Below are 52,384 nucleotides of genomic sequence, written 5' to 3'. Positions count from 1 at the left end.
GGGCGGGTCGGGGTCTCCGTCTCGGGGGCCGTCCGCCCGCTGCCGGTGCTCGGGGCGTTCGCCGCGGCGCTCGGCTCGACCAACGCGCAGGGCGATGTGGTCATGGAGGTCGAGGTCTCCTACGCGGGGAGGCCCGCCTGGCTGGAGGGTGACTATGGAACGTGGACGAAGGTATGGGACTGACCTGTTTGTCGAGGAGGGCGCCTACACCACGCTCGCCGCCGCGGTGTCCATGCTCGTGGTGCTGTCGCTGCTCTTCGTCATCGCGAGCGGCATTTGGAGCGCCTCGCGCTCGGGGGACGTGCAGGTCGCCGCCGACACGACGGCGCTCGCCGGCGCGAACGTCGTGGCCTCCTACCATACGGCGGCGACGGTGCTCGACGCCGTGGTGCTCAGCATGGGGCTGGCGGGCCTCTGCGTGACCGGCGTGGGGCTCGTGGCGCTGCTGATCCCCGGCGCGAACGCGGCGGCGTCCCAGACCATCGACGTGGGCCTGCGCATGCTCGACGCCCGCAACGACTTCGCGACCTCCGCGTCGCGCGGGCTCGAGCGGCTGGAGCGGGCGCTGCCCTTCCTCGTCGCCGCGAACGCGACGCGGACGTGCTCCGCCCAGAGCTCCGCCTCGCTCACCTATACCGGTACCGCCCTGACGGTCCCCGTGGAGTCCGCGTCCGATTTCCCGGCGCTCGCAGGCGAGCAGATCGCGACCGATGCCTTGGGCGAGCGCGCCGAGGCGCTCGACGAAGCGGCGGACGAGCTTGCCGCGGCGGCCGAGCGCACGGCGGAGGCGAAGGAGGCGGCCTGGCTCGCGGATTGTGGCAGGGACGGGGCGAACATGCGCGAGCGCGCGGGCAGCCTCTCGTCGATATCCCCGGGCCGGAACCCCCATTACGCCTCGAGCATCACCTGGGACCCCAACGTCGCCCTCGACCGCACGCGGGCCTACTACGCGGCGCGCCTATCATCGGAGGCGCCCGAGGGGCCAGGCGTGGAGGCGGCGGCCGACTCCGCCGCGCGCCGCGCGTTCTACCGCTACGCGCTCGACCGCTTCGAGGGGGTGCGCGTGGTGGAGGAGGACGGGCAGGTGACCTCGAACGTCGAGCTGCTGCCGCGCAACACCGCCGAGGTGCGGGGGACGTCGCTCTACACGGAGGCCGTGTGGCCGTCCACCTATGAGGAGGAGGGGCTAACCCTGCACTACGGCTCGGGCTGCCCGGGGGCGACCGGCGCCCGCGGGCCCGCGCTCGCCCTGTCCGCGCTCGAGAACGGGGGCGCCCGCGAATGCTCCACCTGCCGGTTCGGCGTGGGCGACGTGGGCAAAACGCCCGCCGCCTCGACCTCGATCGACAACGGCTTCGAGTACCACCTCCGCGAGTTCACGCTCGCGCTCGACGAGTACGTCGCGGCGCGCAACCGCGAGCTCGAGTTGGAGCGCCGGGCCCGCGAGGCCGCGGAGGGCGCCGGCTCGGCGTTCGACGAGGCGCTCTCCGTGCTCGAGGGCAAGCGGCCCCGCATCGCGCCTCCGGGCAGGGACGGCGTGGTCGCGTTCGTGGTGTCGGGGGAGGCCGCCTCGCCGGACTCCCTGGAGAGCGGGCTCGCGCCCGGCGCCGTCGTCCCCCAGCGCGCGGCGATCTCGGCTGCGGCGCTCGCGCCCGATCCCGCGACCGACGACTCGAATGTGCTCGCGTCGTTCTTCAGCACCTTCGAGGCTCGGGCGGGCGGAGGCGGGGTCGCCGGGCTCGTCGGCGACGTGATGGGCCTCTGGGGGAAGCTCCTCGGGGCATACGGCGACGTCGCCAAGGGGCTCTCGTCGCTTATGGACGACCTGCTCGGCGGGCTCGAGAGCATAGGGCTCGGCCCGGTGGCGCGCTGGATGGGCGATTGCATCGACGGGGCGGTCAGCGCCCTCGACATCGAGCCGGTGGACCTGCGCTCGCTCAAACCGGTGCTCACCGACAGTGCCAACGTGCTCGCGCACGCCGACGTTCCCGCGATCACCGACGTGCAGGAGCTCCTGCGCTCGCTGCCGCTCGGCTCGACGGACCCGGCGGCCCTGATGGAGGCTTTGGGTTACCGCGTGCGCGAGGAGCTCGCCTCGACGACCATCACCCTGGCGGAGATCCCGCTGCCCGGCGGGGGATCGGTCCCGCTGACGGTGCGCGTGCGCGATCTCATGGGAGGTGGCTGATATGGCGGGCATCGGCCGGTGCGGCACCTTTGCGGGCGAGGAGCGCGCCCAGGCCACGGTCGAGATGGCGGTGGTCGCCCCCGTCCTCATCGTGCTCGCGCTTATCGTCTACAATCTCATGCTCTTCCTCTCCGCGACGGCGCGGTTCGACCGGGTGGCACCGGATATCGTGATCGCGCAGGCGGTGTCGCCGCAGACGGGCTCGGCGGACCCTGCGGCCGTCCTCGACGCGAGTGCCGCCGTCGAGACGCAGCTCGCGGCGGCGATGGAGGGCTATGATGTCGAGATCGAGGTCTCCTGCTCCAGCAGCGAGGAGGAGCAGGCATCGATGCTCGCGCTCGTGGGGTCGCTCAGGACCTACCGCTGCACCATGCGCATGCGCCCGTGGCCGAGCGGCCTTGCCATCGCGGGCGTGCGGTTGGGGGCGCCCGCCGCGCTTGTCCACGAGCGGGCCGTGACCATCGACCCCTGGCGACCGGGCGTGGTGGTGTAGCGATGCGGGTGAGCGAAAGGCCGCGTGGGGCCGCCGCTCGGGTGGCCTTCGGGGTGCGGGTGACCGATCCGTGTGGGTTCAGGCGCGCGCTGCGGGCGCTGGGGTGGGAGCCTGCCCGGCTGCTTGTGGCCGAGTCCTTCCTGCAGCGCCTGGTCGGGATGCTCGCTTTGGATCTCTGCGAGGGAGCGAAGCCCGTGGACGCGGGTCCGAGCGCGAGGCTCCCGGTCGTGATGGCCTTCCCGCGCTGTTCGTCGGTCCATACCTGTTTCATGCGCTCGCCGATCGACGTCGCCTTCATCGACCGGGACGGCCGCGTGCTCTCGGTCTGCCAGGGGGTGCCCCCATGGCGCATCCGCTCCTGCCGCGGTGCCGCATCCGTGCTCGAGCGCCTATCGCGCTAATGGGTTCATGTCTCTTCTGGTGTTCATGCCATTAAATCGAGAAAGGGATAAAATGCCGGCAATCAGCATGTTCTTCGGTATCGTCATCACCATGAACTGGGCAGATCACGAGCCGCCGCATTTCCATGCGCGTTATTCGGGGTATAAAGCTAGTTACGTCCTCGATGGCAGGCGTAGCGCAGGCACCATGCCTGTGCGACAGGAGCGTATGATTCTCGCATGGCTGGAGATCCACAGGGACGAGCTCATGGCGAATTGGGAGCTTGCACGTGATAACCAGCAACTGTTCAGAATCGACCCACTGAGTTAGGAGTAGCCCATGACGAGCGTATTCGACATCCCGCTGGTTGATGTTGTCGAGGTCAAGCCGCTCGAGGACTATCGTCTGCTCGTTGCGTTCGAGGATGGGAAGCGGGGGATCTTCGATATGTCCCCGTATCTTGATTGGGAGGTGTTCAAGCCGTTACGGGACCGGTCGCTCTTCCGTGCGGCGAGGATATCCTATGGAACGGTGGCATGGCCCGGCGAGATCGACATCGCGCCCGAGCGCCTCTACACCGACATGGTTCCGCTGGAGGAGCCGCGGTCCTGAGGAAGCCCTTCGCGCACGCCCCTTGAGATAGCGCGAGATCCGATGACGCAGCCCCCTCCCCGCGGGCGAGAAGAGAACAGCCCAGACGCCGCAGGGCATCCGGGCTGCTTGTTCACGTGGCTGGGGCAGAGGGATTCGAACCCCCGTAACCGGCACCAAAAACCGGGGTCCTGCCGCTGGACGATGCCCCACCGCTACCTGCGCTCAGGGGCGCGAACCCCTGCTACGCAGTCCAAACAGTGTACCTAATCGCTCAGCGCATCGCAAACGCCGTCGAGCAGCTGCACGGCGAGCGCCTGCGCGTCGCTCGCGGTGAACGAGCCGTACTGGGTGAGGCCGGTGAGCTCGATGCGCAGCAGCGCCGGGTGCGCCGTCGCGGCGGCGAGGGCCGTGCGGATGCGCTGGCCCACGTTCATGCACTCGGCGAGCACGACGGTGGCGCGGGGCGCGGCGTCCTCGGGCAGCGGGTCGCTCGCGAGCTCGAACACGATGTCCACGTCGTCAGGCGCCTCGCGGTCGCAGAGCTGCATGCCGCTGTTGTCGGTCGTGGCGGTGGCGATGTTCCACATGCGCGAGGCGACGTTGCGGGCGATGGGGTCCGCGCCGATCACCGCGACGCGGTTGCGCTCGAGCACGCTCGCCGCGCGGGCGAACCCGATGTGCACGTCGGACTCGCTCACCGAGGGCTTGCCCTCCCAGATGTGGTGCAGGCGGTTGATGTAGTTGAACGTGTCCTGGAACGCCATGCCGTCGGCGAAGAGCCCCACGTTCTCCTGGAACTGCTGCAGGCCCGCCTCGGTATGGGGGCCGAACTTGCCGTCCGCCTCGCCGCACGAGAAGCCGAGCGCGTTGAGGGCGTGCTGCAGCTCGCGCACGTCGGAGCCATGGAAGTTGGGGATGCGCAGGTAGAGCGTGCGGTCGCCGAGCTTGTAGGACGCGTCGACGAGCCTGCTCCAGCACTCGGTGTCGACATCCTCGCCGGCGTCGATGCCCTGCGAGGCGCGGAAGGAGCGCACCGCCGATGCGGTGGACGCGCCGAAGGAGCGCCCGTCGAGCTCCGCGCTATCGATGGTGTGGCCGAGGTTGACCAGACGGGTCTGCACGTCCTCGACGGCCGGACCCTGCATGCCGATGGTGATGGCCTCCATGCGGCCCCTTTCCCCTCAAAAACGCGCACGCCGCGACGCCGGGGCGTCACCGTGCATGCGCGGCTGTATCAACGGTGGCTATAGTCTAGCAAGTTAGGCGGCCCTGCGTCTCAATCGCCCGTTGCCCCGCCCCGACCGCTCCACAAAATGTGCGTCGTAGACGGATTCTCGACATTTGGCGTTCAAGATAGGGGGCACGGCGGGGAAAGACGGATGCCGGATGCCGCCCGGGCACCTGGCGGTGATTCGGGAATGCTTGGGAAAGGACCGCAAGGCACAAGCCGTGTTGGAGGGAACCGTGGAAGCGAGACGAAGCCTGCTCATCGTCGACGACGAGCCGGATATCCTGCATATGCTCGATGAGTTCTTCACGATGGAGGGATACGCCACGCGGTGCGCAGCGAGCGCCGAGGAGGCGCTCCATATCGTGAACGAGCTCATGGGCCGCGATGGGAGCGGAGAGGTACGCTCCGAAGGGGACGGCTCCGGTGCCCGGGGCGCGTCCATCGACCTCATCCTGCTCGACGTGAACATGCCGGGGATGGACGGGTTCGAGCTCTGCCGGCGCCTGCGCACGTGCCTGAGCTGCCCGATCATATTCCTCACCGCCCGCGTCGAGGACGTCGACCAGCTCGACGGCTTCTCGGCCGGTGCGGACGATTACGTGCTCAAGCCCTTCTCGCTGGAGGTCCTCGGCGGCCGCGTGCGCGCCCATCTCGCGCGCGACGAGCGCCTGCGCGGGGAGCGGCCCCGGAGCGTCCGCGTCTTTCCCGAGGTGACCATCGACTATTCCGAGCGGACGGTCACGGTGCCCGCGACCCAGGCGACGCTCGACCTCACGCGCACCGAGTTCGACATCATCGCCTTCCTCAGCAAGAACCCGGGACGCGTCTACGACCGTGCGCTCCTGTATGAGCAGGTGTGGGGATGGGACGCGACGGGCGACCCGTCAATCGTTCGCGAGCACGTGCGCCGCATCCGCCGCAAGCTCTCGGAAGCTGGCGTGCAGGCCGAGCTCATCGAGACCGTGTGGGGTGTGGGCTACCGATGGGGCGCGCGATGAGGGGCGACGGCAGACGGCTGGCAGGCGGCGGTCCGCTTGGCGAGGCGATCCGCATCGCCGGGAAATGAGAAGGTGGGAGCATGATGCATGCAAGACGTATCAGGGACCGGGTGGCATCATGGCTGCGCAACCCCTCCATCATGCGCGCCTTCTTCTGCTACGCAGCGGTGTGGGCGGTCGCGGCGACGACCGTCGCCGTTTTGGGCATCTCGGCGCTGATGGACCTCCACTACAAGCTCGCCGAGGAGCACCGTGCCGAGCACGTCGAGGTCAACGCCGGGCCCTACATCTATGACGCCGCCACCGACGAGCTCATCCCGGCGACGCCGATCTACCTCGACAACTCGTATGACCAGATCGTTTTCGTCGCGTTCGCCGCCGCGCGCCAAAATTATGCTTCGGGCAGCGTCATGACCGGAGGATGGAGCCATGGTGGGCAGGCGGTCGATGCGACCATGGGGTTGCTGCGCGAGGATCCGGTCTACGAAGTGACGGATTGGGGCGGGAACTATACCGAGCAGGACTACATCGACTCGGACGGCAGCCCTTACGACCCCGACGGCATCATCCCCATCGACAAGCTTCCCACGTACGATGCGCGCGAGCGGGCCGGCCGTGCGCAGACGACGGATGTCCTGAGTGACGACGAGCTCGGTGCGGGCGTGCTGACCTCGAACGTCGCATACTACGTGTTCCTGGAGGAGGGGGCCTATCTCGGGCCGCTCGACTGGGCGCTCCGCCTCGCCGCCGGGGTCGGCGTCCCCATCGTGGCCTACGGCGGCGGCGCCCTCGTGATGTTCCGTCGCTTCTACCGCCGCTACATCTCCGGCCCGCTCGACGAGCTCGCGCGCTCGGCGAAGCGCATCGCCGCCCGTGACCTCGACTTCACGATCGAGCCGGTCCGCGGGCGCGAGCTGGGCAGGCTGAGCGAGGTGCTGGAGCGCATGCGCGCCTCGCTGCTCGACGCTGAGCGCGAGCTATGGCGTACCGCCGAGGAGCGGCGCCGACTCAATGCCGCGTTCGCCCACGACCTGCGCACGCCGATAACCGTGCTCAGGGGGACGGTCGAGATGGCCCGGATGCGCTTGCTGCGGGATGGTGCCGCGGCAGCTGAGATGGGGGATGGGCCGGATGCCGGCGACGCCAAACGGCTTGCTGCCGTGCGTCCGGAGGACCAGGGGCGCGAGCGGGAGCTGCTCGACAAGCTCCTCTCGCAGGTCGACCGCCTGGAGGCCTATGCGGTCTCGATGAGCCGCGTGAGCAAGCTCGAGGACCGTGCTCCCGAGCGGCACCCGTACCGCGCCGACTACGTTGCGGGCCTGCTCGAGGAGTACGTGCGAGCCTATGTGGGCTCATGCGGGCGGGAGGTGAGCCTCGGCTTCCGGATGCTGGGTGCCACCGAGTGCGTGGTCCATATCGACCTGCAGCTGGTGGAGGAGGTCTTGGGCAACGTCCTCTCCAACGCATGCGACCATGCGCGCTCCGAGGTGGACGTGACGTTCGCGGCGCCCCCGATGGACGATGAGCCCCCGGCGCCCCAGGAAGCGTCGGGTGGCGAGGGCGCATGTCCTGACCGGTCGGCATCCGCCGGAGCGGTGCTCTTCACGCTGACGGTCGCCGATGACGGGCCGGGTTTCTCGCCCGAGGCGCTCGCACGCGGGTGCGACCCGTACTTCGGCGAGCGCAGGTCGGCCGAGCACTTCGGGCTGGGCCTGCATATCGCCCGGACGCTCGCGCGACGGCATGGCGGCGACGTCGTGCTCGCGAACCGCGAGGAGGGCGGCGCGCGCATCGCCCTGACGTTCGCCGTGGGCCCAGATCCTTCGGAAAGCCCTGCTTGATTCTTTACCTGATCCTGATAGGCGGCCCGTACCATCGAGGTAGCTTTCGTCTCGCGGCGACGTCCGCGCGGCGGCGGGGTGCAGGCCGGCTATGGGGAGGGGACATGTTGGGAGAGACCGCCATGGGTACGGTTCAGGATTCCTCTCGGGTGCCCTGGGTGCCCGCAGCCCCGCACGGGAAGGCCCCCGCGCGCCGCGGCGCCGGCAGCGCGCGCTGCGCCCTCACGCTCAAGCAGAAGCGCGCGCTCATCGTCGCGGTGACCGCGGCGCTGCTCGCGGCCATCGTCCTCGCTTGCTGGAGCTACCTGCCGGGCGTCTACGCGTGGCTCGCCGACGCGACGCTTTTGCACGCCTACGTGGCCGAGCACGCCATGCTGAGCCGCCTTGCGGTCCTCGGCGTGAACGTGCTCCAGATCGTGCTGGCGTTCCTGCCGGGCGAGCCGGTCGAGCTCGCGAGCGGGTACGCGTTCGGGTTCTGGGAGGGCACGGCGCTCTGCCTCGTCGCGAGCGCGGTGGCGTCGTCTGCCATCTACCTCGCCGTGCGGCGCTTCGGCTGGCGCGTGGTCGGGCTCTTCTTCGACCGGGCGCACCTCGAGCGCTACGCGTGGCTGCGGAACACCCGCCGCCTCGAGCTCATCATGCTCGTCGTCTTTCTCATCCCGGGCACGCCGAAGGACTTCCTCACCTATTTCGCGGGGCTCACGCGCATGCGGTTCACAGCCGTGCTCGCCATCGCCACGCTCGGGCGCATCCCCTCGATCGTCACCTCGACGGTCGCGGCCTCGGCGTTCGGGGCGGGCGACTACACCGTCGCCCTCGCGGCGGTCGCGGTCGCGTGCCTGCTCGCGCTTGCGGGCGGCGTCATGTACCGGCGCTTCGAGGCGCGCGTGAGGGAGTAGGGGGCGCGCGGGGCGCCCGCGGCACCCACGAGGCGCCCTTGCGGCACCCTTTCGGCGCCTGCCCTGCCCGTTCCGAAGCCGCCCTAGCTCAGGCGCTCGATGAAGAAGTCCGCCATGTCGAGGAAGAGCGCGCGGCAGCCCTCGTCGAGCTCCACCGCACCGAGCGTCTCCTTGGCGCGGGCGGTGAGGTCCGCGGCGTAGGAGCGCGCGAACGCGATCGCACCGGTCTCCTCGAAGATCTCGACGGCGCGGTCGAGTGCTGCCGGGTCGTCGGTGCCGGCATCCAGGATGGCCTGGAGCTCGTCGTGGAAGCGCACGTCGGCGAGGGCGTGCACCGCCACGAGCGTGCGCTTGCCCTCGGTGATGTCGGTCCGCCAGTCCTTTGCCCGGTCGCTCCCCACGATGTTGATGAGGTCGTCCTGAATCTGGAAGGCAAGGCCCGTGTCCAGGCCGAACGAGCGGAGCGCCTCGATCTGGGAATCGCTGCCGCCGCCGATGATGGCGCCGCAGGCGAGGGGCACCGCGCCCGAGTAGTGGGCGGTCTTGAGCGTCGCCATGCGCAGGTAGTCCGCGACGGAGATGTCGAAGCGGCCGTCGCGCACCCAGCCCAGGTCGAGCGCCTGGCCCTCGATGGTCCGCTCGGTCATGGCGGTGAGCTCGCGCAGCACGCGCAAGCGCGTCGCGTCGTCGAGCGCGGGGTCGTTCAGCACGGCGTCGGTCACGAGCGTGAGGTCCATGTCGCCGCAGTTGATGGCGAGGCCCGTGCCCTCGGTGAGGTACATGCAGGGCTTGCCGCGCCTGAGCTGGCCGTGGTCGGCGATGTCGTCGTGGATGAGGGCCGCGCTCTGGAAGTGCTCGATGGCCGCCGCGGCGCTCCGGGCGCGCGCGGGGTCGCCGCCGACCGCCTTGCAGGCCGCGAGGCAGATGAGCGGACGGTGGCGCTTCCCGCCGTTCTCGGTGAAGGAGCGCAGCGGCGCATAGAGGTAGCGGTCGAGGTCGTCGCCCGCGGGGCAGCCCGTGCGCGCCGGCTTGAAGAACGAGGCGAGGTAGCCGTCAAGGTCGCCGTGATGGCTCTGCAGGTATTCGGCGAAAGCGTTGGCCATGGAAAGCCGCTCCCTTCATGGTGCGGAAGGTCGGTCCCGGCGGGGCCGCTCGCCCCGCGCGTCCGGGGCAGGGCCGGCCTTCGCCGTCCTGATAGCGAGTGCCGCCCTTGCCGGCCTAGCGCTGGGTGGCGAAGCCGTCGGGGTTCGCCGACTGCCAGCGCCACGAGTCGCGGCACATGTCGTCGAGGTCGAAGCGGGCCTTCCAGCCCATCTCCTGCTCGGCCTTGGTCGCGTCGCACCAGTTGGCGGCGATGTCGCCGTCGCGGCGCGGGCAGATCTTGTAGGGGAGCTCGCGTCCGCAGGCGCGCTCGAAGGCGTGGATCACGTCGAGGACCGACGAGCCGGTGCCGGTGCCCAGGTTGAAGATGCCCACCTCGGAGCGGCCGTTCATCCACTCGAGGGCCGAGACGTGGCCGCAGGCGAGGTCGACCACGTGGATGTAGTCGCGAATACCGGTGCCGTCGGGCGTGGGGTAGTCGTCGCCGAAGACGTTCACGCATGCGCGCTTGCCCACGGCGACCTGCGCCACGTAGGGCACCAGGTTGTTGGGGATGCCCTTGGGGTCCTCGCCGATGAGGCCCGAGGGGTGCGCGCCGATGGGGTTGAAGTAGCGCAGCAGCACGACGTTCCACTCCGGGTCGGAGGTGTGCAGGTCCATCAGGATCTGCTCGATCATCCACTTGGTCCAGCCGTAGGGGTTGGTCGCCGGCTTCTTGGGGTCGCGCTCGGTCACGGGCGGGTTGTCCGGGTCGCCGTAGACCGTCGAGGAGCTCGAGAAGATGATCGACTTGCACCCGTGCGCACGCATGACGTCGCAGAGCGTGAGGGTGCTGCCAATGTTGTTCGCGTAGTACTCGAGCGGCTTGTGGACGCTCTCGCCGACGGCCTTGAATCCGGCGAAGTGGATGACGCGGTCGGGGCGCTCGGCATCGAAGATGCGATCCAGGGCCGCGCGGTCGTTGACGTCGGCCTCGTAAAACGTGAGGTTCGCGGCGGCGTCAGGCCCCACGATCTCGCGGATGCGGTCGAGGGCGACGGGGCTCGAGTTGGAGAGGTCGTCGACCACGGCGACGCGGTAGCCGCGCTCGAGGAGCTCGACGGTGGTGTGCGAGCCGATGAAGCCGGCCCCGCCGGTGACGAGGACGCAGGTATCCTGGGGTGCAAGTGCTTGAGACATGGGTACTCCCTATCGACGCGAAGACGCTGCGTAAAAGTATACCGGCTCGATGCGGCGCGCGGCGCGGCGGCGTGCGATGTCGCGATACGGACACGCGGCGGCAGCGATTTATGTGCCCCTGCCGGATACCGGGTTCCCGTGCGCGGCGCGGTGCGTTTTGCGCTATCCTGTATAGCTGTCAGGGCGACATATACACACAACACTTATTCGGAGCACGTATGTCACACCGCAACGACCAGGCTGCATCGCAGCATACCGATCGAATCCACACCGCATGCGACGGGCCCCTCCCCATGAGGGGGGACGGCGTCATCTGCTCGCGCCGCAGCGCGCTCAAGGCCATGCTCTCCATGGCGGGCGCGGCGGCGCTTCTGGGCAGCCCCGTCTCGGCGTTCGCCGTGGACGAGGAGCCCCAGGCGAGCCAGGAGACCCTCGACGCCCTGAGCGACGCCCAGGCGGAGTACGACGCCGTCAAGGCCCAGCTCGACGAGATCTCGGCCCAGTACCAGGAGCTCAGCCGCCAGCTCGACGAGACGATGGGCCAGATCGAGGACGTCCAGGCCCAGATCGACGAGACCGAGGCCGAGATCGAGACGAAGCAGGCCGAGCTCGAGGAGAAGCAGCAGGCGCTCGCCGAGCGCGTCGCCGAGGACTACAAGGACGGCGGCAGCACCACGCTCGCGCTTCTGCTCTCGTCCGCGACGCTCGACGAGCTCATCTCGAACGCCTACTACCTGGGCAAGATGAACGAGAGCGACCGCCGCGCCATCACCGAGATCCACGACATCCAGGAGGAGCTCGCCCAGCGCAAGGAGGACCTCGAGGCCCAGAAGGCCGAGCTCGAGGCGCTCAAGGAGCAGCAGGCCGAGCAGCTCGCCGAGATGCAGGCCAAGCAGCAGGAGGTCCAGGAGACCCTCTCCGGCCTGGGCAGCGAGGTCCAGGAGCTCATCGCCCAGCGCGACGCCGAGATCGCCGAGGCGATCGCCGAGGCCGAGGCCGAGGAGCAGCGCCGTCGCGAGGAAGAGGAGGCGCGCCGGCGGGCCGAGCAGCAACAGCAGCAGAGCGGCGGCGTGCCCAATCTGCCCGCGGCGGGCAGCGGCCAGGACTACAGCGCGGCGAGCGCCGGGCAGAAGCGCATCGTCGACTCGTGCTACTACACGCCCTGCCCCGGCCCCAACTACTGCGCCAAGTGGGTCTCGTGGGTCTTCAACAACGCCGGCTACGGCCGCGTGTACGGCAACGCGAACGACATGTACAGCTCCTGGTGCACCAGCTCGAGCAAGGACAGCCTGCAGGTGGGCATGATCATCGCGGTCTCCACGCACAGCCATACCATCGCGGGCAGCATCTGGGGGCACGTGGGCATCTACATCGGCGACAACAAGGTCATGCAGAACATCGGCTACATCAACACGCAGGACCTCGACAGCTGGATCCGGTACTACGGCACCACGGTCACCCCGCGCTGGGGCTGGGCGAACGGCATCGACCTCTCGGCCCAGTAGGGTTAAGGCGAATAGGCGATCATGCGGGCGGCTGCCTTCGGGCGGCCGCTCGCCGTATGTGCCGGCTCGCCGGCTGTCGCGGCGCGGCTCGCCTGTGGGCACCGCCCGGCCCGTGGCCTCATCGCTCGGCCAGGTCTCGCACGAGCTCCCTGAGCTCGGCGACCTCCTCCTCGAGTTCGCTGATGCGGCGCTGGTTGCCGATGATGGCGGCGCGGTTCATGCGCGACTGCTCCTCGACCGGGTCGGGCATGCTCTCGCGGTGCTTGCTCGCCTCGAAGGTCTCGGCGACCACGCGGCAGCCGTTGCGGCGGACGATGCGCCCGGGGATGCCCACGACGGTGCAGTCGGCGGGCACGTCCTTCACCACCACCGAGTTGCCGCCCACCTTGACGTTGTCGCCCAAGCGGATGTTGCCGAGCACCTTGGCGCCGGCGCCCACGGTGACGTTGTTGCCGAGCGTGGGGTGGCGCTTGCCGCACTCCTTGCCGGTGCCGCCGAGCGTGACTCCCTGGTAGAGCACGCAGTCGTCGCCCACGATGGTGGTCTCGCCCACGACGACGCCCATGGCGTGGTCGATGAAGAAGCGCCGGCCCAGCTGCGCGGCGGGGTGGATCTCGACGCCGGTGAAGAAGCGGGTGATCTGGCTCAGCACGCGCGCGGGTCCCTTGAGGCCGTGGCTCCAGAGCCAGTGCTCGGGCGTGTGCATCCACTTGGCGTGGAGGCCGGGGTAGGAGAGGAAGATCACGAACCCGCTCTGGGCGGCGGGGTCGTGCGTCTTGACCGTCTGGATGTCCTCGCGGATCGTGGCGATGAAGCTCATGGGCTGCCCCTTGTCGCGGGTGTGGCGGATTCGCGCGCGGCGCCGGCAGCGCCGACGTGCCGCGTGCTCGGTATCGTGCGCTTAAGTATAGCGAATCACTAGGAATAAACGACGGCACACGCAACGAGCACAAGCTGCCCGTGCCCATGGCGGCGCGAGCGGGTGAGTGCGGCGCTGGGTCCGGAGCGCGCGGCGACGCCGGCATGCGGTGCTAGAGGTTCGGTTAAATGTTCCCCTCGCGCTTGAATGCGCGGGAGCACTCCACCGCAGGAGAGTAGAATCAACCCTTGGAACCATGATGCGCGGCACCCGACCCGCCGCGCAGGGAGTTATCGACCAGGAAGGGACGGCTATCATGGCGGTGGAGAAGAAGGATATCGACTGGGGCAGCCTGGGCTTCGCCTATCAGCCCACGGATTACAGCTACGTCTGCAACTACAAGGACGGCGCCTGGGAGGAGGGTGGCCTCACCGAGGACCACGCCCTCACGCTCTCTGAGTGCGCGGGCATCTTCCATTACTGCCAGGAGGTCTTCGAGGGCCTCAAGGCCTACACCACCAAGGACGGCGACATCGTCTGCTTCCGCCCCGACCTCAACGCCTCCCGCATGGCCGACTCCGCCCGCCGCGTGGTCATGCCGCCCTTCCCAGAGGACAAGTTCGTCGAGGCCGTGAAGATGGTCGTCAAGGCCAATGAGGCCTGGGTGCCGCCCTTCGGCTCCGGCGCCACGCTCTACGTGCGCCCGTTCATGGTCGCCACGGGCGAGGTCATCGGCGTGAAGCCCGCTGACGAGTACCAGTTCCGCATCCTCGTGACGCCGGTGGGCCCCTACTACGCGGGCGGCGTCAAGCCGGTCGCGCTCAAGGTCCCCGAGTACGACCGCGCCGCGCCTCACGGCACCGGCGCCATCAAGGCCGGCCTCAACTACGCGATGTCGCTCTACCCGAGCGTCCAGGCGCATGCCGAGGGCTTCGCGGACAACATGTTCCTCGACCCCCAGACTCACACTTACGTGGAGGAGTCCGGCGGCGCGAACTTCCTGTTCGTCGATCGCGAGGGCACGCTCGTCGTGCCGCAGTCGCACACCGACTCGATCCTGCCGTCCATCACGCGCCGCAGCCTCGTGCATGTGGCCGAGAACATGCTCGGCATGAAGGTCGTCGAGCGCCCGGTGCTCTTCTCCGAGGTCCAGGACGGCGCGTTCGTCGAGTGCGGCATGTGCGGCACCGCCGCAGTCATCAGCCCGGTGGGCAAGGTCGTCGCCGGCGATACCGAGACCGTGTTCGGCGAGGGCGGCATGGAGCACGTCGGCCCCGTCATGGCGAAGCTCCGCGAGACGCTCACCGGCATCCAGGCCGGCGAGATCGAGGGCCCCGAGGGCTGGGTCGTCAAGATCTGCTAACGGCCTTCTGTAACGATTCGCCCGGAATGCGGGGTGCGCTTCGTCTGAGGCGCACCCCGTTATTCGTCAAGGTTCTCGGACTTGCTTTGAAAAGCATCGCACGACCATCAAATGCCATGGAATCCAAGGTGATTTTGACGGATATGCGATGCCTGCGGTGAAACATGCTGGCGTCCGACATCGTTGTAGACGCACCTGAACGGAGATTGCGAGCGCAGCCTCATCCGATCTGATCCTGCGGCCACCGCCTTATCGCAAAGAGCCTGAGCCTGTTTTGGGCATCTTGGAATGCGGCCGTGCGATCGACGGTAATCCCGCACGCCGCGGCGAGGGCGTTCAATGCGCGATGCAGCTTTAACTGGCTGGCAAACTGCCCGCGCGTGAGCGTGAACATGGTATACCCCATCATGCTGAGGACGCTGTTGCGCTCTGCATCGTGCGCGCTGCGGAGAGCTTCCTCATGCGCGCGACCGTTGTATTCGACCCCGGTTTTCGCGCGTGGGATGAATAGGTCGATATCGAAATAACGCGAAGCGGTGAAACGGGCGAAGCTCCGGGGGATATCGATGCGTTTGTTCAGCTCGAAGCTTCGGAATCCCAACCCGCCGAGTTTCCGTGGGCATGCGACCATCATGGCCGTGCCGGTTTCCATGGGGGAGCGTGAACCGTCGCGAACGCTCGCCAGGGCGCGTCGTGCGCGTTGCGCTCCTGGGGCGTGCGGATGGGCGTCGATCCACGCGCGCAGTCCCGCTCGCGAGAGAAACGGCTCGTGCTCGATATAGTCGCCGTCTTCTATGACGGTGTATCGTCCGCATAGCTCGTAGCCATATTCGATGAGCTCGAGTTGCGTCATCCAGGTAGCCGCTTGAACAAAGCAAAGCGGCTCGCAGACCATGAGGGCGCCTGGGGCAAGTGGCATAACAAGCTCGGATGAGATCAGGTTCCCGAATACATGCGTGACGACTGCTTTGGAACCGGTTCGATCCGAGGGAAACGAGACGAGAAGATCCAGCGGATCGTTTCCGAACCGGGAGATGCCGAAGCTGGAAGCTGCTTGGCGTAACGCGAGCGCTATAGCTCGAGGACTTGTGCTGACATGGTCCAATCCGAAGTCGGCAAAAAGGGGGTCCAGGTCAACCGGCGTTTCCGCCGGGTCGATGGAGAGGGCCGCGGTAGCACTTCCAGGACGCGCGAGGGGCTCGTGGGCGGATGAGGGCCACATCGCGCGGCGTTCTATAACGGCGCGGGAGTGATAGAGCTGCCAAGCCGTCTTATGAGACAAAACGACGGGGAGGTCCATGGTTCGCCCTCCTTATGCGAGATGTGCTTTAGGTTCTAGCACAGTGCCCGGGGCTTGGAAAGTTCTGGAACGCGGACTCATTCCACGCGCCCTGAAAGCATCGCATGAGCGTCAAAAGCACGGAAAACTAGGTAGAAAATGTCGGACATGCGATGCTTTAAAGAAGAACGGCGACGCGAGATCGACTGAAGATTCAAACAGAGGGGTATAGCGGCTGGAAAAGAGAAGGAGGTCCGCGCCAGAGGGGGAACGAGCCCCCACCCGGCGCCGGATGGGGGCTCGTGAAGGTCGCATCTGGCGGAGAGAGGGGGATTCGAACCCCCGGGACGCTCGCGCGCCCAACGGTTTTCAAGACCGCCGCATTCAACCGCTCTGCCATCTCTCCGTGACTGGTAATGATAGCATCGAACCGAGCCGCGGCGCCACGGGCGCCCGGCTGGATGGAAAACGGACGGAAGGGCGGCCCGGCATGGGCGGGGGTTTCTCTGGCGAAGGCATAGGTGCCGAGGCGCGCGCGCAGGACGAGCGGTTCATGCGCGAGGCCCTCGCGGAGGCGCGGGCAGCGGCAGCCGAGGGAGAGGTCCCGATCGGTGCGGTCGTGGTCTACGGGGGCCAGGTGATCGCCTGCGCGCACAACCGCCGCGAGCTCGACGAGGACCCGTCGGCGCACGCGGAGTTCTCGGCGATGGTCGCCGCCGCGCGCGAACTCGGGCGCTGGCGCCTTTCCGGGTGCACCGTCTACGTGACGCTCGAGCCGTGCCTCATGTGCGCGGGCCTCATGGTGAACGCGCGCATCGACCGCTGCGTCTTCGGTGCCTTCGACCCCAAGGGCGGGGCGGTGGGGTCGCTGTTCGACGTGAGCGACGACCGCCGGCTCAACCACGCGTTCGAGGTCACCGCGGGCGTGCTCGAGGAACCGTGCGCCGAGCTGCTCCGCGTCTTCTTCGCCGAGCGCCGCGCCGGCGGCCGCGCCCTGCACGAGGACGCGGCGCACCCGCGGCCGGGCGATGCGGAGACGGGGCGCCGGGTCGATGGCGATGGGGGGCCGAGTGGTGCGAGCGACCCCGCCGCTTTGGCTGCCGGTACGCTCGGCGGCAGGCCCCGCGTGCTCCTCGCGATCGATTCCTTCAAGGGCGCGGCGACGAGCGCCGAGGCGGAGTCATGGGTGGCGGAGGGCATCCTCCGCGCGTGCCCCGGCGCGCGGGTGGCACGGCTCCCGATGGCCGATGGCGGCGAGGGCACCGTCGACGCGCTCCACCATGCGCTCGGCGGGACGATCGTGCGCCGGCAGGTGACGGGGCCCTTGGGCGAGCCGGTCCGGGCATCGTACCTGCTGGCGGGCGAGGGGCCGGATACCCTCGCGGCGATCGAGATGGCCGAGGCCGCGGGCATCGCGTACTCGCCCTGCACCCATGAGGCGGCACTTGCCGCCTCGACCCGCGGCGTGGGCGAGCTTCTGCTCGACGCCGTGGCGCGCGGGGCGCGGAAGGTGTACTTCGCCATCGGCGGCTCCGCCACCAGCGACGGCGGCGCGGGCTTCCTCCAGGCGCTGGGCGCGCGCCTCGTGGATGGATGCGGTCGTGAGATCGGGCCCGGGCTCGCGGGCCTTCGCGACGTGGCGGGCATCGACCTCGCCGGCGCGCTCGCGGCGCTTTCCGGCTGCGAGCTCACGGTGCTCTCCGATGTGGACAACCCGCTGGTGGGCAAGCGCGGCGCCCTGCGCATGTACGGCCCGCAGAAGGGCCTGCTAGCCGGCATCGACGACGCCGAGGCGACCTCGCTCGCGGAGGACTACGACCGCTGGATGGTCGCCTACGGGCGCGCCCTCGACGAGGCCCGGGAGCGCTCGGGCGTCGCGCAGCAGCCCGGCGGGCCGCTCTTCCGCTCCGTCCTCGGCGTGCCGGGGGCCGGCGCGGCGGGCGGTCTGGGCGCGGCGCTGCTCGCCCTCGGCGCGCGCATGTCCTCGGGCACCGCCACTATGCTCGACATGCTCGGGTTCGACGAGGCGCTCGGCGGAGCTGACCTGCTCGTCACGGGCGAGGGCTTCATGGACGAGCAGACCGCGCACGGCAAGGCCCCCGCCGGCGCCGCCGCACGGGCCAAGGAGCACGGCGTGCCCACCGTCGCGGTGGTGGGAGGGCGCGCCGACGACCTGGGCGGCGCCTATGCCGCGGGGATCGACCTCGTGCTGCCCATCTGCCGGCGCCCCATGTCGCTTAAGCGCGCGCTCACGGCCGAGGAGACGCGCCGGAACCTCGTCTGCGCCGGCGAGGCCGCGATCCGCGCGCTCCTCTGCGGGCGACCGCATCGGTAGGTGCGGCGCCCCCGCCTGCGTGGTCGTGTCATGTGAAGGAACGGTTGCAGCTCGACGCCTGCAGGTCGAGCGGTTATCATAGGTAGCGCGCTCTGCGCGTTCGATGGGTTCGGGTGACGATATGTTCCGAACCTGGTCAGGTCCGGGAGGAAGCAGCCATAAGGAGCCTCTGCCGGGCACCCGGATCCATCGAATGCACGGGGCGCTTTCTCATGAGCCGCGCCGGCTCCAGTCGTGCAATCGGGGATTAGCATGTTCAACCTGCTGAAACGCTATGCGCGCGCCTATAGGGTCAACCTGACCGTGGGCCCGCTCACCAAGCTCATCGAGGTCGTGTTCGACCTCTTCACGCCGCTCGTGGTGGCATGGATGATCGATGCGGGCATCCGCGGGGGCGATGTGGGGACCGTCGTCACGGGCGGCCTCATCCTGCTCGCGATGGCAGCCGTGGGCATCCTGTTCGCGCTCGTCTGCCAGAAGATGGCGTCGCGCGCGTCGCAGGGCATGGGCACCGACATCCGCCGCGACCTCTACCGCCGCATCAACGAGCTCTCGCATGCCGACCTCGACCGCTTCGGCACGCCCTCGCTCGTCACCCGCATCACCAACGACGTCAACCAGGTGCAGCTCGCCATCGCCCTCGGCATCCGCCAGCTCATCCGCTGGCCGCTGCTCGCGGTGGGCTCCATGGTGGCGGCGCTCGCCATCGACCTCAGGCTGGGGCTCATCTTCCTGGTGTCCACGCCGCTCATCGGCGCGGTCTTCTGGGTCGTCATGGCCAAGTGCGTGCCGTTCTACCGCAGTATGCAGGTGAAGCTCGACCGTCTGGCGCTCATCACGCGCGAAGGGCTCTCGGGCGCGCGCGTCGTGCGCGCCTTCACCCGCGAGGAGCACGAGCGCGAGCGCTTCCGCGCGGCGGCGGCCGACCAGGCGGCGACGGCGATCGCCGTGGGCAGGCTGTCGTCGGTGCTCAACCCCGTCACCTTCCTCGTCATGTACAGCGCCGTCGCGCTCATCCTGTGGATGGGCGGCATCGAGGTGCAGGTGGGCGACCTCACGCAGGGCGAGGTCACGGCGTTCGTGAACTACATGACCCAGACCCTGCTCTCGATCGTGTACGTGGCGAACCTCGTCGTGGTATTCACCAAGGCGAGCGCCTCGGCGACACGCATCGGGGAGGTGCTCGCCTGCGAGCCCAGCGTCACCGACGCCGGCAACGAGCCGGTCGAGCTGCCCGCGCCCGGCGCGGACGGTGCCTGCCGGGTGCCCGCGCTCGCCATGCACGGCGTGTCGTTCGCCTACCCCGGGGCCTCGGCGCCCGCTATCGACGGCATCGACCTTGCGCTCATGCCCGGCCAGACGCTCGGCGTCATCGGCGGCACGGGCTCGGGCAAGTCGACGTTCGTCTCGCTCATACCGAGGCTCTACGACGCGGCGGAAGGGACGGTCGAGGTGCTCGGCCACGACGTCCGCGCCTGGCCGCTCAAGCAGCTGCGCCATGTCGTGGGCATGGTGCCGCAGACGGCGTCGCTCATCTCGGGCACGATTCGCTCCAACCTCACCTGGCGCGACGCGGGCGCGACCGACGACGAGCTGTGGCGCGCGCTCGAGACCGCGCAGGCCGCGGAGTTCGTGCGCGCCCTGCCCGAGGGGCTCGACAGCCCGGTCGAGGCCGGCGGCAAGAACTTCTCGGGCGGCCAGCGCCAGCGCCTCACCATCGCCCGCGCGCTCGTGGGCGACCCGCTCCTGCTCATCCTCGACGACTCCGCCTCGGCGCTCGACTTCAAGACCGACGCGGCCCTGAGGCACGCGCTCCACGTGACGCGCAACCGCGCCGCGGAGGAGGGCAAGCTGCCGCCCGCGACCGTGGTGGTCTCGCAGCGCGTCGCGAGCGTGCGCGACGCCGACATCATCATGGTCATGCGCCGCGGCCGCATGGTGGGCCTCGGCACCCATGACGAGCTGCTGCGCGATTGCGACATCTATCGCGAGATCAACGATTCCCAGACGGGGGGTGCCCGATGAATCCCTATACCTCCACCGGATCGGTCTCCACGGTCGCCTCGAGCATCGCGGACGGCGGCTCGAGCCTGGGCGGCGGCGACAACCAGGCGGGCGGCGGGCGCGCCGCGGTGGGTCCTGTCCTCCGCAGGCTCATGGGCTACGTGGGACCCCATGCCGGAACCTTCATCCTGTCGTTCGCCTCGGCGGCGGTCTCGGTGGTGCTCCAGCTCTACGTGCCCATCCTGGTCGGACGCGGCATCGACTGCATCGTGGCGGCCGGGCGCGTGGACTTCGACGCCCTCGCGCCGCTCATCGGCCAGCTCGTGCTCTCGGTCGTGGGCGCCGCGGCGTTCCAGTGGGTCCAGGGCTACTGCGTGAACCGCCTGGCGTACGAGACGGTACGCGACCTGCGCGTCCAGGCGAACGACAAGCTCTTTCGCATGCCGCTCTCCACGATGGACGCGCACGCCCACGGCGACTTCATCAGCCGCGTGGTGAACGACGTCGACCAGGTGGGCGACGGCCTTCTGCAGGGTCTCACGCAGCTGTTCTGCGGCATCGTGACCATCGTCGGCACGCTCGTGTTCATGCTCACGCTCTCGGTGCCCATGGCTATCGTGGTGGTGCTCGTCACGCCGCTGTCGGTGCTCGTGGCGTCGCTCATCGCGAAGTTCTCCAACAAGAGCTTCACGGCGCAGCAGCACATCCAGGGCAGGCTCGGCGGCTACGTCGAGGAGCTCGTGGGCAACCAGAAGCTCGTCGACGCCTTCGCGCACGGCGATGCCGTCCAGGAGGAGTTCGACGCCATCAACGCCGAGCTCTATACCGCCGGCGAGCGCGCTCAGTTCCTGAGCTCGCTGTCGAACCCCGGCACGCGCGCGGTGAACAACGTCATCTACGCCGTGGTCGCGGTGATCGGGTGCATCTGCGCGATCACCGGCTTCCCCGCGCCGCTCACGGTGGGCGAGGTGCAGATCTTTCTGTCCTACGCCAACCAGTACACCAAGCCGTTCAACGAGATCACGAGCGTGATCACGCAGATCCAGACGGCGTTCGCCTCGGCGCGCCGCCTGTTCGAGCTTCTGGACGCCGCGGAGGAGGAGCCTGAGGCCGCGGGCGCCCTCGAGCTCGCGGACGCCGCGGGCGAGGTCGAGCTCGACCACGTCGACTTCTCGTACGTCGCCGACCGCCCGCTGCTGCGCGACATCTGCGTGCACGCCGAGCCGGGGCAGCGCTTCGCGCTCGTGGGCCCCACCGGCTGCGGCAAGACCACCCTCATCAATTTGCTGCTGCGCTTCTACGACGTGGACCGCGGGGCCGTGAGCGTGGACGGGCACGATATCCGCCACGTGACCCGCCGCAGCCTGCGGCATTCCTTCGGCATGGTGCTGCAAGACTCCTGGCTGTTCGAGGGCACGGTGCACGACAACATCGCCTACGGCAAGCCCGACGCCACGCGCGAGGAGGTCATCGCCGCGGCCGAGCGCGCGCACGCCGACTCGTTCATCCGCGCGCTGCCCGATGGCTACGACACCGTCATCCCCGAGGACGGCGGCACCTTCAGTCAGGGCCAGCGCCAGCTGCTCTGCATCGCGCGCGTCATGCTCACCGACCCGGCGATTCTTCTGCTCGACGAGGCGACGTCCTCCATCGACACCCGTACCGAGCTGCAGGTCCAGGCAGCGTTCGACGAGCTGATGTCGGGCCGCACGAGCTTCATCGTGGCGCATCGCCTCTCGACCATCCGCAACGCCGACTGCATCCTCGTGATGCGCGACGGCCGCATCATCGAGCGCGGTGACCACGACGAGCTGCTCGCGCAGGGCGGCGCGTACGCGGAGCTCTACAACTCGCAGTTCGCGCGGGCGTAGGCATCGCCTGTCCAGTTAAGGTTCGCGTGCGGTGACCGGGCATGTCGCGGTGCGATTGAGCGTGTTGCATCTTCGGGGCGCCTTGTGAGGTGCCCCGTTTTTTTCGATTTCGAAGGCACCGTCGCGGCAGCGGAGCGGCGTGCCGTCGCCCGAATCGCCGGTTTCCTCGTTCGAGCATCTTGGCGGTGGGTCATGACCGAGACGGGTGGTAGAGCCTACGGGCATCTCTAAGAAACAGCAGGTAATCGGTTTGTCTTCGTGATGTGTATCCGGACAATTTGCAAGAAAGCACCGCCAAGACGCTCGAATGCTTCGATCGGTGCGTCTTGCGGGAGAAAAGGCGTTTGAAGCGCGATGGACCTGGCGCGTGCAGACCTATAAATAGCAAAAAACTCGTTGCAAACTCGCGCTCTGTGTATATACTGTACATATCGAGTATATACACTATGCTCGGTGGCGGCGCGTTGAGACGTCGGGCGCAGCCGTCTGCCGCTCGGGGGACGCCCCGCGCGGCCCAGGGAAGGGAAAGCACGTGGAGATCATCATCTCGAATTCGAGCGACCGGCCGATCTACGACCAGATCGCGAGCCAGATCAAGGCGGCGATCCTCTCCGGCGAGCTCGCCGAGGGGGAGCAGCTCCCCAGCATCCGCGCCCTCGCGAACAGGCTGCGCGTGAGCGTCATCACCACGAAGCGCGCCTACACCGACCTGGAGGCCGCCGGCTTCATCGAGACGGTCCAGGGCAAAGGGTGCTTCGTGGCCGGTGGGAACGCCGAGCTCCTCCGCGAGGAGCAGCTGCGCGGCATCGAGGAGCTGCTGGGCCGCGCGGTCGATGCTGGCCGTGCCATCGGTCTTGCGGACGACGAGCTCCGGGAGATGTTCGCGCTTTCGCTCGAGGTGGAGGGACGGGACCGCTTCTAGCAGGCCTGCCCGCCCAAGCGTCACGGCATGGGGCCGTCCCGTGCCAGAAGGAGTTGAACGGCATGGAACCGTTGATCGAGGCCCGTGGCCTCACCAAACACTACGAGGGGTTCTCGCTCCAGGACGTGAGCTTCACGGTGGGCGAGGGGGAGATCGTCGGCTTCGTGGGCAAGAACGGCGCCGGCAAGTCGACCACCATCAAGGCGCTTCTGGGGCTCATCGAGCTCGACGGGGGCGAGGCGGCGGTCCTCGGCACGCCGAGCGCCGGGCTCTCGCGCACGGCGGGGGCCGCGGTGAAGGAGCGCATCGGCGTGGTGTTCGACGCCGTGTCGTTTCCCGACCACCTCAAGGTCGCCGACATCGCGCGCATCTACTCCCGCGCCTACACGTCATGGGACGCGCATGCGTTCACCCGGCTCGCCGCCGAGTTCGAGCTCGACATGAAGAAGACCGTCAAGGCGCTCTCGCGCGGCATGGGGATGAAGCTCAGCTTGGCCTGCGCCCTCAGCCACGGCGCCGAGCTGCTCATCTTGGACGAGGCGACGGCCGGTCTCGACCCCATGGCGCGCGACGAGATCCTCGATCTTCTGCGCGCGTTCGTGGAGCAGCCGGGCCGCGCCGTGTTCATGTCGAGCCACATCACGAGCGACCTCGAGCGCATCGCGGACCGGGTGCTCTGCATCGACGACGGTCGTATCACGTTCGACCTCGCCAAGGACGCCATCACCGACGAGATGGGCATCGCGCGCTGCCGCGTGGCCGACTTCGAGCGCATCGCCGCGAGCGGCCTCATCCCCGAGGCGGAGCTCCGCTACCGCAAGCACGAGTACGGCATCGACCTGCTCGTCCCCGACCGCTTCGCGTTCAACGAGAAGTTCCCGCAGGTGCCCGTCGACCGCATGACCATCGACGACTACCTCACCCTCACCCTGAAAGGCGGTGTGCGCTAGATGAAGACCGCGTATCTGATCGAGATGACCATCTTCCGCGACTACGCCCGCCAGCTGATCGGCCTGGGCGCCCTCGTCTCGCTGTGCATCGGTTTCGGCATGCAGACGCCGCTCGCCATGCCGGCGACCCTCACCTGCATGTTCTTCATGATGGCGGCGATGGGGCTTGCGGCCTATGACGAGCTCAACCGCTGGGGCCTCTTCCGCCTCACGCTGCCGCTGTCCCGCCGCGACGTGGTGTTCGGGCGGTACGCGGCGATCGTGACGCTCGGGCTCATGGGCATGGCGGTCGGCATCGCCGCGGCGTGCATCGTCATGGGCGCGGCGGCCCTCGTCCCGCTGCCAAGCGACCTTGCCGAGGCGTTCTCCTGCGATGCGGGCATGCTGGGGGCCATGCTGTTCACGACGGCGTTCACCCTGCTCATCGGCGCGACCGTGGCATCGGTGGTCACGCCTTTGTACTTCCGGTTGGGCCAGACGCGCGCGACGCAGATCCTGCCGACCGCGATCGTGCTCCTGTTCGTGGTGCCGGTCGTCATCCTCGGGAACAGCGGCATGCTCGACGGCGGCGTCCCGGGGCTGGGGTTGCTCTCCGTTGCGCTCGAGGCGCTGGAGACACCGATGGGGATGGCCGCGGGCGTCCTCGCGTGCGTGCTCGCCGCCGCGGCGCTGCTTTCCATCTCTGCCGCGATCTCGCTCAAGCTCTACGAGCACCGCGAGCTGTAGGGGCGCGTCCTCGGGCCTCGCGAGCCGCGCACCCCGGACCGCGAGCTCGATGAAGTGCATGTGCCGCCCGTATGCGGCACGGCGATGCGGGTAGCATAGGTGGCGGTACGCAGGTTCCAGCCGGGTTGCGTGGGCGGCCTGGCTGGATTCCCATGAGAGGGGCTATCTATGCGGTATGCGATGCTCTACAACAGCGCGAGCGGGAACACCAGGCTCGTCGCGGAGGCGCTCGAGCGGGCGCTCGCCCAGGCGGGCGCCGAGGTGACGTGCGCCGAGATCTCCCGCGGCGGGGCGGCAGCGGCGCTCGCCCAGGCAGGTGCCGCCCAGGCGGACGCGGTGCTCGTGGGCTTCTGGTGCGACAAGGGGAGCTGCACGCAGGACGTCGCGGACGCGCTCGCGCAGCTCGGCGGCAAGCGCGTGTTCCTGTTCGGCACGGCGGGCTTCGGCGGCGCACCGGAGTACTTCGAGCGCATCCTCGCCGGCGTTCGCGAGAAGCTCCCGGCGGACGCCGAGTACCTCGGCGGCGCCATGTGCCAGGGGAAGATGGGGCCGGGTATCCGCCGTCGCTACGAGGGGATGCTTGCCGAGAAGCCCGGCGATGAGCGCATCCAGGCGATGATCGCGAACTTCGACGCCGCGCTCGCGCATCCCGATGACGGCGACCTGGCGCGCATCGCGGACGCGGCGCGCGCGGCGCTCGGCCTGTAGGGCGGCCCGCGGGGCCCTGCCGGCGAGGCGGCGCGGCGCCGTCTGACGGGGCAGCGCGTCCGCGGCGCGCCGCCGCTGCTATGCCGTCGCCGGCGCTGCCGCCTGGGCCCGGGCCTGGAACCGCTTCAGGACCACGGCGATGGCGACGACGCGGTCGGCGTCCGTCCCGTCGGCGATGTCGATGTCGTAGGCGCCCCTCAGCGAGAACGCGCGCTTCCGCACGCGCGCGACGGTGGCGCCGCCGGCATCCTCGATCGCGAAGTCGAGTCCCAGCAGGATGTTCTTGCACACAAGCGTCCAGCCGAGCTCCTCGATCGTGAAGCGCAGGGTCGCCGCCAGCGGCTCGCGCGAGAGGGCGAACGACGTGCCGTCCGCCATGGTGACCGTGTTGACGCTGTGGATGAGCGAGAGCGGCTCGGGCCGGATGCGCGCCACCTCCGCGCCCGCGGCGTCCTCGATGACGGTCTCGTTCACCGGGAGCTGCATGACCTCGCTCCATACGCGGTAGCGCACGGCGCCGTGCTCGTCGGTGATCTCCATCTTGTCGCGGAGGCTCAGCAGCTCGCTTTCGATGCAAAGTCTCATGGCACGCCTTTCGCCGGTTGCCGATGGGGGCCTTATACCCCGGGGGCGGGCGGCAGTCGTACAATCTAGACATCGCCACAATCGCGTCCGAGAGGGGATGGCCATGGAACCCGCAAAGGTCTACTACACCAACATGCGCACGAGCTCGCACGAGAACCTCCCGCAGAAGCTCCAGCACCTCATCCGTGCCGCAGGCATCGGCGAGATCGATTTCGAGAACAAGTTCGTCGCCATCAAGATCCATTTCGGCGAGCTGGGCAACCTGAGCTTTCTGCGCCCCAACTACGCGCGCGCCGTGGCGGACGTGGTGAAGGAGCTCGGCGGCAAGCCGTTCCTCACCGACTGCAACACGCTCTACGTGGGCAGCCGCAAGGACGCGCTCGAGCACCTCGACTGCGCCTACCAGAACGGCTTCTCGCCGTACGCGACCGGCTGCCAGGTCATCATCGCCGACGGCCTCAAGGGTACCGACGAGGTGCTCGTGCCGGTCAGGAACGGCGAGTACGTGAAGGAGGCCAAGATCGGCCATGCCCTCATGGACGCCGACATCATCATCAGCCTCACGCACTTCAAGGGCCACGAGCAGACCGGCTTCGGCGGCTGCATGAAGAACATCGGCATGGGCGGCGGCTCGCGTGCCGGCAAGATGGAGCAGCATGTCGCGGGCAAGCCGAACGTCGAGACCGAGCGCTGCATCGGCTGCCGCGCGTGCGCTCGCAACTGCGCGCATGACGCTATCACCTTCGAGGGCACGCGCGAGCGCACGCTTGCCAGCGGCGAGGTGCGCACCGTGCACGTGGCCGCCATCGACCACGACCGCTGCGTGGGCTGCGGCCGCTGCCTGGGCGCCTGCAACCAGGATGCCGTGGTGCCCGGCGCCGACGACGCGGTGGACAAGCTCAACTGCAAGATCGCCGAGTACACGCAGGCCATCGTGCAGGACCGCCCGCAGTTCCACATCTCGCTCGCGATCGACATCTCGCCCGAGTGCGACTGCAACTACTGGAACGACGCGCCCATCCTGCCCGACCTGGGTATGTTCGCGAGCTTCGACCCGGTCGCCATCGACCAGGCGGCCATCGACATGGCGCTCGCCGCGCCGGCCTTCGAGAACACGATGCTCACCGATGAGAAGGAGAAGCTCGAGGGGCAGGGAGGCATCCCCGACCGCTGCCAGCACGACCACTTCAACCTCACCCATCCCGACACCAACTGGCGCTCGATGATCGAGCACGCCGAGAAGATCGGCTTGGGCACGAGCCGCTACGAGCTCATCGAGGTGTAGGGGTCACAGGGACGGGGCTATCACCCCACGGGGGGCGGGGCCCGGTCCCGGTGGGACACCGGGTGGGGCCGCTCGCCCCGCCGGGGCGGATCGATCGTCCAGGCGGGCGCGGGGTTGCCATCGGCGCGGCCCCGCGCCCGTCCCCTTGTGCGCGGACCTTTCTCTTTGCTAGAATAGCGAACAGTCTATTTTGGGAGGATAGCGTTCGTAGATGGCTACATCGAGCGACAGTTCCAAACCGCGAAGTACGACGGGCGCGACCGACGCGCCCGCACCTGAACCCCCGCTTGAGGACGTGTGCGCCACGTGCCGTAAGCGCCGGCGTTCCTGCCCCAAGTACCCGCGCGACGAGCGCGGGGCCGACGGCTCCGGCAAGCAGCCGCCGCACTACACGCTCGGCGAGGAGATCGCCAACTCCATCACCCACGGCATCGGATGCCTTCTGGCCATCGCAGGCCTCGTGCTGCTCATCGTCAAGGCGGCGCTCGGCGGGGCGGAGCCGACGCACCTCATCTCGGCCATCGTGTGCGGCGTGACCCTCATCTTCGAGTACCTCGCCTCGACGCTCTACCACGCCATCCAGGTGCCCGCGGCCAAGCGCGTCTTCCGCATCATCGATCACAGCAGCATCTACCTGCTCATCGCCGGGTTCTACACCCCGTTTTGCCTCATCACGCTCGCCGACGCGGGCGGCATCGTGCTGTTCGTCGTGGTCTGGGCGCTCGCCTTCGCCGGCGTCTCGTTCGAGATCATCGGCCGCCAGCGCCAGCCGCGTTGGGTCACCATCATCATCTACCTCATCATGGGGTGGCTCGTCGTGTTCCGCCTGCCGCAGCTCGTCTCCGCGCTCGACCCGGTGGCGCTCGCGCTGCTCGTCGTGGGCGGGCTGTGCTACACCATCGGCACGGCGTTCTACCTCATGAAGAAGATCCCCTACATGCACAGCATCTGGCACCTCTGGGTGCTCGCGGGGAGCATCTTCATCTTCATGGCGGTGATCCTCTTCGTGATCTGATAGCGCTGCCGCCGGTGCCCGCGCCGGCATCGATTTCGTCGGAATGTCCGCCGGGCGCCGCCCGGCAGGTGTCGGGGGTACCCCCAGGAGGTTTGATTCAACACTATGGGTGCAGTCGTGTTCTCAATCGTCGCCACGTTCCTGTTGACGCTGCTCAACGGGTTCTTCTCCATGTCCGAGATGGCGCTCACCACCGCCAAGCGCGCCTCGCTCGAGCACGATGCCGAGGAGGGCGACAAGCGCGCCGTCCAGGCGCTCGAGCTCGCCACGGACTCGACCGACTTCCTCGCGACCATCCAGGTCGCCATCACGCTCGTGGGCTTCTTCTCGGCCACGGTGTCCTCGAACACCCTGTCCGACCCGCTCACGAAGCTCGTCGAGTCTTTCGGCATCGCGCCGCTCTCTGCCATCGCCCCGGTGGCATCGCCCATCGTGATCACGCTTATCGTGTCGTACCTGTCGATCGTCGTGGGTGAGCTCGTGCCCAAGCGCATCGGCCTCTCGGACGCCGAGGGCATGGCCAAGTCGGTCGCCGGCACCATCATGGTCTTCCGCAAGATCGCGCGCCCGCTCGTGTGGCTCACCCAGGCGAGCGCCAACGGGCTCTCGGCCATCATGGGCATCAAGAGCGCCGATGACCGCCAGAACGTCTCCGAGGAGGAGATCAAGTACATGGTCTCCGAGCAGGACACCCTGCTCGACGAGGAGAAGCGCATGATCCACGAGATCTTCGATCTGGGTGACGCCGTGGCCCGCGAGGTCATGGTGCCGCGCGTCGACGTGACCATGGTCGAGGACACCGACACCATCGAGGAGGTGCTCGACGTCATGCGGAGCACCGGCTACTCGCGCATCCCGGTGTACCGCGAGGACACCGACAACGTGGTGGGCATCGCGCACATCAAGGACCTCATCGAGCTCGCACTCACGAGCAAGGGCAAGGGGGCGGTGGGCAGCTGCCTGCGCGACGCCACGTTCGTGCCCGACACCAAGGACATTCTGCCGCTCCTCTCCGAGATGCAGACCGCGCACGAGCAGATGGTCGTCGTGGTCGACGAGTACGGCGGCACCGCCGGCGTCATCACCGTCGAGGACATCGTCGAGGAGATCGTGGGCGAGATCGAGGACGAGTTCGACCCCGACAACAAGTACCTCACGCGCCTCTCGCGCCGCGAGTGGCTCGTCGACGGGCGCTTCAGCTGCGACGACGCGATCGAGCTGGGCTGGCCGATCGAGGAGAGCGACGAGTACGAGACCATCGCCGGCTGGATCTTGGACATCTGCGACGGCATGCCCAACATCGGTGAGGTTTTCGAGGTGGAAGGCTACCGCTTCAAGGTGCAGTCGATGCGCGGCCAGCGCATCTCGCTCATCCGCGTGATCGCGCCCGAGGAGCCCGCTCAGGTCTCCGATGGCGCTTCTACCAGCGAGGACGGCGCGGCTTCCGCTGATGCCGAGAGTGCCGCTGAGGACGGCGGGGCGGATGCTTCCCCGGCGCACGAGGGCGAGGAGTAGGCCCGCGCGGAGGGCGGATGGGCCCGCGATGCGCTACGATAGCTGCATGCACGCCGCGTGAGGGCGACCCGGCAGCTGAGGAACGGAGAGACATGGCACATCTGTTCAACATCATGAAGATCACGGTGGGCGAGCGCAACCTCTGCGCCCGCGTCCTCGTCAACCCCGGCATGCCGCTCATGACCTCGGAGGACATCGAGGCCACTGCGCGCGTGTACTATCTTGCCCCCGCGATCGCCAAGCACGTGTGCCTGGGCGACGCCGGGCGCGAGTTCCAGGACTGCATGGGCGACACCGAGATCGCGCACCTGCTCGAGCACCTGACCGTCGAGGTCATGAACGCGACGGGCCTCGCGGGCGAGATCTCCTGCGGGCGCACGCACGCCGTGGCGGAGGACCCACGCCTGTTCGATATCGAGCTCAGCTGCCCCGACGACGCGCTCACCATCGGCGCGCTCTCGTCGGCCTCCTTCATGATGGAGTGGGCCTTCCTGCATCCCGAGGCCACCGCGCCCGACTACGCGGGCACCGTCGAGGGCCTGCGCCAGCTCGTGCTGAGCCTGCGCGGCGAGGGCACCGGACCCGAGGGCGATGTCGCCGAGGAGGCGGAGGCCGCTGGGGCCGTCGAGGATCCTGCCGGCCCCATCGAGGTCGAGGCGGTCCCCGAGGCCGATGCCGACGACCCCGCCGAGGAGCCCGTGTTCGGCGGAGCCGCCGCCGGCAACCGCGGCTAGCGGCGCCCGGCCCGACCGCAGGGCCCGGCTCGTGCGCCGCGCATGCGGCGATATCGTAGCGCCATCCGTTACGTTCCCGCTCGGCGGCCGCTTGGACACCGGGCCATGGTTATAATAGGGAACCACGAGGTAGGCCGCCGCCCGGCGGCTCCCTGAGGAAAGGACTGAACATGGGTAAGGCCTTCAGCTTCATCGTCGGCGCCACTATCGGAGCCGCTGCCGGCACCATCGCCGGCATCCTGGTCGCGCCGCGCTCCGGCGCCGAGACCCGCGCCATGGCCGCCGACATGGCCAACGACGCCTGGGATAACGCCCGCGACATGTACGAGCAGGGCGCCGAGCAGGCCCGTGCCGCGGTGAACGACTTCGGCCCCATGATGGACGCCAAGACCGATGAGCTCCGCGCCAAGGTCGACCTCGCCCGCGAGCGCATGGACCAGCTGCGCGAGACCCTGAACGACGCCATCTCCGGCGGCAACGTGACCCCCGCCGTCGACGTCGAGGTCGAGGTCGCCCCCGAGGCCGCCGAGGCTGCCGCCGAGGCGTAATGCGCACCAAGGATATCCAAGGGGTCAAGCTCTACCGCATCCCCGCGGAGGACAAGCGCACCCGCAAGGACGGGACGCCGCGCGATCCCAAGAGGCTCGGGCGCGTGCACTTCGCCGTGTTCACGCCCGACGGCCGCCGCGTGGTGGGGTTCATGGTGACCCCGCCCGATGTCGCGGGCATGATCAAGCAGCCCGATCGCTTCGTGGCGCTCGACGCCCTCAAGGTCTACGAGGGCGTGTTCGCGGTCACCGACCGGCGCGAGACCTACGATGCGGCCGCCGCGAAGCGCTTAGGTATCGACCTGGACGCCTGTATCATCTGGGTCGGCATGGACGTGAAGACGGAGTCGGGCACGTCGCTCGGCTACTGCGCCGACGCCGCCTTCGATGCCAGGACCGGTGCGGTCAAGAGCTTCTCCATCACGACCGGCAGCACGGCCACCGCGCTTCTGGGCACCGTCGAGATGCCCGCGAGCGCGCTTCGGGGCTACGCCGCCTCCACGATGGTCGTCGACGACGCCGTCGCCTACCTGGAGCCGTCGGGGGGTGCTGCCGCCAAGGCGGCCGAGACCACGGCGAAGATCGGCGCCAAGGTGAGCGAGGGCGCCCGCGTCCTCGACGAGAAGGGCTCGGCGGCGGTGGAGAAGGGCTCGCGCGCGCTGGGCAGGCAGCTCGGCCGCACGCGCGGCATGTTCTCGGCGTTCAAGGACGAGTTCAAGAAGGCCGCCGGCCCCGCGCCCAAGAAGAAGGGCAAGAAGGCCTAGCGCCCGCGGGTGAGCGCCCGCGCACCAGAGGAGGAACCATTGCAGAAACACACCACCTCCTACAACACGAGACGCCCCACGCCCCGGCGTGCCCCCCAAAGCCGGGGGTACCAGCTGCCCCGCGGCAAGAGCCGCAGCGCCCGCCGGCCGGGGGCGACCTATCTCAACCACACCCAGGGCTTCGGCGGGAACCGCCGGCGCCGCATGAACCACGACCCGCGCCGCCGCGCGCGGCGCACCTACGCGCTCATCATCGTGGGCTGCGCGCTCCTGTTCTTCACCGCGAGCGTGATCTGGTACCTGAACCGCAGCGTGCCCGTTACCCTGAACGGTGAGGAGGCGCACATCCACATCAACGGGACCATCCAGCAGCTCATCGAGAACGAGGGGCTCGACGAGTCGTGCGCCCCGGGCGACCTGCTCGCGGTCGATGACTCGGTGCTCAAGCGCGAGGGCGGCGCGCGCTACAGCGTCACGCTCGACGGCGAGGAGGTCCCCGAGGACGCCCTCGCGACCACGGAGCTCACGGGCGGCGAGGTGCTCGAGATCGCCGACGGCGCCGATGTGTACGAGGAGCACACGGTCGACGCGACCGTGATCGAGCCCACCATCACGCTCGACGGCAGCGGCTCCATCCAGTACGTGCGCACCTGGGGCGAGCCCGGTCGCTCCGAGGTATGGCACGGCGCGCAGTCGGGCATCACGTTCGACCGCGGCGTCGTTCAAGAAGCGGTTGACTGCCAGGTGGTGCGGACCTCGGTCTCGCCGGACGATAACGGCAGGTACGTCGCCCTGACCTTCGACGAGGGGCCGAGCGGGTACACGCAGGACATCCTCGACGTGTTGGAGGAGAAGGGCGTTTCTGCTACGTTCTTCCTGCAGGGAGATGCCGTCGAGGAGCATCCGGAGCTCGCCCGCGCCATCGCGGACGCGGGCCACGAGCTGGGGACCAACGCGTACAGCGACACGAACCTCACCGGGCTCGCGGGCGACGACCTGCGCTCGGAGATCACCCGCGGCCTCGATGCCATCGAGGCGGCGACGGGCAGCCGTCCCACCTTGCTGCGCGCGCCCTTCGGCTCGTTTTCGACCGAGAACTGGGCCGAGTCGATGGACCTCATGGGCGCGGTGGTCTACTGGAGCGTGGACTCCGGCGACTGGGAGCTACCCGGGTCGGACGCCATCGTCGAGAACGTGATGGGGTCCATCCGCAACGGCAACATCGTGCTGCTCACGGATAGCGACGCGACCGGCGAGCAGCTGGTTGCCGCCCTGCCCGACCTGATCGACCGGCTCGAGGACGAGGGCTATAGGCTCGTCACCGTGAGCGAGCTGGTCGAGACGGACAGCGGCCTTGCCGAGGAGCTCGACCCCTCACGGGTCGGCCTTCCCGAAGGGGCCGCGCTGCCGACGACCGAGAAGAAGGAAGAGGATAGCGAGGCGTAGCTTCGAGCGCGCCGGTTATGGGGAGCATCATGAACGGGAACCGCAAGGGACCGCATATCCAGCGAGGCGGAGCTTCCGACCTGCATTTCGGGAGCGGGGGCAGAAGGTACCGCGCGACGGGTACGCGCGCCGCGAACGCGGGGGCCCGTGCCGCCACGGGCACGCGCATCGCCCACACGCGCCCGCCGCGCAAGAAGCTGCCGGGCAAGGCGCTCGCGGCCCTCGCCGCCGCACTCGCCGTGGTGATCCTCGCGGGCGTGTGGTTCGTCGCCTGGCGCGACGTGACCGTTACGGTGAACGGTGAGGAGTGCTCCGTGCGTATCGGCACGCCGCTCGAGACCTTCCTCGCGGACAACGACCACTTCGGCACCACGCCGGGACGCCTCATGTCGGTCGGCGGCAACCTCCTCGACGAGCAGGGCGGCAACCCCTGCACCGTCGCGCTCGGCGACGAGGAGCTCAGCGCCGAGGAGGTCGCGTCGGCGACCATCGGCGGCGGCGAGGTCTACACCGTCTCGAACGGCACCGACGCGCTCGAGCCCTACACCGAGGAGGAGGTCACCATCGCGCCCGGGGTCCAGAAGGAGCGCGGAGGGGCGGTCCAGTACGTGAAGCAGTGGGGCCAGGCGGGCAGCAAGGCCGTGCTGCACGGCGAGCGGTCCGGCGAGACCGCCGACGCCGAGGGCGCGGTGCCCGCGACCGATATGATCATCGGGTCGATCAACCTCAAGCCCGAGGGCGGCCCGTACGTGGCGCTCACCTTCGACGACGGCCCGAGCAAGTACACGCCCGACATCCTCGCCGTCCTCGCTGACCGTGGGGTTCACGCGACGTTCTTCTGCCTGGGCAACCAGGTGGCGAGCAACCCCGCCGGCGCGCAGGCGGTCGTCGACGGCGGGCACGAGATCGCGAGCCACACGCAGTCGCATGCGAACCTCCCCACGCTCGAGCGCGATTCGCTCCGCAGCGAGATCTCGACGGCCTTCGACAACATCGAGCAGGCGACCGGCACCCGCACCCAGATGATGCGCGCCCCCTACGGCGCCTTCACCGAGCAGGAGTGGGCCCGCGCGGGCGATATCGTGGGCTGCAACGTGCTGTGGAACATCGACACGAGCGACTGGGAGCGCCCCGGCGCCCAGGCCATCGCGGACGCCGTGCTCAACAACGTGCACAACGGCTCGATCGTGCTCATGCACGATGGCGGCGGCAACCGCGAGCAGACCGTCGAGGCGCTGCCGATGATCATCGACGGCCTGCACGACCAGGGCTACACGATCGTGACGGTCGGCGAGCTCATCGAGCTCGACGGCAGGATCCCCCAGGCGGTCATCGACAACAAGGTCTCCATGCCCGACGATGCGGTGCTTCCCGCCTAGGACCGGGCGCTTTGCGTTATAGTATGAAGGTCGCAGCGCCGCGGGCCCCGCGGTGCCGTGACGTCTTGTCGGGTCACGAGAAAGGTGCCAGGTGAAATCCAAACCTCGACCTCATAGTCGGTGACCCCTGCGGGTGCCCTTCACTCGGCGCGCGCATGGGGTTTCCCTGCGGCGCCGCGCGTGCGGATGCCGATGTTGCGCACGAGAATCCCGCTCCCGCGCCCGCCGCGGGACCTCCGGAAGAAGGGCTCCATGAACTATCTTTCCGAGCTGCTCAAGCTGCCCGTCCTCGATGTGGACGGCAAACGCCTCGGCGTGGTGAACGACCTCGGTATCGCCACGGGCGAGGTGTTCCCGCACGTCACGTCGCTCGCCTTCCAGGGACCGGGCAAGACGCCGTTCATGATCAGCTGGCGCAAGTACGTCGACCACGTCGATGACGAGGGCGTCCACTTGAAGACGCGCGACACCGACGTGCGCTTCTCCTTTCTCCAGCCCGATGAGCTCCTGCTCGCGCGCGATATCCTGAACAAGCAGATCGTCGACACCCAGGGCCTCAAGGTCGTGCGCGTGAACGACCTCAAGCTCTCGAGCTCCGGGGAGAACCAGCTGCGCCTGCTTGGCGCCGAGGTGGGCATGCGCGGCCTCCTGCGCGCCATGCACCCCGCGCTCGAGCGCGTCGTCGCGCGCGTCGCCCGCATCGCGGGCAAGCCGCTCGAGGAGCACATCATCGCCTGGTCCTACATGGACCTGCTCGAGCGCAGCACCCAGACCATCAAGCTCTCCGTGTCGCACAAGACCTTGGACGAGCTGCATCCGGCCGACATCGCCGACATCATCGAGCAGCTCGACCCGCGCCTGCGCAGCCAGGTGTTCGCCCAGCTCGACACCGCCCAGGCGGCCGAGGCCATCAGCGAGTTCGATGACGACGAGCTCGTGGCCGAGGTGCTTGAGGGCATGAGCGACCGCGACGCCTCCTCGATGCTCGCCCTTATGGACCCCGATGACGCGGCCGACCTCATCGAGGAGCTCGATTACGAGAAGGCCGAGAAGCTCCTGCGCCTCATGGGCGTGAAGGAGGAGCGCGCCATCCGCAACCTGCTCGGCTACGGCGAGGACACGGCCGGCCGCATCATGACCTCGGAGTTCGTGGCGCTGCCCGCGACCGATACCGCCGAGGACGCCATCGAGGCGATCCGCCGGCTCGACGAGGACTTCGAGAGCGTCTACTACGTCTACACCCTCGACGCCACCGGTGCCCTCACCGGCGTGCTCTCGCTGCGCACGCTCATCGTGGCCGACCGCGAGGCGCGCCTGTGCGATCTGGCCTACCGCGACGTGGTGTGGGTCGCGCCCGACCTCGACCAGGAGGAAGTCGCCGACGAGATGGCCAAGTACGACCTCGTGGCCGTGCCCGTCTGCGACGAGAACCGCCACGTGCTCGGCATCGTCACGGTCGACGACGCGCTCGACGTCATCGCCGAGGAGCACGAGGAGGACCTCCAGATCGCGGGCGTCGGCTCGGGCGACAACGTCCAGGGCGAATCGACGCACGTGCTCTCGTGGTTCGCCCGCAGGCACTACTGGATCTTGGTCTGGGCGGTCGTGTCGGGCGTCATCGCCGCGCTGTTCGAGTCGCTCGGCGTGGGCTCCCAGCGCTTCATCTACCCCATGTGCGCCATGCCGGCGGTGCTGCTCACGGCGAGCCGGTTCTCGGCGTTCGTGCGCAACTACTTCCTGGAGTACGACGAGCGCGAGCACGAGGGCACGCCGTATGTCGCCTTCTTCTTCCAGGCGACCGCCATCGGCGCGGTGCTCGCCCTCGTGGTCTTCCTCTGCGGCCAGCTCATGGTGGGCGCCGCGTTCACCGGCGGCGAGGGTGGTCTGCCCGCGCGCATGTTCACGGCGAGCTTCGCCTGCGCGGCGGCGACCGTGCTCTTGAGTGCGGCGAGCTCGGTCGCCTACCTGAAGGCCCTCTTCTGGCGCGACGAGCACGACCTCAACACGTCGGGCACGGCGATGAGCCTGCTTGCGGTCCTCGTCGCGTGCGCGGTCTACGCCGCGGCCGCCATCGTCTCGATCGTCGCGCTGGCGGGGTAGCGTATGGCGCGGGACGGACGGGGGAGGCTCACCCCGGCGGCGGTGCTCGGCGCGATGGGGCCGGGGCTTCTCGCGGCGCTCGCGGGCAACGACGCCGGCGGCATCGCGACCTACTCGAGCGCGGGCGCGGACTTCGGTTACGGGACGCTGTGGATCCTGCCGGTGATGGCGGTCCTGCTCATAGTCGTGCAGGAGACCGCCGCCCGGTGCGGCTGCGTCACGGGCAAGGGCTTCGCCTCGCTCATCCGCGAGCGGTTCGGTGTGCGCCTCTCGGCGCTCGCGATGGCGGCGCTCCTTGTCGCCAACACCGCCGTCACCATCTCCGAGTTCGCGGGCATCGCGAGCGGACTCGCGCTCTTCGGCGTGCCGGCGGCCATCTCGGTGCCGCTCGTGGGGCTCGTCATCTGGCTCATCACCATGAGCGGGAGCTTCCAGCGCATCGAGAAGATCCTGCTTCTGGTGAGCTGCGTCTTCATCACGTATGTCGCCGCGGCTTTCCTCGTGGGGCCCGACCTGCGCGAGATCGCCGTGGCGACCGTCACGCCGCGCCTCGTGCCCGATTCCGGGTACGTGTCGCTTCTGGTCGCGACGATCGGCACCACCATCGCGCCGTGGATGATCTTCCTCGCCCAGAACAACGTGGTCGACAAGAACGTCGACGAGGAGGGCATCGCGCTGCAGCGCGTCGACACGGTCACGGGCTCGGTGGTGGCGTGCGCCATCGCCTGGTTCATCATCGTGACCACGGCGACGGTCCTGCATCCCGCGGGCATCGAGGTCGCCGACGCGGCCGATGCCGCCCAGGCGCTCGAGCCCATCGCCGGCCGGTGGTCGACCATCCTGTTCGGCGCCGGGCTCGTGGCGGCGAGCTTCCTCGCGGCGTGCGTGCTCCCCGGCGTCACGTCGAGCGCGATCTGCGAGGCGTTCGGTTGGGAGCGCGGCGCGGACCGCACCTGGGACGAGGCACCTACCTACCGCGGCATCATCACGGGCATCATCCTCGTCTCGGCGATGCTCGTCATCCTGCCCGGGGTGAACCTCTTCGACATCATGATGAGCGCGCAGGTCATCAACGGCGTGCTGCTGCCCGTGCTGCTGGTGTTCCTCGTCCTCATCGCGCAGGACCGCCTGATCATGGGCACCTACCGCAACGGCCGCGTCTGGAACGTGCTCACCTGGGCGACGATTGTCCTCATCACCGTTCTCACCGTGGTGATGTTCGCGCTGTAGGGCCTGTATTCGCCCGCTCGGTCGAAGAAAACGCAATGCTGAATCGATTGGCTCGGCCATCGAATTCTGCGGGCAGTTTTTAGCAGGACGGTTCGTTCTGAAAGGACGGTTCCTGCTAAAACGTGCCCATAGATTTCGAACCTTGCTCTGCAGCCCATGGCCATCCGTAAAGAATGGCCATGGGCCCTCTTCGCCGGAGCGATGAACAGGCCGTTTGCGCACCGAGGCACCATCAAAATCGCATTTTGGAAATAACGGAACATGCTACCTGCTCCGGTAAGAACAGGGGAAGCCTTTCGTTGGATACGTGTTTGATTCAGCTGGTAACCTGCGCAAATGAGTGAAATCGTTTGGGGGGGGGGGCTCCATGTACGCTAGCGTGTCCGGCCGCATATGCGATTCGGTTTCATCCTTCGAGAAGAGAGGGCTGCTGTATTGTCCGAAAAGCCAAACGACGATTCGCGCCTGCCGCGTACGAGTGCGAAGCGGCATGCTCGTCGAGCCGATGCCGGGATTGTTCGCCCGGACTGATTATTGGGAGCAGACGAAGCCGTGGACGCGCCCCTACCGGATCATCAGATCATTGGCATGCGCTCATCCGGAGTGGATCTTCGCGTCGTTTTCCGCGGCCTGCATCTATGGTCTCCCTGTGTCGGTTGAGTTGCTCGATCGAATTCACATAGCCGTATCAAACGGGGCACATTCCGGGAAAAGGGTCTCATCGTTCGCCATCCCATAGAGCTCGACGGCGCCTATCGGGTTATGGGCGTGCGCGTGACGTCGTTCGAGCGCACGGTGGTCGACTGTATGTGAGCGGCCCCTTTTCCAGAAGCTCTGGCGATTGCGGATGGCGCGCTTCGACTGAGGGACTGGCCGCAGTCGCACCTCGTTGATCTTACAGAGCGTCACGGCGCCTATCGACACGGTATCAGACAGGCCAGACGGGTGGCTCGGTATGCGGACGCCCGGGCGGAGAGCGGCGGCGAGTCCGTGGCGCGCGGGGTCATGATCGAGGAGGGCTTCGCCGTGCCCGATCTGCAGACGGTGCTTCCGAACGTGCTCGATTCGAATTACCCGTTTCGCGTCGATGGGACCTGGCGGACGGATGACGGCAGGCTGATAGCGTTCGAGATGGATGGCGAGGAGAAGTACCGCTCATTCGCGAGCCGTCACGGAGGGGATGCCGTACGCAAGATGATGAAGGAGCGCCAACGGGAGGCACTGCTCACGGCTGCATGCGACGGGCTGGTGCGTTTCGATTTCGATATCGTCAAGACGCCCGGTGCTCTCGCAAGATTGCTCGACAGCTATGGGGTGCCGCGCGCGCCTTCCGGTCTGGCATGAATCTGCGGGCACGATATAGCAAGATAATGGCTTATTTGACTGCCGGTCTTGCTAAATCGCGCCCGCAGTTTCTCTGGTCATTTCCTGTTGGGGGCGTCACGTTCGAAGATATGGGAATTTGAACGCACTACCGACCGATGGCGCTCGCCGGTGAATACGGCAACGCCGCCGAGAAGCACCGCGGTACGCTCGACAGGGGGCGGGCGTTAGTGCCATGATGGAGGGGAACGCCTCGCGTGGGCACGCACGGGCACAGCCCGGCGGCATCTCGTGCGGCGCGGGAATGCTGCCTTGAGGAGAGAGGTCCGAACATGCTCGTCACGATGAAGTCGATTCTCGACCACGCCAACAAGCACAACTACGCCGTCATGGCGATCAACTGCATCAACATGGAGATGGTCCGCGGCGCCATCGCCGCCGCCGAGGAGGAGCACTCGCCGATCATCATCCAGATGGGCATCGGCCAGATCAACAACCACGCGCATATGGAGGACATCGCGCCGATCGTCCAGAACATCGCCCGCCGCGCGAACGTGCCCGTGGCCCTGAACCTCGACCACGGCGGCAAGTGGGATGACGAGGTGCGCGCCATGAAGCTCGGCTACACCAACGTCATGATCGACGCCTCCGCCCTGAGCTACGAAGAGAACGTGCGCCGCACGGCGCTCGTCGTCACGCAGGCGCACGCCATGGGCATCTCCGTCGAGGCCGAGCTCGGCCATGTGGGCCAGGCCGACGCGGGCGACGGCCGCACCGACGACATGTACACCAACGTCGAGCAGGCGGTCGAGTTCGTGAAGGAGACCGGTTGCGACGCCCTCGCCGTGGCCATCGGCACCGCGCACGGCCAGTATCCCGAGGGCTACGTCCCCAAGCTCGACTTCGACCGCCTCGCCGAGCTCAAGGCCGCGCTCAAGATGCCGCTCGTGCTGCACGGCGGCTCGGGAGCCGGCGAGGAGAATCTCCGTCGCGCCGTGGCCGGCGGCATCAACAAGGTGAACGTCGCGACCGACGCGTTCCAGGTCGCCAAGGACGCCGTCCTCGCCAAGCTCGCGGAGAACCCGAAGGCCAACTACATGCAGATGGAGATGGCCGCCGAGGCGGGCGTGAAGGCGTTCGTGAAGGACTACATCCACGTGCTCGGCTCCCAGGAGCGCTACACCTTCGAGGATGCCGACACGGGCTCGAAGGAGTAGCGGGCGCACCCGCATGCCCGCCCGGGACAGGAAGGGCGCTGGCGGATAGGACTGGGGCGGGCGGCAAGGTCGCCCGGAACCGTAGTGAACATGAAGGGGCCGCACGGCCGTGCGCGAGCACGACGTGCGGCCCCTGTCGTTGCGTGCGGATGCGCCGGCCTACTCCTCGGAGTCCGTCGCCCCGTTCGCGATGCGGTCCTTGACGTAGGTGCCCATGCGCCCGAACATGTCCTGGATCTGCGTGTTGAGCTCGTTCATCCGCTGGTCGCGCTCGGCGCCCTCGAAGCGGAACGGCAGGTCGTCCTCCACACATTCGTAGACGAGGTTGATGTACTCCTCGGCGCCCTGCGTGGTGAGGTGCGTGCCGTCGCCATCGAAGAGCTCGTTGCGCCCCTCGCTGTAGCCGTACCAATCGATGACACGCACGTTGTCGTAGCGCTGCGCCGCGCTGTTGAGCGCGTCGTTGGTGGCGGCGACCCACTGGCGGGGGCTCCGCGTGGTGATGAACACGACGATGCGGTCGCTGCCGACCGACGCCATGAGGTCGTCGATGGCGCTGTCGGTCACCAGGCCGTTCGTGCCCAGCGCGAAGACGACGATGCGCCCCGCGAGGTTCTGCTGCACGTAGCTCTCGAAGATGCCCTTCGCGGTGCCGAACTGCCTGCTCTTGGCGGCGTCGATGTGGCCGTGCGGGAACCGCGTGCCGAAGGTGTCGACGCAGCGCAGCGAGACGGAGTCGCCGATCATGAGGATGTCGTACGCGCCGTCGGGGAAGCCGTCCTCGTTCGCATCGGTGGCGTCGCCGGGCTCGGCGGCGAGCGCGGCGGCCTCTCCCGACTCCTCCGGGTCCTCGGCACCGTTCTCGATGAGCTCGGCGCCCTCGTTGCTGAGCGCGGAGGTGCTGGGGACGAAGACGATCCCGCCGAGCGCGGCGATGAGCGCGACCGAGACGGCGCCGGTCACGACCGCGTGCCCGCGCAGAAAATCGGGGATGCGGACCTGGCCGCTGCGGACCTGGGCGATGAAGGAGCCCAGCGCGCCATGGCGGAAGGGCGTCTCGATGAAGTGGTAGGAGAGCTCGGCGACGAGCAGCACGACGCCGAGCTGGACGATGTACATCCACCACGGGGTCGAGCTGATGTTCGAGACCGGGTTCATGAGCGCGAGCAGCGGATAGTGCCAGAGGTAGATGCTGTAGGAGCGCTTGCCGAGCCACACGAGCGGCGCGAGGGAGAAGACGCGCTCGAGGATGCCGCGCTCCTGCACGCAGGCAGCGATGACGACTACGGTGAGCAGCGAGCAGAGCACGGTGCCGCCGCGGTACATGAACGGGGTGTAGCCGTTCGTCATGACGGTCATGGCGACCAGGCCGGCGATCGCGGCGATGCCCATGATGTCGAGGGCGAGCGTGCCGGCACCCGCCGGGCGCGGCGACCGGGTGCGCGCGGGGTGGTTCTGAGCGGCCTCGGCCGTGTAGCTGCTGCGCGTCGCGGCGTTCGCGGCGGCGAGCTCGGCGTCGTAGCCCTCGATGGAGCCGTCGTCGGCGGTGGCGCGGCCGAAGCCGAGCGCGCCGAGCAGGCGGCCGGGCGCCATAGAGCCCTCGGGGATGAAGGCGAGCCAGGCGCCCAGCAGCATCGAGAACGCGCGGGTGTCGGTGCCGTAGTACACGCGGCTGGGGTCGGCCGCGGGGTCGTAGAGCACGGCCATGGCGAGGGCCGACGCGGCGGCGAGCACGAGCGCGATGCGGCGCACGGCAGGCTTGCGCGCGCCCACCTTGAGCAGCACGAGCAGCAGCAGGGGCCACACGACGTAGAACTGCTCCTCGATGGCGAGCGACCAGAAATGGGTCAGCGGCGAGGGGTCGCCGAGCGCGTCGAAGTACGAGACGTTCTGCAGGATCTGCCACCAGTTGTTGAAGAAGAGCAGCGACGGGACGATATCCGGGCGCATCTTGGTGAGCATCACGTGGTTGAAGACCGTGCAGAGGATCGCGACGACCACGACGAGGGTGACGGTCGCGGGCACGAGCCTGCGCACGCGGCGGATCCAGAACCCCTTGAGGTCGATCGACCCGCTCTGCTCGAACTCCGCGATGAGCAGGCGCGTGATGAGGTAGCCGGAGAGCACGAAGAACATCGTGACGCCCAGAAAACCGCCCTGCGCCCAGGAGAAGTTCAGATGGTAGAACACCACGGCGATGACGGCGAAGGTGCGGATGCCGTCGAGCGCGGGGATGTAGCGGGAGCGCGGGCGCTTGCCGTCGGGCTCGGGTGCGCGGACGGCCACAGCGGCGCTGGTGGCCCCGCGGGCCTGGTGCTGGGCGGGGCGGCGACGCGCGGTCTTGCCGCCGGGTGCCGCCTGGCCCCTCCCGGTCGCGGTGCGGCCGGGCCTCGCGCCGTGCGCTGACGGCCGTGACTGATAATCGGGGCGGCTGGCGCCCCTTCTCGCATGAGGTCGTTCTGCCATGGAGGATCCCTATATGGACAAGCGGGCGCGTGCGCCCGTTATGCTCTCGAACGTTGGTGATTGTACTCTCTTTGCCTGCCCGGGCGCCGCTCGCGGGCGCGAACGCGCCGAATCCGATAGGCCGTCCAAACCTTGTCCAAAGATTATCCATATGCGCGCCATGGCGGGGCGCCGCCGGGTGCTCTGGTAAGCTAATGGGCAAGCGGGTACACCCGCGCCACGACGACGAGGAGGCGCTCCCATGGAGGCATATAAGCAGGAGTTCATCAAGTTCATGGTCGAGAGCGACGTGCTCAAGTTCGGCGAGTTCACGCTCAAGAGCGGCCGCACCTCGCCGTTCTTCATGAACGCGGGCGCCTACGTCACGGGTTCTCAGCTCAAGCGCCTGGGCGAGTACTACGCCCATGCCATCCACGACAACTTCGGCCTCGACTTCGACGTGGTCTTTGGCCCGGCGTACAAGGGCATCCCGCTCTCCGTCGTGACCGCGATCGCCCTCTCCGAGCTGTACGGCAAGGAGGTCAAGTACTGCTCCGACCGCAAGGAGGTCAAGGACCACGGCGCGGACAAGGGCGGGATGCTCGGCTACGAGCTCAAGGACGGCGACCGCGTGATCATGGTCGAGGACGTGACCACCTCGGGCAAGTCCATCGACGAGACGTACCCCAAGCTCAAGGCCGCCGCCGATGTCGAGGTCAAGGGCCTCATCGTCTCGCTCAACCGCATGGAGGTCGGCCGCGGCGGCGTGGTGACCGCGCAGCAGGAGATCCAGGAGCGCTACGGCTTCCCCGTCGCGTCGATCGTCTCGATGGACGAGGTCGTCGAGGTGCTTCACGGCAACGAGGTCGACGGACGCGTGGTGATCGACGACGCGACCAAGGCGGCGCTCGACGCGTACTACGAGCGCTACGGCGTCAAGGAGCGCTAAGCAAATCGCCCGAATCCGTTAAGTCATCCGATGGCCCCTGGGCTCCGCAGCTCAGGGGCCCGTTTTTATGCATCTACGCCGAGTAAAGCGCCGCGTTCGCGGAAAGCGCGTGCATAGCGGCGCCGTTCGCGCTACCGCTCGGGTACAATCGGGATGCATTGGCAATCGGGGCGGGCCCGACACCGTCGGGCGGGGGGCGCCCCTCTGCATCGTTTCTGGGAGGAACCATGAAGAAACGTCTGTTCTTGGTGCCATTCATGGCGGTCGCGCTCGTGTTCTCGCTGTTCATCGCCGGCTGCGGCGGTCCCGACCCCGCGCAGCTCATCCGCGAGGACCTCGAGGCGGCGCTCGGCGACCTCGATACCGTGAACGAGGAGCTCGCCACGGGTCTCGAGCAGGCCGCCGGCGAGGACCTGGGGACGCTCGGCATCTCCGCCGAGGAGTTCTCCGACGCCTACCTCGACGGCTTCGGCTATGAGATCGGCGACATCACGGTCGACGGCGACACCGCGACGGCCGAGGTGACCGTGACGGTCAAGTCCTTCAACGACATCATGACCACGTTCCAGACCGACTTCACCGAGTGGGTCTACTCGACCGACCTCACCACCATCACGAGCGAGGACGACCTCTACCAGGAGGCCGGCCGCATCCTGCTCGAGACCGTCCAGAACGCCGAGGCCACCGAGAGCACCCTCACCGTCGACTACACCAAGGATGGCGACGACTGGACCATGGACCCGGTGTCCCAGAGCGAGGTCAACGCCCTGTTCGGCGTGTAGCGCGCACGCGCGCGCCGCATGCGGCACCACGTGATTGACAACTTAAGAGAGACGGGGGGACGAGATGTTTTGCACGACGTGCGGAGCCGCGGTACCTGAGGGCTCGGCCTTCTGCACCGCATGCGGGAGCCCTGTGACGCAGGGGTCCGCCGCGTCCGCCCCGTCTTCGCCGGCACCGTCCGCGCAGTCGCAGAGCGCGCCGTCACCGCAGGTGGCAGGCGGCTTCTCGGCAGCGCCGGGCGGTGCCGCGCCGTATGGGCAGGTCCCGCGGCCCTCCTATCCGCCCGTCCCGGCGGCGCAGCAGGCCCCGGCACCGCAAGCGTACCCCATGCCGCAACCCGCCCCGGCACCACAGCCCGCGCCGCAGCGGCCCTATCCCGCGCAGCAACCCGCCCCGGCACCGCAGGCTCCCCGCAAGCGGGGCGTCGGCAAGGTCGTGGGCATCGCGCTCGGCGCGATCGCCCTTGTCGCGGCGCTCGGCGCGGGCGGTCTCTTCGCCTACCGGACCTTTATCGCCGACAAGCCCGAGGACATCGTCGCCGCGAACGCCGGCACGCTCATGGCCGCCTATGCGGACCCTTCCTCGGACGAGGGCGCCGCACTCGTCACCGAGGCCGACCGCGTCCTCGCCGCGCTCGGCAACTACCCGCACCCGGGCGAGGACGCCTACGAGGCATGGCTCGAGGACTCGACGTACGAGGTGGACGAGGTCACGGTCGCAGAGGACGGCGCGACGGCGACCGCGGCCGTCACGGTGTCGCACCGCCCGCTCATCGACGCCGTCGAGGCGCACGAGGGCGCGCGCTCCGATGCGGGCGAGGAGCAGGACCGCGAGCTCGAGCTCACCTACCGCCGCTCTGGTGACGTGTGGACGGTCGATGACGAGGAGGCCCGCGCGGCGGTCTATGCGGCCTACCTGCCCACGGACGAGGAACTCATCCTCTCGGATGTCTACTGGTACCTGGGCGACCCGGGGGAGGCCGACGGGCGGATCCTCGTGGCGCTCCAGGAATCGGGCGACCAGAGCTTCACCGCGCTCGGCATCACCATGGACCAGTTCCTCGAGGCCTTCCTCGACGGGTACGACTACGAGGTGGGCGCCGTGAGCGTCGACGGCGACACGGCGACCGTGCGGCTCACGTTGACCGTGAAACCCTACGACGGCATCGTGACCGAGTTCCAGCGCCGGTTCCAGGAGTGGTCCCAGACGGTGGACCCCTCGACGGTTACGAGCGAGGAGCAGATCTACCGGTTCGCGGGCCAGCTGCTGCTCGAAACGGTGGATGAGACCGCCGTGGAGGAAAGAGCGATCGAGATCGTCTTCGTGCAGGACGGAGACGGCGTCTGGTGGATGGACGAGCCGTCACACATCGCCCTGATGGAGGTCTTCGGCGGGTAGCGGCCGCGCCTGGCTGCCGTCGCGCCCGGCCCGCCTGCTAGGGCTTGAGGCGCGCGGGCGCGTCGCGCGTGCCCCGCACGATGCCGAGCAGCTCCGCCGGCTTCTCCGCGATGCGGTCCGCGCCGGCACGCTCGAGCTCCGCCCGTCCGCGGAACCCCCAGGCGACCCCTGCGACGTCGAGGCCGGCGTTGTGTCCGGTCTCCACATCCACGGAGCTGTCGCCCACGTAGAGCGTCGAGGCGACGGGCGCGTCGAGCGCATCGAGGACATACCGGGTGATCGGTGCCGCCGGTTTGGGCGGGAAGGCGTCGATGCGCCCCTGGACCAGGACGAACCGCTTGCCGAAGTAGCGCTCGACAAGCGGGACCACGGCGGCGTGGTCCTTGTTGCTGAGCACCGCGAGGGTGACACCCGCCGCGGCGAGCCCATCGAGGGTATCGATGATGCCGGGATAGGGCGCCGTGTGGTCCTGCGCATGCGCGGCGTAGGCAGCCTGGAAGGCGCTAAGCGTCCGCTCGAACACATCGGGCATGCCGGCGAACTCGGCGGGGATGATGCGCTCGACGAGCTTGGGCATGCCGTTGCCGACCTTGTAGCGGTAGGCGTCGACCGGGAAGGTGGGCCAGCCGTTGCGCTCGCAGACGAGGTTGCACGTGCAGGCCAGGTCCTGCAGCGTGTCGAGCAGGGTCCCGTCAAGATCGAAGATGACGTGGGTGTAGCGCATGGGCCCTCCCTAGCAGATGCGTGGCAGCTGCTCGCCCACGACCATGTCGAGGATGCGCTCGGCCCCCCAGGGCGTGCGCACGCGCACGCAGGGGCCCTCGGCGCGCCTCGGCGCAACCGCGGCGCCCACGATCGCCGCGTGCTCCCCGTAACGGCTCGCGCGCATGGCGGCGAGCGCGGCGTCGGGGTCGCCGCCGGGCACCACCGCGACCATCTTGCCCTCGTTCGCGACCTGCAGGGGGTCGTAGCCGAGCATCTCGCACGCGGCGCGCACCTGAGCCTTCACCGGGACGGCCTCCTCGTCGAGCTCGATGTCGACGCCGCTCGCCTGGGCGAACTCGTTGAGCGTGCTCGCCAGCCCGCCGCGCGTGGGGTCGCGGAAGCAGCGCGCATGGGGCGCCGCCTCCAGCACCGCGGCGATGAGGTGGTTGAGCGGTGCGACGTCGCTCTCGATGTCGGTCGAGAACGAGAGCCCCTCGCGCGTGCTCATGATGGCGATGCCGTGGTCGCCCATCGTGCCCGACACCAGGACGACGTCGCCCGGCTGCACGTTCGCGCCCGAGAGCGCGACGCCCGTGGGCACCTCGCCCACACCCGCCGTGTTGATGAAGACCCCGTCCGCCTTGCCGCGCCCCACGACCTTGGTGTCGCCGGTGATGATATCCACGCCCGCCTCGCGCGCCGTGGCGGCCATGCTCGCGCAGATCCGCTCGAGGTCGGCGAGCGGGTAGCCTTCTTCGAGGATGAAGCCGCAGGAGAGGTAGCGCACGTGGGCGCCCGAGGTCGCGACGTCGTTCACCGTGCCCGAGACCGCGAGCCTGCCGATGTCGCCGCCGGGGAAGAACTGCGGCGTGACCACGAAGGTGTCGGTGGAGAGCGCGATGCGGCCGGTCGCGGGGAGCGCGGCGACGCCCGCGTCGTCGCCGGCGTGCAGCTCGGCCGCGCCGAACGCCTCGAGGAACACCTCGTCGATGAGGCGCTTCATCATCTGCCCGCCCGAGCCGTGGCTCATCTGGACGGTGGTATCGCTCGAAGACATAAGACCTCCCGGGGTCGTGCGGGTATGGGGCCGGCGGAACGGGCTGGGCCTGCGCGCCGCGCCCGCGCCGCATCTAGAGACGGTACGTATGGTAGGCGGCGCAGCTGCCCTCGCTCGAGACCATGCACGGGCCCACGGGATGCTCGGGCGTGCACGCCGTCCCGAAGAGCGGGCACGCGCTCGGGGCGATCGCGCCGCGCAGCACGTCCCCGCAGCGGCAGCCGCGCGGCTCGCGCGTGGGTTCGACCGCGACGTCGAAGCGCGCGCGGGCATCGAAGGCGCGAAAGTCCGCGCGGATGCGCATGCCCGACGCGGGAAGCTCGCCCAGCCCGCGCCAGGTGGCGTCGCAGGGCTCGAAGACCTGCTCGGTGATGCGCCGCGCGGTCGCGTTGCCCTCGTCGCGCACGCCGCGGCGGTAGGCGTTGCCGATCGCGGGCTCGTGCCGCCCGATCATGTCGACGAGCTGCATGATGCCCTCGAGGATGTCAACCGGCTCGAAGCCGGTCACCACACCGGGGATGCCGTACTCGTCGACGAGGAAGCGGAACGGCTCGGTGCCGGTGATGGTCGAGACATGGCCGGGCAGGATGAAGCCGTCGATGGCCGTCTCGGGATCGTCGGCGATGGCGCGCAGCGCCGCCGGCGTGGTCTTGTGCATGCTGAGCACGCTGAAGTTCGAGATGCCGCGTGATGCGGCCTCGAGGATGGACGCGGCGATGGCGGGCGTGGTGGTCTCGAAGCCCACGCCGAGGAAGATGACCTCGCGCTCGGGCTCGCGCGCGGCGATCTCGAGCGCATCGAGGGGGGAGTAGACCACGCGCACGTCGCGGCCGGCGGCCTTCTCCTGCGCGAGCGACGAGGTGCTGCCGGGCACGCGCACCATGTCGCCGAAGGTGGCGACGGTCGCGCCGTCCATGCGGGCGAGCGCGATGGCGCGGTCGATGTCGCCGTTCGCCGTCACGCACACGGGGCAGCCGGGGCCGGACAGCAGCCTCAGGCCCTCGGGCATGACCGAGCGGAACCCGTAGCGCCCGATGCTCATCGTGTGCGTCCCGCAGACCTCCATGAGGTTGATGGCGCGCGATCCCACCAGGTCGCGGATGCGGCCGATGAGGCCGCGGGCGAGCGCGGGGTCCCTGAAGGCGGCAAGGTCGAGGCCGGGTGCGCTCTCCTGGGGCGCGCCGTTCGCGCTCATGGGCGGACAGCCCTGACAGTCGCGTCCCCGTCGGCCTCATAGGCCGCCGCGGGGATATCCTCGCTCGCGAGCTCATCGAGCTCGCGCACCAGCTCGATGGTCTGACGCGCCTCCGCCTCGTCGACCACCTGGATGCTGAAGCCGGCGTGGACGAGCACCCAGTCGCCTACGCGCGCCTCGGGCGTGAGGGCGAGCGATATGGACCGGCGCACGCCGAGCATGTCGAGCGTGGCGTGCGTGCCGTCGATCTGGACGATCTCACCGGGAATGGCTAGACACATAGGTGCGCTCCTTCGGTTCGTTCGCGTAAAGATGGTACTCTCACGCCAACGTTTGGGCAAACCGCGCGGGGCGCATCAGGCGCCCGGCCGGTCTTCGGCGGCGGGCGCCGCTATCGCCAGGCGCGCGCGGGTCACGGCGGCCTGGCCGTAGGCGATGCAGCCGTCGTTCACCGGGACCGTGGTGGGGACTAGGACCGTAAGCCCTGCCGCATCGAGGGACCGGTGCACCGCCTCGAGCAGGATGCGGTTCATGAAGACCCCGCCGGAGAGCGCGACGGCATCGATGCCATGGCGCCGGGCCACGAGCCGGGTGGCCTCGACCACCAGCTCGGCGACCCCGCCATGCAAGGCACAGGCGAGCTCATCCGCAGCGATTCCTGCGGCGATGCCGTCCAGGAGCGCACGGAGCAGCGGCGCGGGGTCGAGGATGAGCGCCTCCCCGCCGCCGTCGGCGCGGCCGGCCGCATCGATCCCGCGACAGCCTTCCCCCTCGTTAAGCGGAAGATGGCCGCACGACCGCGCGCGGCTCGCCGCCGCCTCGAGCTCGATGGCGGGCTCGCCATCGTAGGTCGCGCGGTCGCAGATGCCGAGTACGGCCGCGCACGCATCGAGGAAGCGCCCCATGCTGCTCGTGCGCGGCGAGTTGATACCGCGATCGATCATGGCGTCCAGGGTCTCCCGGAGCTTAGGACCGAGCGCGGCGAGTAGGCCCGCGGCACCGGGATGGTCGAGGAGGCCATGTTCGCGCAGCAGCGCATAGGCGCAGCGCCTGGGGTCGCGCACCGCCGCCGCCCCGCCGGGGAGCGGCCAGGTGGCGAGATGCGCCGCGCGCTCGTAGCCGGTAAGCGTCGCGACGAGGATCTCGCCGCCCCAGATGGTGCCGTCGTCCCCGGCGCCCGTGCCGTCGAGTGCGACGCCCACGACAGGGGCCTTGTCGTCGATCGCCCCCTGGGCGGCCTTCTCGGCGACGACCGCGGCGATGTGGGCATGGTGGTGCTGCACCTCGACGAGCGGCAGCGCGCGCCTGCGCGCCTCTGCGCGCGCCCACTGGCTCGTGAGGTAGCCCTGGTGCAGGTCGCAGGCGAGGGCGGCGGGCGCGAGGTCGAAGAGGCGGGCCATGTGCTCGCGGGCCTCGTGCCAGGCGTCGAGCGTCAGCGCCTGCTCGACGTCGCCGATATGCTGCGAGAGGAAGCAGCGCGCCCCCGCGCCGTCGTCGCGCGTGAAGGCGAGCGTGGCCTTCTGCTCGGCACCGCAGGCGAGGATGGTGGGAGCCGTACCTGAGCAGGCGGGCAGCTCGAGCGGTTGCGGCGCGTAGCCGCGGGCGCGGCGCACGGGGAGGACGACCGGCGCGCCCGCCGCGACCACGCGCACCACCGAGTCATCGAAGCGGGCGCGGATCTCGCGGTCGTTGCCGACGAGCGCGTCGGCGATGCCGCTTGCGACCAGGCGCTCCCACGCCGCCCCATCATCGATCTCGATGGGGTTGCCGCTCACGTTGCCGCTGGTCATGACGATAGGTCTGCCGAACGACGCCATGATGAGGTGCTGGAGCGGCGTGTAGGGCAGCATGATGCCGATCTCGGGGAGGTCGAGCGCGACGGAGGGCGCGAGCGTACCGGCGGGATGGGATGCGACCGTGCCCCCATACAGCCCGGCGCCGCCCTTGCGGCGCAGCAGCACGATGGGTCGGACGGAGCCGGTAAGGAGCGCGCGCTCGGTATCGTCGATGTGGCAGAGGCCCTCGGCGCACGCGAGGTCGGGCACCATCACAGCGAGCGCCTTGCGCGCTCGCCGCTTGCGCCGCCGGAGCTCCTGCACGGCCCGCTCGTTCGTGGCGTCGCAGGCGAGGTGGAACCCGCCGAGACCCTTGATCGCCACGATGCCGCCGGCGCGCAGGAGCTCGCAGCAACGCTCGATGATCGCGTCGCTCTCGGGCAGGGTCAGCCCGCGCAGCTCGTCCTCGCTGCCGGCTTCGCGCCAGGTGATGTGCGGCCCGCAGTCGAAGCAGGCGTCGGGCTGGGCGTGGAAGCGCCGGTCGAGCGGGTCCGCGTACTCCGCGGCGCACCGCGCGCACATGGGGAACGCCCCCATCGAGGTGAGCGGCCGGTCGTAGGGGAGCGCCTCGATGATGGTGTAGCGCGGCCCGCAGTTGGTGCAGTTGATGAAGGGGTAGTGGTAGCGCCGGTCGGCGGGGTCGAAGAGCTCGCGCAGGCAGTCGTCGCAGGTGGCGATGTCGGGGGAGACGAGGGTGGTGCGCGCGCCCGCGCCGTCGGATGCCACGATGGAGAACCCCTCCGCGGCCGGCTCGCCCGCCTCGCCGCAGGGCTCGACATCGATGCGGTCGATGCGCGCCGCCGACGGTGCATGCGCCTCGAGCGCGGCGATGAACGCGTCTAGCTGCGGGCGCGCCCCCGCGGCCTCGATGTGCACGCCGTCGGTCGCGTTCAGGACCCAGCCGTCGATGCCCGCCGCCACGGCCTCGCGGTACACGAACGGGCGCATGCCCACGCCCTGCACGATCCCGGTGATGTGTACGCGCACCCGCGGCATGCGCGCCCTAGCGCTCGAGGCTCTGGTCGGTGGCGGCGCAGGTGAGCTCGCCGTGCTTCACGCCGCGCAACCCCAGGAGCTTGTCGGCGAGCTCGTAGACGCGCTCGCCCTTGCCGCGCAGCGCGAGGATCTCGAGGCAGTTGTGGTGGTCCAGGTGCACGTGCATCGTCGAGACGATCTCGGGGGTGTAGTCGTGCTGGATCTCGTCGAGACGGCGGGTCAAGTCGCCGGTGTGGTGGTCGTAGATCATGGTTAGCGAGCCGATGACCTGCGCCTCGGGCGTGCGCAGCTCCTCCTCGACCAGAGACGAGCGGATGAGGTCGCGGATGGCCTCGGAGCGGTTGGCGCCCTCACCGCGCCGCGCGATCTGGCCGTCGAAGGCGTCGAGCAGGTCGGCGGGCATGGCGATGGAGAAGCGGACGAGCTCGCCCGATGCGTGCGGGGCGCCCATAT

At 68.8% G+C, this 52,384-nt stretch carries 46 protein-coding genes, 2 tRNA genes, 1 other RNA gene and 2 pseudogenes (1 of these 51 cut by a window edge); 35 read left to right on the top strand and 16 right to left on the bottom strand.

The window, feature by feature from the left end:
* The 6 genes and pseudogenes from FS885_RS05875 to FS885_RS05850 all read left to right on the top strand — a co-directional run.
* A pseudogene (locus tag FS885_RS05875) lies at window positions 1–183 on the top strand (pilus assembly protein); the annotation flags it as partial.
* Window positions 155–2,188, top strand: a complete 2,034-nt coding sequence (locus tag FS885_RS05870; RefSeq protein ID WP_144744147.1) for a hypothetical protein — start codon at window positions 155–157, stop codon at window positions 2,186–2,188. The pseudogene FS885_RS05875 and the gene FS885_RS05870, both read left to right, overlap by 29 nt.
* A gap of 1 nt (window position 2,189) precedes the next feature.
* Window positions 2,190–2,681, top strand: a complete 492-nt coding sequence (locus FS885_RS05865) for a hypothetical protein (RefSeq protein ID WP_144744146.1) — start codon at window positions 2,190–2,192, stop codon at window positions 2,679–2,681.
* Between the two features lie 194 nt (window positions 2,682–2,875).
* Window positions 2,876–3,082 carry a DUF192 domain-containing protein gene (locus tag FS885_RS10085; protein WP_246060820.1) on the top strand — a complete coding sequence of 69 codons (207 nt, stop codon included), beginning with the start codon at window positions 2,876–2,878 and terminating at the stop codon, window positions 3,080–3,082.
* 7 nt (window positions 3,083–3,089) lie between these two features.
* Window positions 3,090–3,392, top strand: coding sequence for a DUF4160 domain-containing protein (locus FS885_RS05855; protein ID WP_222419884.1), 303 nt, complete (start codon window positions 3,090–3,092; stop codon window positions 3,390–3,392).
* A gap of 9 nt (window positions 3,393–3,401) precedes the next feature.
* Window positions 3,402–3,674, top strand: a complete 273-nt coding sequence (locus tag FS885_RS05850; RefSeq protein WP_144744143.1) for a DUF2442 domain-containing protein — start codon at window positions 3,402–3,404, stop codon at window positions 3,672–3,674.
* Between the two features lie 117 nt (window positions 3,675–3,791).
* On the opposite strand, the gene FS885_RS05845 is transcribed toward FS885_RS05850, so the two are convergent.
* Together FS885_RS05845 and FS885_RS05840 are read right to left on the bottom strand one after the other, a co-directional pair.
* Window positions 3,792–3,865: transfer RNA gene (locus tag FS885_RS05845), tRNA-Gln, on the bottom strand.
* 54 nt (window positions 3,866–3,919) lie between these two features.
* Complete coding sequence (locus FS885_RS05840) at window positions 3,920–4,822, bottom strand: peptidoglycan-binding domain-containing protein (protein WP_186365795.1); 903 nt, start codon at window positions 4,820–4,822, stop codon at window positions 3,920–3,922.
* A gap of 298 nt (window positions 4,823–5,120) precedes the next feature.
* Here FS885_RS05840 and FS885_RS05835 point away from each other — a divergent pair, with 298 nt between their 5' ends.
* From FS885_RS05835 to FS885_RS05825, 3 genes are all read left to right on the top strand, one after another.
* Window positions 5,121–5,885, top strand: a complete 765-nt coding sequence (locus FS885_RS05835) for a response regulator transcription factor (RefSeq protein WP_246060818.1) — start codon at window positions 5,121–5,123, stop codon at window positions 5,883–5,885.
* Window positions 5,886–5,965: 80 nt separating this feature from the next.
* Window positions 5,966–7,726 (top strand): HAMP domain-containing sensor histidine kinase, encoded by a 1,761-nt coding sequence (locus tag FS885_RS05830; protein ID WP_246060817.1) that lies wholly within the window; start codon window positions 5,966–5,968, stop codon window positions 7,724–7,726.
* A gap of 104 nt (window positions 7,727–7,830) precedes the next feature.
* Window positions 7,831–8,625 (top strand): TVP38/TMEM64 family protein, encoded by a 795-nt coding sequence (locus FS885_RS05825; protein WP_246060816.1) that lies wholly within the window; start codon window positions 7,831–7,833, stop codon window positions 8,623–8,625.
* A gap of 83 nt (window positions 8,626–8,708) precedes the next feature.
* On the opposite strand, the gene FS885_RS05820 is transcribed toward FS885_RS05825, so the two are convergent.
* Together FS885_RS05820 and galE are read right to left on the bottom strand one after the other, a co-directional pair.
* The gene (locus FS885_RS05820; protein WP_144744141.1) at window positions 8,709–9,728 is read right to left on the bottom strand and encodes a polyprenyl synthetase family protein; all 1,020 of its coding nucleotides are present in this window, start codon (window positions 9,726–9,728) and stop codon (window positions 8,709–8,711) included.
* A 115-nt stretch (window positions 9,729–9,843) separates the two neighbouring features.
* Window positions 9,844–10,905, bottom strand: coding sequence for a UDP-glucose 4-epimerase GalE (gene galE, locus FS885_RS05815; RefSeq protein ID WP_144744140.1), 1,062 nt, complete (start codon window positions 10,903–10,905; stop codon window positions 9,844–9,846).
* Between the two features lie 293 nt (window positions 10,906–11,198).
* On the opposite strand from galE, the gene FS885_RS05810 reads away from it, so the two are divergent.
* Window positions 11,199–12,410 carry a coiled-coil domain-containing protein gene (locus FS885_RS05810; protein ID WP_144744139.1) on the top strand — a complete coding sequence of 404 codons (1,212 nt, stop codon included), beginning with the start codon at window positions 11,199–11,201 and terminating at the stop codon, window positions 12,408–12,410.
* Between the two features lie 118 nt (window positions 12,411–12,528).
* Here FS885_RS05810 and cysE read toward each other — a convergent pair whose 3' ends face one another.
* Entirely contained in the window at window positions 12,529–13,230 is a 702-nt protein-coding gene (cysE, locus tag FS885_RS05805) for a serine O-acetyltransferase (protein ID WP_144744138.1), read from the bottom strand.
* Window positions 13,231–13,585: 355 nt separating this feature from the next.
* On the opposite strand from cysE, the gene FS885_RS05800 reads away from it, so the two are divergent.
* Entirely contained in the window at window positions 13,586–14,632 is a 1,047-nt protein-coding gene (locus tag FS885_RS05800) for a branched-chain amino acid aminotransferase (RefSeq protein ID WP_144744137.1), read from the top strand.
* A gap of 220 nt (window positions 14,633–14,852) precedes the next feature.
* Here the strand turns inward: FS885_RS05800 and FS885_RS05795 are convergent, their stop codons facing one another.
* Entirely contained in the window at window positions 14,853–15,932 is a 1,080-nt protein-coding gene (locus tag FS885_RS05795) for a hypothetical protein (RefSeq protein WP_144744136.1), read from the bottom strand.
* Window positions 15,933–16,227: 295 nt separating this feature from the next.
* Window positions 16,228–16,317 (bottom strand) — tRNA-Ser (locus FS885_RS05790).
* A gap of 84 nt (window positions 16,318–16,401) precedes the next feature.
* Here FS885_RS05790 and tadA point away from each other — a divergent pair.
* The 8 genes from tadA to bilS all read left to right on the top strand — a co-directional run bounded on the left by tadA (window position 16,402) and on the right by bilS (window position 25,427).
* On the top strand, window positions 16,402–18,246 hold the full coding sequence (tadA, locus tag FS885_RS05785; RefSeq protein WP_144744135.1) for a tRNA adenosine(34) deaminase TadA: 1,845 nt from the start codon (window positions 16,402–16,404) through the stop codon (window positions 18,244–18,246).
* A gap of 100 nt (window positions 18,247–18,346) precedes the next feature.
* An RNA gene (ffs, locus tag FS885_RS05780) (signal recognition particle sRNA small type) lies at window positions 18,347–18,442 on the top strand.
* A gap of 56 nt (window positions 18,443–18,498) precedes the next feature.
* Complete coding sequence (locus FS885_RS05775; protein WP_144744134.1) at window positions 18,499–20,271, top strand: ABC transporter ATP-binding protein; 1,773 nt, start codon at window positions 18,499–18,501, stop codon at window positions 20,269–20,271.
* A complete protein-coding gene (locus FS885_RS05770) occupies window positions 20,268–22,121 on the top strand; it encodes an ABC transporter ATP-binding protein (protein ID WP_144744133.1) in 1,854 nt (617 codons plus the stop codon). Before FS885_RS05775 ends, FS885_RS05770 begins: the two co-directional genes overlap by 4 nt.
* A gap of 532 nt (window positions 22,122–22,653) precedes the next feature.
* The gene (locus FS885_RS05765; protein WP_144744132.1) at window positions 22,654–23,043 is read left to right on the top strand and encodes a GntR family transcriptional regulator; all 390 of its coding nucleotides are present in this window, start codon (window positions 22,654–22,656) and stop codon (window positions 23,041–23,043) included.
* Between the two features lie 62 nt (window positions 23,044–23,105).
* The gene (locus FS885_RS05760; protein ID WP_144744131.1) at window positions 23,106–23,993 is read left to right on the top strand and encodes an ABC transporter ATP-binding protein; all 888 of its coding nucleotides are present in this window, start codon (window positions 23,106–23,108) and stop codon (window positions 23,991–23,993) included.
* The gene (locus FS885_RS05755) at window positions 23,994–24,719 is read left to right on the top strand and encodes an ABC-2 transporter permease (RefSeq protein ID WP_144744130.1); all 726 of its coding nucleotides are present in this window, start codon (window positions 23,994–23,996) and stop codon (window positions 24,717–24,719) included. It begins immediately after the preceding gene.
* 168 nt (window positions 24,720–24,887) lie between these two features.
* Entirely contained in the window at window positions 24,888–25,427 is a 540-nt protein-coding gene (gene bilS, locus FS885_RS05750) for a flavodoxin family protein BilS (protein ID WP_144744129.1), read from the top strand.
* A 78-nt stretch (window positions 25,428–25,505) separates the two neighbouring features.
* Here bilS and FS885_RS05745 read toward each other — a convergent pair whose 3' ends face one another.
* Window positions 25,506–26,012, bottom strand: coding sequence for an LURP-one-related family protein (locus FS885_RS05745; RefSeq protein ID WP_144744128.1), 507 nt, complete (start codon window positions 26,010–26,012; stop codon window positions 25,506–25,508).
* A gap of 103 nt (window positions 26,013–26,115) precedes the next feature.
* Between FS885_RS05745 and FS885_RS05740 the strand changes: the two genes are divergently transcribed.
* From FS885_RS05740 to FS885_RS05685, 12 genes are all read left to right on the top strand, one after another.
* Window positions 26,116–27,297 carry a DUF362 domain-containing protein gene (locus FS885_RS05740; RefSeq protein ID WP_144744127.1) on the top strand — a complete coding sequence of 394 codons (1,182 nt, stop codon included), beginning with the start codon at window positions 26,116–26,118 and terminating at the stop codon, window positions 27,295–27,297.
* A gap of 211 nt (window positions 27,298–27,508) precedes the next feature.
* Entirely contained in the window at window positions 27,509–28,312 is an 804-nt protein-coding gene (gene trhA, locus FS885_RS05735) for a PAQR family membrane homeostasis protein TrhA (protein ID WP_246060814.1), read from the top strand.
* A gap of 105 nt (window positions 28,313–28,417) precedes the next feature.
* A complete protein-coding gene (locus FS885_RS05730) occupies window positions 28,418–29,827 on the top strand; it encodes a hemolysin family protein (RefSeq protein ID WP_144744126.1) in 1,410 nt (469 codons plus the stop codon).
* 92 nt (window positions 29,828–29,919) lie between these two features.
* Window positions 29,920–30,561 carry a hypothetical protein gene (locus FS885_RS05725; RefSeq protein ID WP_144744125.1) on the top strand — a complete coding sequence of 214 codons (642 nt, stop codon included), beginning with the start codon at window positions 29,920–29,922 and terminating at the stop codon, window positions 30,559–30,561.
* Between the two features lie 170 nt (window positions 30,562–30,731).
* Window positions 30,732–31,109, top strand: a complete 378-nt coding sequence (locus FS885_RS05720; protein WP_144744124.1) for a YtxH domain-containing protein — start codon at window positions 30,732–30,734, stop codon at window positions 31,107–31,109.
* On the top strand, window positions 31,109–31,873 hold the full coding sequence (locus FS885_RS05715) for a PRC-barrel domain containing protein (protein ID WP_144744123.1): 765 nt from the start codon (window positions 31,109–31,111) through the stop codon (window positions 31,871–31,873). The genes FS885_RS05720 and FS885_RS05715 overlap by 1 nt, the downstream gene beginning before the upstream one ends.
* A gap of 39 nt (window positions 31,874–31,912) precedes the next feature.
* A complete protein-coding gene (locus tag FS885_RS05710) occupies window positions 31,913–33,319 on the top strand; it encodes a polysaccharide deacetylase family protein (RefSeq protein WP_144744122.1) in 1,407 nt (468 codons plus the stop codon).
* 29 nt (window positions 33,320–33,348) lie between these two features.
* A complete protein-coding gene (locus FS885_RS05705; protein WP_186365794.1) occupies window positions 33,349–34,698 on the top strand; it encodes a polysaccharide deacetylase family protein in 1,350 nt (449 codons plus the stop codon).
* A 252-nt stretch (window positions 34,699–34,950) separates the two neighbouring features.
* Window positions 34,951–36,798: a magnesium transporter gene (locus FS885_RS05700; protein WP_144744120.1), complete on the top strand. Its 1,848-nt coding sequence runs from the start codon at window positions 34,951–34,953 to the stop codon at window positions 36,796–36,798.
* Between the two features lie 3 nt (window positions 36,799–36,801).
* The gene (locus tag FS885_RS05695) at window positions 36,802–38,028 is read left to right on the top strand and encodes an NRAMP family divalent metal transporter (RefSeq protein ID WP_144744119.1); all 1,227 of its coding nucleotides are present in this window, start codon (window positions 36,802–36,804) and stop codon (window positions 38,026–38,028) included.
* 1,005 nt (window positions 38,029–39,033) lie between these two features.
* A complete protein-coding gene (locus tag FS885_RS05690) occupies window positions 39,034–39,372 on the top strand; it encodes a hypothetical protein (protein ID WP_144744118.1) in 339 nt (112 codons plus the stop codon).
* A gap of 311 nt (window positions 39,373–39,683) precedes the next feature.
* Window positions 39,684–40,568 (top strand): class II fructose-bisphosphate aldolase, encoded by an 885-nt coding sequence (locus FS885_RS05685; protein ID WP_144744117.1) that lies wholly within the window; start codon window positions 39,684–39,686, stop codon window positions 40,566–40,568.
* A gap of 159 nt (window positions 40,569–40,727) precedes the next feature.
* Here the strand turns inward: FS885_RS05685 and FS885_RS05680 are convergent, their stop codons facing one another.
* Window positions 40,728–43,034 carry an acyltransferase family protein gene (locus tag FS885_RS05680; RefSeq protein ID WP_144744116.1) on the bottom strand — a complete coding sequence of 769 codons (2,307 nt, stop codon included), beginning with the start codon at window positions 43,032–43,034 and terminating at the stop codon, window positions 40,728–40,730.
* A gap of 241 nt (window positions 43,035–43,275) precedes the next feature.
* Between FS885_RS05680 and pyrE the strand changes: the two genes are divergently transcribed.
* The 4 genes and pseudogenes from pyrE (at window position 43,276) to FS885_RS05665 (ending at window position 46,143) form a co-directional block, all read left to right on the top strand.
* On the top strand, window positions 43,276–43,962 hold the full coding sequence (gene pyrE / locus FS885_RS05675) for an orotate phosphoribosyltransferase (protein ID WP_144744115.1): 687 nt from the start codon (window positions 43,276–43,278) through the stop codon (window positions 43,960–43,962).
* A gap of 227 nt (window positions 43,963–44,189) precedes the next feature.
* A complete protein-coding gene (locus FS885_RS05670) occupies window positions 44,190–44,744 on the top strand; it encodes a DUF5105 domain-containing protein (protein ID WP_144744114.1) in 555 nt (184 codons plus the stop codon).
* Window positions 44,745–44,808: 64 nt separating this feature from the next.
* A pseudogene (locus FS885_RS10185) lies at window positions 44,809–44,874 on the top strand (zinc-ribbon domain-containing protein); the annotation flags it as partial.
* Window positions 44,875–45,072: 198 nt separating this feature from the next.
* Complete coding sequence (locus FS885_RS05665) at window positions 45,073–46,143, top strand: DUF5105 domain-containing protein (protein WP_246060808.1); 1,071 nt, start codon at window positions 45,073–45,075, stop codon at window positions 46,141–46,143.
* Window positions 46,144–46,180: 37 nt separating this feature from the next.
* Here the strand turns inward: FS885_RS05665 and FS885_RS05660 are convergent, their stop codons facing one another.
* The 7 genes from FS885_RS05660 to FS885_RS05630 form a co-directional block, all read right to left on the bottom strand.
* A complete protein-coding gene (locus FS885_RS05660) occupies window positions 46,181–46,867 on the bottom strand; it encodes an HAD family hydrolase (RefSeq protein ID WP_144744112.1) in 687 nt (228 codons plus the stop codon).
* 9 nt (window positions 46,868–46,876) lie between these two features.
* Window positions 46,877–47,905, bottom strand: a complete 1,029-nt coding sequence (gene hypE, locus FS885_RS05655; protein ID WP_144744111.1) for a hydrogenase expression/formation protein HypE — start codon at window positions 47,903–47,905, stop codon at window positions 46,877–46,879.
* Between the two features lie 73 nt (window positions 47,906–47,978).
* Window positions 47,979–49,100, bottom strand: a complete 1,122-nt coding sequence (hypD, locus tag FS885_RS05650) for a hydrogenase formation protein HypD (RefSeq protein ID WP_144744110.1) — start codon at window positions 49,098–49,100, stop codon at window positions 47,979–47,981.
* Complete coding sequence (locus tag FS885_RS05645; RefSeq protein WP_144744109.1) at window positions 49,097–49,381, bottom strand: HypC/HybG/HupF family hydrogenase formation chaperone; 285 nt, start codon at window positions 49,379–49,381, stop codon at window positions 49,097–49,099. The genes hypD and FS885_RS05645 overlap by 4 nt, the downstream gene beginning before the upstream one ends.
* A 75-nt stretch (window positions 49,382–49,456) precedes the next feature.
* Window positions 49,457–51,931: a carbamoyltransferase HypF gene (hypF, locus tag FS885_RS05640; protein WP_144744108.1), complete on the bottom strand. Its 2,475-nt coding sequence runs from the start codon at window positions 51,929–51,931 to the stop codon at window positions 49,457–49,459.
* 7 nt (window positions 51,932–51,938) lie between these two features.
* Window positions 51,939–52,382, bottom strand: coding sequence for a nickel-responsive transcriptional regulator NikR (nikR, locus tag FS885_RS05635; protein WP_144744107.1), 444 nt, complete (start codon window positions 52,380–52,382; stop codon window positions 51,939–51,941).
* A 1-nt stretch (window position 52,383) separates the two neighbouring features.
* Window position 52,384, bottom strand: partial view of a hypothetical protein gene (locus FS885_RS05630; protein WP_144744106.1) — a 1-nt sliver only. Its footprint extends 248 nt past the window's final position; a 1-nt sliver of its 249-nt coding sequence is all that appears in the window; its start codon lies beyond the right edge, outside the window — the gene reads right to left on this strand; the stop codon is cut by the window's right edge — 1 of its three bases falls inside, at window position 52,384.

The organism is Enorma burkinafasonensis, assembly GCF_902150035.1.
GTDB classification, from domain to species: domain Bacteria; phylum Actinomycetota; class Coriobacteriia; order Coriobacteriales; family Coriobacteriaceae; genus Enorma; species Enorma burkinafasonensis.
Note: the sequence above shows the minus strand (reverse complement) of the source record. Positions and strands in the feature narration are given on the sequence as shown.

Excerpts from the sequence above, each read along its gene's own strand:
- FS885_RS05770 (WP_144744133.1), top strand. The coding sequence starts at position 20,268 with ATGAATCCCTATACCTCCACCGGATCGGTCTCCACGGTCGCCTCGAGC.
- FS885_RS05715 (WP_144744123.1), top strand. The coding sequence starts at position 31,109 with ATGCGCACCAAGGATATCCAAGGGGTCAAGCTCTACCGCATCCCCGCG.
- FS885_RS05775 (WP_144744134.1), top strand. The coding sequence starts at position 18,499 with ATGTTCAACCTGCTGAAACGCTATGCGCGCGCCTATAGGGTCAACCTG.
- FS885_RS05725 (WP_144744125.1), top strand. The coding sequence starts at position 29,920 with ATGGCACATCTGTTCAACATCATGAAGATCACGGTGGGCGAGCGCAAC.
- FS885_RS05700 (WP_144744120.1), top strand. The coding sequence starts at position 34,951 with ATGAACTATCTTTCCGAGCTGCTCAAGCTGCCCGTCCTCGATGTGGAC.
- hypE (WP_144744111.1), bottom strand. The coding sequence starts at position 47,905 with ATGTCTTCGAGCGATACCACCGTCCAGATGAGCCACGGCTCGGGCGGG.
- FS885_RS05745 (WP_144744128.1), bottom strand. The coding sequence starts at position 26,012 with ATGAGACTTTGCATCGAAAGCGAGCTGCTGAGCCTCCGCGACAAGATG.
- FS885_RS05660 (WP_144744112.1), bottom strand. The coding sequence starts at position 46,867 with ATGCGCTACACCCACGTCATCTTCGATCTTGACGGGACCCTGCTCGAC.
- hypD (WP_144744110.1), bottom strand. The coding sequence starts at position 49,100 with ATGAGCGCGAACGGCGCGCCCCAGGAGAGCGCACCCGGCCTCGACCTT.
- FS885_RS05850 (WP_144744143.1), top strand. The coding sequence starts at position 3,402 with ATGACGAGCGTATTCGACATCCCGCTGGTTGATGTTGTCGAGGTCAAG.
- FS885_RS05740 (WP_144744127.1), top strand. The coding sequence starts at position 26,116 with ATGGAACCCGCAAAGGTCTACTACACCAACATGCGCACGAGCTCGCAC.
- FS885_RS05870 (WP_144744147.1), top strand. The coding sequence starts at position 155 with ATGGAACGTGGACGAAGGTATGGGACTGACCTGTTTGTCGAGGAGGGC.
- FS885_RS05670 (WP_144744114.1), top strand. The coding sequence starts at position 44,190 with ATGAAGAAACGTCTGTTCTTGGTGCCATTCATGGCGGTCGCGCTCGTG.
- trhA (WP_246060814.1), top strand. The coding sequence starts at position 27,509 with ATGGCTACATCGAGCGACAGTTCCAAACCGCGAAGTACGACGGGCGCG.
- bilS (WP_144744129.1), top strand. The coding sequence starts at position 24,888 with ATGCGGTATGCGATGCTCTACAACAGCGCGAGCGGGAACACCAGGCTC.
- FS885_RS05855 (WP_222419884.1), top strand. The coding sequence starts at position 3,090 with ATGTCTCTTCTGGTGTTCATGCCATTAAATCGAGAAAGGGATAAAATG.
- FS885_RS05760 (WP_144744131.1), top strand. The coding sequence starts at position 23,106 with ATGGAACCGTTGATCGAGGCCCGTGGCCTCACCAAACACTACGAGGGG.
- FS885_RS05730 (WP_144744126.1), top strand. The coding sequence starts at position 28,418 with ATGGGTGCAGTCGTGTTCTCAATCGTCGCCACGTTCCTGTTGACGCTG.
- FS885_RS05720 (WP_144744124.1), top strand. The coding sequence starts at position 30,732 with ATGGGTAAGGCCTTCAGCTTCATCGTCGGCGCCACTATCGGAGCCGCT.
- pyrE (WP_144744115.1), top strand. The coding sequence starts at position 43,276 with ATGGAGGCATATAAGCAGGAGTTCATCAAGTTCATGGTCGAGAGCGAC.
- FS885_RS05695 (WP_144744119.1), top strand. The coding sequence starts at position 36,802 with ATGGCGCGGGACGGACGGGGGAGGCTCACCCCGGCGGCGGTGCTCGGC.
- FS885_RS05840 (WP_186365795.1), bottom strand. The coding sequence starts at position 4,822 with ATGGAGGCCATCACCATCGGCATGCAGGGTCCGGCCGTCGAGGACGTG.
- FS885_RS05795 (WP_144744136.1), bottom strand. The coding sequence starts at position 15,932 with ATGGACCTCCCCGTCGTTTTGTCTCATAAGACGGCTTGGCAGCTCTAT.
- galE (WP_144744140.1), bottom strand. The coding sequence starts at position 10,905 with ATGTCTCAAGCACTTGCACCCCAGGATACCTGCGTCCTCGTCACCGGC.
- FS885_RS05680 (WP_144744116.1), bottom strand. The coding sequence starts at position 43,034 with ATGGCAGAACGACCTCATGCGAGAAGGGGCGCCAGCCGCCCCGATTAT.
- FS885_RS05820 (WP_144744141.1), bottom strand. The coding sequence starts at position 9,728 with ATGGCCAACGCTTTCGCCGAATACCTGCAGAGCCATCACGGCGACCTT.
- tadA (WP_144744135.1), top strand. The coding sequence starts at position 16,402 with ATGGGCGGGGGTTTCTCTGGCGAAGGCATAGGTGCCGAGGCGCGCGCG.
- FS885_RS05800 (WP_144744137.1), top strand. The coding sequence starts at position 13,586 with ATGGCGGTGGAGAAGAAGGATATCGACTGGGGCAGCCTGGGCTTCGCC.
- FS885_RS05830 (WP_246060817.1), top strand. The coding sequence starts at position 5,966 with ATGATGCATGCAAGACGTATCAGGGACCGGGTGGCATCATGGCTGCGC.
- FS885_RS05705 (WP_186365794.1), top strand. The coding sequence starts at position 33,349 with ATGAACGGGAACCGCAAGGGACCGCATATCCAGCGAGGCGGAGCTTCC.
- FS885_RS05810 (WP_144744139.1), top strand. The coding sequence starts at position 11,199 with ATGAGGGGGGACGGCGTCATCTGCTCGCGCCGCAGCGCGCTCAAGGCC.
- FS885_RS05690 (WP_144744118.1), top strand. The coding sequence starts at position 39,034 with ATGATCGAGGAGGGCTTCGCCGTGCCCGATCTGCAGACGGTGCTTCCG.
- FS885_RS05865 (WP_144744146.1), top strand. The coding sequence starts at position 2,190 with ATGGCGGGCATCGGCCGGTGCGGCACCTTTGCGGGCGAGGAGCGCGCC.
- nikR (WP_144744107.1), bottom strand. The coding sequence starts at position 52,382 with ATGGGCGCCCCGCACGCATCGGGCGAGCTCGTCCGCTTCTCCATCGCC.
- FS885_RS05645 (WP_144744109.1), bottom strand. The coding sequence starts at position 49,381 with ATGTGTCTAGCCATTCCCGGTGAGATCGTCCAGATCGACGGCACGCAC.
- FS885_RS05685 (WP_144744117.1), top strand. The coding sequence starts at position 39,684 with ATGCTCGTCACGATGAAGTCGATTCTCGACCACGCCAACAAGCACAAC.
- cysE (WP_144744138.1), bottom strand. The coding sequence starts at position 13,230 with ATGAGCTTCATCGCCACGATCCGCGAGGACATCCAGACGGTCAAGACG.
- FS885_RS05825 (WP_246060816.1), top strand. The coding sequence starts at position 7,831 with ATGTTGGGAGAGACCGCCATGGGTACGGTTCAGGATTCCTCTCGGGTG.
- FS885_RS05665 (WP_246060808.1), top strand. The coding sequence starts at position 45,073 with ATGCCGCAACCCGCCCCGGCACCACAGCCCGCGCCGCAGCGGCCCTAT.
- FS885_RS05755 (WP_144744130.1), top strand. The coding sequence starts at position 23,994 with ATGAAGACCGCGTATCTGATCGAGATGACCATCTTCCGCGACTACGCC.
- hypF (WP_144744108.1), bottom strand. The coding sequence starts at position 51,931 with ATGCCGCGGGTGCGCGTACACATCACCGGGATCGTGCAGGGCGTGGGC.